The organism is Yersinia massiliensis CCUG 53443 (genome assembly GCF_000312485.1).
Taxonomy (GTDB): Bacteria; Pseudomonadota; Gammaproteobacteria; order Enterobacterales; family Enterobacteriaceae; genus Yersinia; species Yersinia massiliensis.
This window is the reverse complement of record NZ_HE997644.1, coordinates 1-57671: the sequence shown is the minus strand read 5'-3', so window position 1 is coordinate 57671 and position 57671 is coordinate 1. Positions and strand designations below refer to the sequence as shown.

Below are 57671 nucleotides of genomic sequence, written 5' to 3'. Positions count from 1 at the left end.
ATTGAATTCAAGTATTACTTTAAGGCCCGTTTCACCCTAAATTAATGTGACTCTAATCACTTTAATGAGCGATTACTGGTGGTTGATTTCATTTGATATGTGCGCTTAATCTCATATAAAAGGCTTATTGGCCGGTAAATAGGTCAACTCTGGTAATAAAAAGTCATGATCGGGCATTAACTCGATGACCGAATATGCCCGAGTTAGACTGAATGGGTTTGTTTGATGCGTTGCCTCTCTTCGGCGGCTTTAATTTAGCCCTAAATAGGGTTAGGTTAGTTTGCAAGCGGGCAAGCTCTTTTATTGATTAATCGCTATTTAAAATATGCCCTAATGAAATATTGCCTTTTTATTAGTCTCACTGTTTATCAGCAGGATTTATAAGCTGAAAGTTATTAACCAAAAGTTATCAACAGACGTTATTAACAGCATGGGTAAAGTGAAATCATAAATTAATTTTATCCATCACCGTTTTTATAACCCATAGTGATTTTTATTCATTGCCCGTACTGAATATCACTTCATGAGGTGGCATCATGTTAGAACAGTTAAAACAGCAGGTGTTTGAGGCTAATTTAGCCTTACCTAAATATAAATTAGTGACGTTCACGTGGGGGAATGTCAGCGGTATTGATCGCGAACAAGGCTTGGTGGTCATTAAACCTTCCGGTGTTGAATATGATGGCATGACAGTAGACGACATGGTGGTGGTGGATTTGGTGACGGGCAACGTGGTGGAAGGGAATAAAAAGCCCTCTTCTGATACCGACACTCATTTGGTGCTATATCGTGCATTTGCTGAGATAGGCGGCATTGTGCACACCCATTCGCGCCATGCCACGATTTGGGCGCAAGCCGGTCAGCCGCTCTCGGCCCTCGGTACCACCCATGCTGACTATTTCTATGGCCCGATCCCTTGCACCCGTTTGATGACCGATATTGAGATTGCTGGTGATTATGAACGAGAAACCGGTCATGTCATCGTCGAGACGTTTACCCAAAAAGCGCTCGATGCTGCGCAAGTCCCCGCAGTGCTCGTGAATGGTCATGGCCCCTTTGCTTGGGGCAGCAATGCCAATAATGCGGTACACAATGCTGTGGTATTAGAAGAAATCGCCTATATGAATCTTTTCACTCACCAACTCCAACCCGCAGTGGGCGAAATGCAGCAAACTTTATTGGATAAACATTATCTGCGTAAACACGGCGCAAAAGCCTATTACGGCCAGTAATGGCCGTTGGGAGGCGTAAAGAGGCTATTTACGCCTCCCAGCGGTTTATCTGTTCATCTATTTGAGGGTATTTATTCATTGCTCGCATTCGAGATAACTTGCTCTACATCTTCCAGTGAGCCTATTTTGACTTCCCCCGTTCTGCACATTTTACTTTTATCAATCAACAGAATGGATTGCGTCGCGCGCTTAAGTAGCATGGTTTTGAATTCAGCATTAAACGGGTTCGAATCCCATAAAATGCCATCGGTATCAATGCCCTCACAGGAAAAAATAAACAGATCGATCTCGATGGTTTTCAGCAGCGAGAAAAGTGCCGGATTGACATAGCAGGCATATTTGCGTTGTAAGTGGCCGCCAGCGCTGATCAGTTCGATATTTTGATGCTTCGCCAGCTCCTGACAAATCCGCACGCTATTGGTAAACACCGTGATATCGATATCAGGCAGTTTTTTCGCTAAATACCAGCAGGTTGAGCTGGCATCCAGTGCAATCACCATCCCGCTTTCAATCAGTGACAGCGCATGATCCGCGATACTGGCTTTGCTGGAGAGATGGCTTTTCAGCCGCGTAGTGAAAGGATCGCCGCTATCTTTGGTCGCGCGTTTGATACTTTTAGCCCGCCCGTGTTGGCGGATGATCAATCCTTGCGCCTGTAACTCATTCAGATCACGGCGAATAGTTTCCTGACTGACACCCAGTAAGCGGGCCAGATCAGCCGTCGTCAGTGTTTCTTGCTGCTTAATCTGTTGCAGAATTTCCTGGTGACGAGACGCTTTCATGATCCTCTCCGTCAGCAAAGCCCCGTGTTTCATGCCAGATGAATACCGACATTAAATACAGGGCTAAAAGGGTGAGGTTACGTGATCACTTCTTTAAAAAACAGGCGTCACCCCCTTCTTTAACAGAATATTGCCGTACTTGGCTGTTTCACCTGTGATGACGATCGCAAATGCCTGCTGCGCACGTTGGTAAAACGCGTAACGTTCAATGCGCTCCACCGGTACGGCTTTTTGCGTGCCAAACAGCGCGCGTAAATAACGTTCCTCAACGCTAGCATCGAGAGTGTCACCTTCAACGGCGGCCATCATCACCAGCGGTGGTGCGTAACTGTCCAGTTCGAATAAGGGAATGACCGCGGCTAGCAAGGCACTGACGGATAACCCATCAGCACGGATCACTTGTGGCCCACCATTTTTACCCAAGGTGTGGGCGGGGAAATGGGCGTCTGAGAAGATGATTTCATCACCGTGTCCCATTTCCGCTAATGTTTTTAGCAGTTGTGGCGACAGCAACGGCGAGAGGGTTTTAAGCATGACATTCTCCTTCCAAGGGCTGAGTTTCGGTTATCTGGGTGGGGCTGGCGGTGAGTGCCTGATAAAGAGGCTGCTGCTGGCCCGGCTGATAATATTGGTAGCGATAATTCACCTGCGATCGGGCTTCTTCTGCGCTGGCGTAGTAGCCTGCGGCATGCCAAGCAAACAGTGCTGCACCCAACACCGTGGTTTCCGACTCATCAATGACTTTTATCGGCAAGTTGAGCACGTCAGCTTTGATTTGATTCCATAACCCATTGCGGCTACCCCCGCCAACCAGCAGTAACTCTCGGGTACGAAACTCGCCAATCTTTTCCAGCACAGCTAAATTACGTTTTAATTGCCACGCCAGTGCTTCCAGTGCCGCACGATAAAAATGCCCGCGCCCACTCAACAGTGAGACGCCTTGCCAGCCCCCCGATAAATGATGGCGCGTGTTACCCAGCAAATTGCAATCCATACGGACACCCTCGGCACCCGGTGCGATAAGTTCTGCCTCGGCAATCATTTGCTGATAGACGTCAGTGCAGGCGGCATCGTGCCAATACAACTGCCGAACCCACTCTAAGACGCCTGAGGCGAGCCATTGCAAACCGGGGTTAAAAAGCCGCTGGCAACTGTCTAATTCACAGGTGGAACCGGCAAATTTCGACAGCAGGGCGGTGTTAACCTGCGGCGTGCGGACCATCAAAATTTCCCAAGTCCCCGATGACAGCACAGGTTGATCACTCTCGGCACCGGAACCGAACAACGCGAACTGGGTGTCGTGACCAGCCGAGATCACTGGGATACCCGCCGATAACCCCAATTTAGCGGCACTGTCGGGTAGCAGCGGGCCGATGATGTCACCGGCGGCTACCATCGGTGGGAATAAATCGGCGTGAATCCCTATTTTTTGTAAAATTTCACGGCTGAATTGTTCGCGTTTCACATCCAACAACTGACTGGTGCCCGCCATCGTGCGGTCGGTGGTGAATTCCCCCGTGAGGCGCTGGTTGATTAAAGACGAAATAAAAAGCCAAGCATGGGCTTGCGCCACTAAATCTGGGCGGTTTTCTTGCAGCCAAATCAGTTTGTACAAGGTGTTAAAGCTAAACTGACCGATGCCGGAAATTTGTTGTAGCTTTTCGGCGGGCATATAGCGGGCGATATCGTCCATGATGGCCACCGTTCTTGGGCACTTCCAACTGATTATCGGGTACAGCATGTTGCCCTTGGCATCGACTAACGCACCATCAACACCGAAGGTGGTGACCGTGACGGCATGAATCTTATCCTGATGAATTTGTGGCAATAATTGACGGCAACATTGGGCGAAACTGTCCAAAATACCGTCCAATGGCCAGAGTTGCCAATGGGGATTAGCCGGATCGGGTAGACTCTGGTTGGGCAAAACAGCTTTGGCGATGACGACGCCTTGAGGATCGACCGCAATCGCCCGGATATTGGTTGCGCCGCAATCCAAAACAATGACCACATCGCGCTTCATAAATGCTCCTGCTAACCGCAAGGATGATGAGCTGACTCAGGTGCACCTTAGCGACACCTGAGTCAGGTTATTTCACTGATTTTTATTTATTGCACTGACTTCTATTCGCGCGACACATTATTTTTTGTATAACGGGCCGTAGTTCTGGCAAGCGCGATAATCCTGTCCTTCGATATCCATGCCGTGTGCGCCCCAAGCCGTTGGTCGATAGACGCTTTCTTCTTCCACGTTGTGCATACAGACCGGAATACGCAGCATCGAAGCCAAGGTAATTAAGTCCGCGCCCACATGGCCGATGGTCAATACACCGTGGTTTGCTCCCCAGTTTGCCATCACGGAATACACATCACTGAAAGGCCCTTTACCGGTCAGACGTGGCGCAAACCAAGTTGTCGGCCAGCTTGAGTCGGTACGTTTATCCAAGGTGTCATGGACCGATTTCGGCAATTCAACACTCCAACCTTCGGCAATTTGCAGCACGGGGCCGACGCCCTTAATCAGGTTGATACGGCTCATGGTGAATGGCACGCCGCCACGGGTCAGGAAGCGAGAAGAGAAGCCGCCGCCCCGGAAGTATTCATGGATCGCTGGGCACCATTCGGTCGCCGCTAAACAGGCATCGGCTTCTTGTTGGCTGACTTGCCAGTGGGGCTTAATGGTCGGTTTGCCCTGAGCGTCGTTTTGGCGGCAAGTCCCGTCCAGCGCAGCGGAACCCGAGTTGATCAAGTGAATGATGCCGTGCTGAGCTTCACCTTCCAGTTGATGCCCTGTGACCCGTTGTACTGCTTCGGGTGACCAGTAAGTGCGAACGTCGGCAAAGATCTGCGCAGTGCCGGTCAAGGTATGACCAAATAGCATCGCGACGCCATTGAGACTGTCATTTTCAGTGGCGATCACCATTGGCTCGCGCACCCCGTTCCAGTCAAATGAACTGTTGAGCAACGCTTCTGCGGTATCGCCGTTTGGATATTGATCCGTCCAGTGGCGTTGTCCTTGGAAACCCGCAGCAATGGCGTTATAGCCGAGCGCTTCTTCACCAAAACCTTTGGCCGCCAGTGAGGGATTACCCTGCATCATGTCGCGGATACAGATGGCCATTTGCAGACTTTCACGCAGCACTGCTCGGCTACTTTCCGCTGAACGACGGTACTGTTCAGCGTTTTTATCCGGCCCGTATTTGAAGTTGCTATCCGCCCATGACAGCGCCAGTTCTAACTCTTTTTCATCATAAATTTTGTTATCAATGCGGCGACGCAATTCAGTCATGTCAACCGCTTGTACTTTCATCCCTAACCAAGACTCAAAGAAGTTATGGTCGACAATTGAACCGGCGATCCCCATTGAAACCCCACCGAGGGAGAGATAACTTTTGCCTTTTAAGCTGGCAACCGCTAAACCTGCACGGGTAAAGCGCAACAGTTTCTCCTGCACATCGGCTGGGATCCGCGTGTCATTGGCATCTTGAACGTCATGGCCGTAGATAGAAAAAGCAGGTAAGCCTTTTTGATTATGCGCCGCCAGTGCTGCCGCCAAATACACTGCGCCCGGACGTTCAGTACCATTGAAGCCCCAAATGGCTTTTGGACGGAACGGGTCCATATCAATAGTTTCACTGCCGTAGCACCAACAAGGTGTCACGGTGATGGTCAGCCCGATATTTTGCGCGCTGAACTTATCGTCGCAAGCGGCAGCCTCGGCCATTCCGGCGATACAGGTATCGGCAATGACACATTCCACCGGTGTCCCGCAGGGGTGGCGCACAACTTCTTGCAGAAATTCAGCCGTGGCGCGGGCCATTTTCATCGTTTGTTCTTCTAGTGATTCTCGCACCCCCATTCTGCGTCCATCAATTACAGGGCGAATACCAATTTTGGGTAATTTAGTGGTCGTTTTCATCATTGATCCTTGTGTTCTTTAGCGAAATTTAATTTTTCAGTAACCGATGGTCTTAATTTATCGGCGCAGTTTTGAATTTGGCGAAAATAAAGATAATGGCGAAGCACAGTGCCGGAATAAGTTCAGCGGTTGGAATATTCCCCGCAGCATCACTGACCAGCCCCATAATCGGAGTGACAATACCGCCACCGACAATGGTCATGACAATAATTGATGCGCCATATTTGGTATCTTGATTCAGGTTCTTAATGCCTAATGAGAAAATAGTCGGATATTGTATTGACATAAACATGCTGCATAGTGTGAGCGCCAATAATCCGATGTGACCGCCAAATGCGGCAGAGACAATACATAACAACATGGAAATAAACGCATATGCCGCTAATACTTTTTCTGGTGCGAATCGAGTAATTAACCAAGTGCCGCTAAATCTACCGATAAAGAAACACACCATGGTTGCCGTGAGATAATTAGCAGCATAGCCTGGGGTGATATTCGGTAATTCTTCAATGGCATAACGAATTAAATAACTCCAGCAGGCGGTTTGAGCACCAACATAACAGAATTGTGCTAATACGGCCCAACGCCAATGACTTATTTTTAATAACCGCGGTAATGAAGAAAAGAAGGAACCATTATGAGTATCGTCAGATTCACTTTTTATCGTTGGGAAGCGGGTAATAAGAATTAATAGGGCAACAAAAATTACCACCGCCACAATAATCAGATAAGGTAATTGAACCGCTTTCACCAAGCTATGATGGTAGCTATTTAAATCCTCGGCAGAGAGTTTATCTAAGACTTCCTGCGTTTGATGAGGAACATTAGACAGGATTAAACTTTGCCCGAATACCACGGCAATAATGGCACCGAAAGAGTTAAACGTTTGGGCCAGGTTGATACGGAAATGACCGGTTTTCTCTGGCCCCAACACGGTAACAAAGGGGTTAGCCGCCGTTTCAAGGCAGCCTAATCCCGCTGCGATGATAAATAAACCGATTAAAAACAACGTGTAGTTCATGGTTTCAGCAGCGGGCCAGAATAGCGCGGCACCAAAAGCATAAAACAGCAAGCCGGTGATGATCCCTGCTTTGTAGCTGAATCTTTTCATCAAGATCCCCGCAGGAATCGGAATCAAAAAGTAGCCAAAATAGAAGGAAGATTGAATCAAACCGGCCTGAAAGTTCGTTAAAGTAAATGCCTGTTGAAACTGGGGGAGTAAGATATCGTTCAAATTATTTGCGACTGCCCAAAGGAAGAACAGTGAGCAAAGCAATGCAAAAGGAATCAGATACCTTTTTTTGTTGGCCGACTCGTCACTTACCGAGGCGGAAATTTTGGCACTATCTGTTTGTATGAGTATGTTTGCCATGATGCCCTCGTCAGATGTTTCACTATACCTTTCGTACTTGACGTGTTTTTTGCTGCCCACCCGTCACGTCAATGTTTCTGGGTATAATTCGAAAATACTTAATGTTCGACAGAAGTTTTTTATTTAATGAATGATATTTCTGTTTCTCTGACGAATGGATATCGTCTGAATGACAACATTGAAAATATCCTCATTGCGTTAAGTCCCGTTCTTTATAAGGTAAAAATCGTTAAAAAGTATGAGCTGAATCACATAGGTAACTCAATGCTGATATTTTGTGATGATAGTCACTTTAAATAAAAACAATTCATGACCGTTTGAAATAAATTATGTTTCAAACACACAATGAGAATGACCGATTTATCTATTTCCATCACAAACGGTCAACAAGTCTAAATAACAATTATTTAACCCGTAAACTGGGTGTTGACCGTTTAAATATATTGTTTTTTCAAACGGACATTTTATAAAAATAAATCATCATGAGTTTTTATTGGAATGCTGAATAGTCATGACATGGCTCACATTTTTATGTGATTTAGTTTTCACCTGAATTAAATAGGCGAAAGATAACGCCCATACTCACCATCATTAATGATCCTGAGCTCATATCCATTATTGAATTTATTTTATATTTCGGTATCTGCATCCAAAGAGAGGAACAAATGAAGAGAGAAGCACTGGCGCGCGATATTATTAATACTTGTCTGGAAATGACCCGCTTGGGTCTGAATCAAGGAACCGCCGGCAATGTTAGTGTGCGTTATCAAGATGGGTTTCTCATTACGCCGTCCGGAATTGCTTACGACAAGCTCACCGAGTCACACATCGTTTATATCGATGCGGACGGTCATCATGAGGAGGGTAAGGTTCCTTCCAGTGAATGGCGTTTTCATCAGGTGGTCTATCAGACTCGGCCTGATGCTAATGCGGTGGTCCACAACCATTCCGTACATTGCACCGCTGTGTCGATTCTTAACCGCCCCATCCCCGCGATTCATTACATGATTGCCGCCGCTGGGGGCAACGATATTCCCTGTGCCCCTTATGCCACATTTGGCACCAAAGCGCTGTCGGAACATGTTGCTGTGGCAATGAAGCACCGCAAGGCGACGTTACTGCAACACCACGGGCTGATTGCCTGCGAGGAGAATTTGGCGAAAGCGTTGTGGCTGGCCCATGAGGTTGAAGTGCTGGCGACACTGCTACTGGCCATCTTGCCGATTGTTGATGAGGTGCCGGTGCTATCCAAAGAAGAGATCAGCGTGGTGCTGGAGAAATTTAAAACCTACGGCTTGCGCGTCGAAGAGTAAATTTTGGGCTAAACGTGTAAGCCATAGATTAGCTTAGGGTTAAAAATACCGAGGAATCAATCATGAACAGAATGATTTTAAATGAAATGTCGTGGTTTGGTCGGGGGTCATTGGCGGCACTGACCGATGAAGTTGAACGGCGCGGCTATCAAAAAGCGTTAGTGGTGACAGACAAAATGCTGCTCGAGTGTGGCGTTGCGAATCGCCTGCTCGACAGGTTGACGCAAGCGGGCTTGGATTTTGCAGTGTTTGATGCGGTGAAACCCAATCCGACTATCAGCATTGTGCAACAAGGTGTCGCGGCCTTTCGCCACAGTGGGGCTGATTATCTGATAGCGCTGGGTGGCGGCTCACCGCAAGATACCTGTAAAGCGATCGGTATCATCATTAACAACCCTGAATTTGCCGATGTACGCAGTCTGGAAGGGGTCGCTGATACCCGTCAACCTTGCGTGCCGATTCTGGCGATTCCGACTACCGCAGGCACTGCGGCAGAAGTCACCATTAACTATGTGATTACTGACGAAGCGCGGCGGCGTAAGTTTGTTTGCGTCGATCCTCACGCCATTCCCGCCGTCGCGTTTATCGATGCCGACATGATGGACAGCATGCCGCCTGCCCTGAAAGCCGCGACGGGTGTCGATGCGTTGACCCACGCCATTGAAGGTTATCTGACAAAAGGCGCGTGGGAGCTGACAGATGCGTTGCATCTTAAAGCCATCGAAGTGATCAGCCGTTCATTGCGCGCCTCGGTAAAAGGGGAGGCTGCTGCGACAGAAGATATGGCGCTTGGGCAATATATCGCGGGTATGGGTTTTTCCAATGTGGGATTGGGGCTGGTGCATGGTATGGCGCATCCACTGGGGGCGTTTTATAACATGCCTCATGGCGTCGCCAATGCCATTTTATTGCCTTATATCATGCGTTATAACGCGGCCTTTACCGGTGAGCGTTTCCGCTATATCGCCATGGCAATGGGGGTCGAGAATGCCTTGAACTCACCATTGGAACAAATCCGAGAAAACACCATTGAGGCCGTCATCGCCTTAAATCGTGATATCGGCATTCCGTCCTCGTTGAGCGCGGTGGGGATGGTGGCGGATGATATACCGGCACTGGCAGAAGCGGCATTTGCTGATGTTTGTACCGGAGGCAACCCGCGTGATGCAACGGTAGATGACATTAAGGCGCTATATCATCAAGCTTGTTGACTAGAACGGTTATTCATCACAAATCCAGCATAAAGCAGTGAGATAAGGACAATCCTCATTGCTTTATTGATGCCAAACAACACCCACTCCACCCAAAAGGGTTAGGTTCGAATGAGCGGGTGGTATTGTTCATAAATCCTAAATATAACAACTGCTCTAGTGGCACTCTGGCGAAGATGCTCCCCCTCCCGCTGAATTACTCATTTTTTTGAATTAATCGGTGTTTACCCCTGACGGGGAAGCGCCTTTTCTGGAATGCAACCAAGTGGGAATCATTATGAATGAGACCAACGAATCCCGGCTGTTAACGGCAGAAGTCACTCGCCGAAAACTGGTCCAAACAACACTGGTCGGCGGCCTTGCCATGGCAACGGGGGCGTTTTCGCTCCCCTTTAGCCGCACCGCGCAGGCTGTTCAATCCGCCATTAATCCAAACAATGCCAACGATGGCAAAGTGATCTGGAGTGCTTGTACCGTCAACTGTGGTAGCCGTTGTCCGCTGCGCATGCATGTGGTTGATGGCGAAATAAAATACGTCGAAACCGATAATACCGGCGATGATGATTTCGACGGATTGCATCAGGTGCGCGCCTGTTTGCGTGGGCGTTCTATGCGCCGCCGAGTCTATAATCCCGACCGATTGAAATACCCGATGAAACGCATTGGTGCGCGTGGCGAGGGCAAGTTCAAACGAATTTCGTGGGAAGAGGCTTACGACACGCTAGCCGCCAGCATGCAGCACATCATCAAAGAGTATGGTAACGAGGCTATCTATCTGAACTATGGCACGGGGACCTTGGGCGGCACCATGACCCGTTCTTGGCCACCGGGTTCAACGTTAATTGCACGGTTGATGAACTGTTGCGGTGGTTATCTGAATCACTATGGTGATTACAGTACCGCGCAGATTGCCGCCGGTCTGAATTACACCTATGGCGGTTGGGCGGACGGTAATAGCCCGTCCGACATTGAAAACAGCAAGCTGGTGGTGTTGTTCGGTAACAACCCCGGCGAGACGCGTATGAGTGGCGGTGGGGTCACTTATTATCTTGAACAGGCGCGGGAAAAATCCAACGCCAAGATGATTGTGATTGATCCCCGTTATACCGATACCGCCGCAGGCCGTGAAGATGAGTGGATCCCATTGCGGCCCGGTACCGATGCTGCGCTTGCCTCGGCTCTCGCCCATGTGTTGATCAGTGAAAACTTGGTGGATCAACCCTTCCTCGACACTTACTGCGTGGGCTATGACGAGAAAACGTTACCGGAAGGTGTGCCGGCCAATAGCCATTACAAAGCTTATATCTTGGGGCAAGGTGCCGATAAAACGGCCAAGACCCCGCAGTGGGCAGCCAGTATTACCGGTATTCCAGCGGCAAAAATCATTCAGTTGGCGCGGGAAATCGGTTCGGTCAAACCGGCTTATATCGCGCAGGGATGGGGGCCACAGCGCCATTCTAACGGTGAAAATACCAGCCGTGCCATTGCGATGTTGGCTATCTTAACCGGTAACGTAGGGATTAATGGCGGCAACTCCGGTGCCCGTGAAGGCTCTTATGGTTTGCCGTTTGTCCGCATGCCAACATTAGAAAACCCCATCAAAACCAGCATTTCCATGTTCTTGTGGACGGATGCTATCGAACGTGGCCCAGAAATGACGGCGCTACGTGATGGCGTGCAGGGGAAAGATAAGCTGGATGTGCCGATCAAGTTTATCTGGAACTACGCCAGTAACTGCCTGATTAATCAGCATGCTGAAATCAATCGTACCCATGACATTCTGCAAGACGATAAGAAATGCGAAATGATTGTGGTTATTGATAATCATATGACGTCATCGGCCAAATACGCCGATATCATTTTGCCCGATTGTACCGCTTCAGAGCAGATGGATTTTTGCCTTGATGCCTCTAGCGGCAATATGGCGTATGTCATTTTTGCCGATCAGGTGATCGCGCCACGCTTTGAATGTAAAAACATTTATGAAATGACCTCTGAGCTGGCGAAACGCATGGGGGTTGAGCAACAGTTCACCGAAGGGCGCACGCAAGAAGGCTGGTTGCGTCATCTCTATCAGCAGTCGCAGCAAGCCATTCCTGAGTTGCCCTCTTTCGAAGCATTCCGCGAACAAGGTATTTTCAAAAAACGCGATCCGGCAGGGCACCATGTGGCCTATCAAGCCTTCCGCGCCGATCCTATCGCCAATCCGTTAACAACCCCGTCGGGTAAAATCGAGATTTATTCCGCTGCGTTGGCGCAAATTGCCGCGACTTGGGAATTGCCTCCAGACGACGTTATCGATCCGCTGCCAGTGTATGCCGCCGGTTTTGAGAGCTTTGACGATCCCCTTAATCAGCAATATCCATTACAGCTCACCGGCTTCCATTACAAAGCCAGAACCCATTCTACTTACGGCAATGTTGACGTGCTAAAAGCATCCTGCCGGCAAGAAATGTGGATTAACCCGATAGATGCGAGAGAACGTGAGATCAAAAACGGCGATATCGTGCGCATCTTCAATGGGCGTGGTGAAGTGCAGATTAACGCCAAAGTGACGCCCCGCATGATGCCAGGGGTTGTCGCGCTGGGTGAGGGGGCGTGGTACAGCCCCGATGAGAAGCGCATTGATCGGGCGGGCAGCATTAACGTCCTGACCACGCAGCGTCCTTCTCCGTTGGCGAAAGGGAATCCATCCCACACCAACCTCGTTCAAGTTACCAAGGCATAAGGAGCTAACTGATGACGCAATATGGTTTTTACATCGACTCCAGCCGTTGTACAGGGTGCAAAACTTGCGAGCTGGCGTGCAAGGATTTCAAAAACTTATCTACCGATGTCAGTTTCCGGCGTATCTACGAATATGCCGGCGGTGACTGGCAACAGGATAACGGCACATGGCATCAAAATGTGTTCGCTTACTACCTCTCAATTGCTTGCAATCACTGTAGTGATCCGGCCTGCACCAAAGTCTGCCCCAGTGGTGCCATGCATAAACGGGACGATGGATTTGTGGTGGTGAGTGAAGATATTTGCATTGGCTGCCGATACTGTCATATGGCCTGTCCATATGGTGCACCGCAGTATGACGAAACAAAAGGGCATATGACCAAGTGTGACGGCTGCTACGAGCGTGTCGCCGCCGGTAAGAAGCCTATTTGTGTCGATTCATGCCCACTGCGAGCGCTGGATATGGCCCCGATTGATGAGCTGCGAGAAAAATATGGCGAGTTGGCTGAAATTGCACCACTGCCTGCCGCCCATTTTACGCTGCCAAATATCGTCGTGAAACCGAATGCCAATAGCCGCCCGGTGCGTGATACCACCGGTCATTTAGCCAATCCGGAGGAGGTATAACATGGGTATGGGATGGCATGAGTGGCCACTGATGGTCTTTACCGTTTTGGGGCAGTGCGTAGTGGGGGGCTTTATTGTTCTCGGCTTGGCATTGATATTGGGGGATTTGAATCGCGGGCAACAACAGCGATTACATCGCAGTATGTTCGTGTTGTGGGTGCTGATGGCGCTGGCCTTTATTGCCTCGACGCTGCATTTAGGCTCCCCGATGCGCGCGTTCAACTCACTGAATCAAGTGGGGGAATCGGCACTCAGCAATGAGATCGCTGCGGGGTCAGCCTTTTTCGCCATGGCGGGGATTTACTGGTTGTTGGCGGTATTTGGTAAAATGCCCGTCGTGCTCGGCAAGATATGGCTGGTGATCGCGATGATCTTGGGCGTGGTATTTGTTTATGCCATGTGTCGTGTCTATTCCATAGATACGGTGCCAACTTGGGACAATCTCTATACGCCGCTGGGCTTCGCATTAACCACGCTGATTATTGGGCCGATGTTGGGGTATTTACTGCTGCAATGGTCGGGGATTCATGGCTACATGATGCAGCAACTGCCGCTGATCAGTGTATTGGCGGTGATTATCAGTATTGCCAGTGTCATCATGCAGGCAGCAAGTTTGCCGTTGATTTACAGCTCAGTCCAGCAGGCAAGTGAGCTGATCCCCCTGTACGGAACGCTGATGGTTTGGCGATTGGTGTTGTTGGTCTTGGGGCTCGGGTGCTGGATTTGTCCGCTGATCAGAGGGCGCGCGCCAATGACTCTCGGTATGGTCTTTGCCGTGCTGTTGATGATAGCCGGTGAGCTGATTGGTCGTGGTGTGTTTTATGGGCTACATATGACGGTCGGTTTGGCCGTAGGTGGGTAAGTACTCACTGGGGGAATATTTTCCATTCTGGGTTGCATGCTGTGCGCCCAGAATGGTTTTACTGGTGATGGGCTGAATAGGGCATGTTTATCAATCATTTCATTCAAGGTGGTCGTGAGTCATGGGAACGGATTTCAATTACCAACAGATTGCGCTGACGGGGCGGGTACTGGGTGCGCTGTTCTATTGTGAACCCGATAGCCCAGCATGCAGCGAGATTGTAGCGCAGTTACAAGCGGGAGCATGGGTGAGCGAGTGGCCCTATGGCCTCGAAACCGAACTGATGCCTATTGCGGCGCGTTTAGCGCAACTCCTGCCAGAAGAGACATTAGAAGCAGCATGGCAGCGTTTGTTTATCGGCCCCTATGCACTGCCCGCGCCACCTTGGGGGTCGGTCTATCTGGATAAAGAAAATGTGCTGTTTGGTGATTCCACGGTAAAACTGCGCGATTGGATGGCGCAGCAGCAAGTGGAGGTGACTTTGGCGCAGCAAGAACCAGAGGATCATATCGGCTTATTGTTGATGATGGCCGCTTGGCTGGCCGAGCATCAGCCCGCAGATTTGCCCGTTTTACTGGCTGATCACTTGCTCCCTTGGGGGTATCGTTATTTGGCTTTATTGCAAGCCGATGCCAACCACCCGTTTTATCAAGGGCTGGCAGCATTGACGACGTTGACGCTGACGCATTGGCAGCATCAGTTGCAGGTCACGCCAACGGTGGTTGAGTTATATCGGTAGTGCTTTCTTTATTCTTTAAAATCATCTTATTGCTTTATTCGACGGTGATTGACCTAGTGCCAGCAGCGGAGAGAACAAGCGGATCGTAAAGACGCCGTGAATCCGTCCCTGGAGGCTCGAGCCGCGCCATCCTTGGCGCGGACGCTTTACTCTTCCACTTGTCCTCACTGGTCAAGATCCTCATTGGCATTGGTCAGCAGTCTGAGCCAGCTAAGCGTTTTTTCCATCTCAAACTCCCCCATGCTGCCCATCCTCTATTCTCGTTTTTCTTAGACTTCCCCACTCATAGTTGACCAATTTGTGACCGGCTTCTACTTTCCTTGCTCTCAGATTGGACAAGCAGAGCGGGGTTTGTATTATTAGATTGAATATAAATTTAATAGTGAATATATATTCAATGCGGAGAAAAATAATGAAAAATACCCTACTGAAATCCTGTCTTACCGCAGCATTGATCTCAATGGCGGGTGTTGCTGGTGCCGCCAGCAACGGTCTGATCGCCATCATCACCCCCTCACACGATAACCCTTTCTTTAAAGCTGAAGCGGAAGGTGCCAAAGCCAAAGCGACAGAGCTGGGATACACCGTACTGGTGGCTTCTCATGATGACGATGTGAACAAACAGAACCAATTGTTGGAAACGGCTATCGCGCGCAAAGCGAAGGCCATCATTCTCGATAACGCGGGATCTGATGCCACCATCGGGCCATTGAAAAAAGCGAAGGCAGCAGGGATTCCGACTTTCCTGATTGATCGCGAGATCAATGAAACAGGGATTGCGGTTTCACAGATCGTGTCCAACAACTATCAAGGCGCGCAATTGGGCGCAGAGAAATTTGTCACCTTGATGGGCGGCAAAGGCAAATATGTTGAATTGCTGGGTCGTGAATCTGATACCAACGCCCATGTTCGCTCGCAGGGTTATCACGATGTGATTGACGAACATAGCGACATGAAAATGGTCGCCCAACAGACAGCAAACTGGAGCCAAACGGAAGCCTTCAACCGTATGGAGTCCATTTTGCAGGCTAACCCAGATATTACTGGGGTCATTTCCGGCAACGACACCATGGCATTAGGCGCTGAAGCCGCATTAAAAGCTGCGGGCCGTAATGATGTCATCGTGGTCGGTTTTGACGGCAGCGATTATGTCCGTGACTCCATCATCAACAAGGGCAACATCAAAGCGACGGTACTTCAACCAGGTTGGGCACAAGCCCAGATGGCGGTGGTTCAGGCGGATAAATACCTGAAAACCGGTTCAACGGGTCAGGAAGAAAAACAACTGATGGACTGCGTATTGATTGATGAAAACAATGCCAAGAACCTGAATGTCTTTGCGCTGAAAGAGTAATCCTCTGATCGGGTTGACTAAACGCGCGATGTAAAGGCTATGAGGGGCGTCACAGCCCCTCCTGACAGGAGGCAGTATGTGGTTCAGTACCCTATCGAAAGCAGGCGGTTTGTTGGTGATTAGTGCCGCGCTGGTGGCTTGTACTGTGGTGGATTTGGATGAAAACGGCAAACCTATCTTGCCGGTTGATCCCAATGCCGTCGTCAGTGACTACAACCAGCCCTCAGACAAAGTCGCCTCCACTATTTGGGTCAGCAAAGTCATGCCGTTTGCCAACAGCAATGCGCTCAGTTGGCAACAAGTGAAGCAACAAAGCCAGCCAGCAACAGGGAAAAATAGCCAAAGTCATTTTGTTCGCTTCAGCGGGAAAGTGATGGCGGTAGACACAGAAGGGCGGGAAGGAACGATTAAAATCGCGGTTGAAGGCGATGAACAAGCGCTGCAATTGGGGCCAATCGTCAAAGGCAATGCTATCCGCGATGCCTCCACCTTTATCCGCTTCGAAGATTTTAAAAATCAAGTGCAGTACGCGCAGCTTTCCAAGGCGCTCAGTAAGCGCGCTTTGCAGGATGTGCCAAAACCAGATGGCAGTTGGGTGGGCCAGCAAGTTGAGGTCTTGGCGGCGGTAACATTAACCCCTACCGGCCTGAGCAATGCGGTGCCGCTCAGTTTGAATAAGGAGAACCCCTAATGGACCACAGACCTGACATCGTCATGCGTGCTGAGGACATTTCGATGCGTTTTCCCGGCACATTGGCACTCGATTCCGTGAGTTACAACGTTTATCGCGGCAAAGTGAATGTCATCATCGGTGAGAATGGTGCCGGCAAATCGACGCTTATGAAGATCCTCGCAGGGGTGCAGCAACAGACTTCTGGGCAAATCTACCTGAACGGGCAATTAGTGACGATTGCCAATACCCGCGAGGCGGCAGCACTGGGTATCGGTATGGTGCATCAGGAATTAAATTTATCGGAAAACCTGAACGTCGCAGAAAACATCTTTCTAGGGCGCGAGATCCAGCAAGGGCTTAAACCGATTAATCAGGCTGCGCAGGAGTTGATCGCCGAACAATTGATGGTGCGTTTGGATCAGGCCATTTCCCCGAAAGAGATGGTGTCCAACCTGAAGGTGGGCCAGCAGCAATTGATTGAGATTGCCAAGGCGCTGGCAGAGCAAGCGGATATTTTGATTCTGGATGAACCGACCTCTGCGTTGAGTAAAACCGAAGTCGATATTCTGTTTCGGGTGATCCGTGAACTGACTCGGCAAGGGGTTTCCATCGTCTACATTTCGCATCGACTGGAAGAGTTAATGGCGATCGGCGACTACATCACCATCTTACGTGATGGTCGTTTTCAGGCTGAAGCAGCCGTCAAAGACATCGATGTGCCGTGGATTGTGCGCGAAATGTTAGGTAGCGATCCGATATCGAGCTTCCTTCATCCAGACCGGACTTTTGGCGCACCCATGATGGAAGTAGATAACGTCACATTGATCAATGAGTCCGGTAACACGGTGGTGAATCAAGTTTCACTGCAAGTGCGGGCGGGGGAGATTGTCGGTATTTACGGTCTGATGGGGGCGGGGCGCACGGAATTATTTGAATGCTTGCTCGGTACTCAGCAGAACTATCTCGGCACGATCCGGCTCAATGGGACGGCGATTAATGGCAAAACCTCCACCGCAGAGCGTATTCGCTTGGGCATGAGTTTGGTGCCAGAAGACCGCAAAAAAACCGGGATTTTCCCCGTTTCTTCGGTGGCGAATAACCTCACTATTTCCAGCTTGTGGCGTCGGTTAAAGAACCGCTTCGCGATCTGGCAGGAAAGTGAATCGCAAGTGGTGGCGACGGTGATCGGTGACCTCTCAATCAAAGTCTCTTCGCCGGAGGTGGAGATTCAGGCACTCAGTGGCGGCAATCAACAGAAAGTGGTGATTGGCCGTTCGTTACTCACCAGCCCCAATATCTTGCTGCTGGATGAGCCGACGCGAGGGATTGATGTTGGTGCGAAAGCCGATGTGTTTGAAATGATGGTGAAACTCTCTGAGCAGGGGATTGGCATTCTCTTTTCCACCTCAGATCTGAAAGAAATCATGGCGGTATCTGACCGCATTTTGGTGATGTCGAACGGCAAACTGACGGCAAATGTCTCTCGTCAGTTAGCGAATGAATCGGCATTGGTTACGGCAAGCGCACAAGGGTTTGAATGATGAAAGCAACAACTGGTAATGCGTTGGCGAGTCACCAGCCCGGTGGAGCGTCGTGGTCACGGGAAAATATGCTGCTGCTTCTGCTTAAGATGCGCACCTTTATTGCCCTGTTCCTGATTCTTGGTTTCTTCTCGGTGATGGTGCCCGGCTTCTTGGCAACCGGTAGTTTGATCATCATGGTGAAGCATATTGCGATTAATGCCTTCCTCGCGTTGGGCATCACCTTTGTCATTATCACCGCCGGCATCGATCTGTCTATCGGTGCGACCTTGGGGCTATGCGGCATGATTGCTGGCTGGATGATCACCCAAGGCATTGTATTACCGATGTTTGGCATTGCCATCTTCCCCAGTGTTTGGGTCGTGGTACCGGTTGTTTTGGTTATCGGCGCGCTGATTGGCGCGGTCAATGGCTGGATCATCACGCGCTATAACGTTGCCCCGTTTATCTGCACCCTCGGCACCATGTACGTGGTACGCGGCGCGGCGATGTTGATTTCCGGTGGCGAAACCTTCCCCGGTTTACAAGGGAATCCGCAACTGGGAAATACGGGATTTGACTGGCTGGGTTCAGGCACGTTGCTGGGGTTGCCCATTGCCATCTGGATCATGTTCGTGTTGGCACTGGTGATTGCTTATGTGGCACGCCGCCTGCCTTTTGGCCGCCACGTTTATGCCATTGGTGATAACGAACGCGCCGCAGAGCTTTCTGGCGTCAAAGTTCGGCAGGTCAAAGTCTGGGTTTACACCATCTCTGGTTTTTGTGCTGCTATCGCCGGAATCATCGTTTCTGCGCAACTGGTGGCGAGCCATCCCGCCAATGGCAGTGGCTTTGAAATGAACGCCATCGCCGCCGTTGTTCTCGGTGGGACCTCACTCGCAGGGGGCCGTGGCACCATTCTCGGCACGCTGATTGGCGCATTTGTTATCGGTATCTTGGCTGACGGTCTGGTCATGATGGGCGTCAGTGAATTCTGGCAAATGGTCATCAAAGGTATCGTCATCATTGTGGCGGTCATCATCGACCAAATGCAAAACCGCATGCAGCACAAAGCGGCGATCGTCTCACAAAAATCAACCGCAGTGCCGCCCGTGGGTAAGGGGGAGCAGCTAAAAAGTGAATAGGCGGGTCACACATCGGCAGCCATAACGAAAAAGCACAGCAGCAGAAAGTGTACGAACAGCCAGAAATGAACAAATAGCAGCAATGAACAAATAGCAGCAATGAACAAAAAGTAGAACGCATAACGGGCAGACGGGTGATGCCGTGACCTGTAAGGCCACAGAACACTGAAGATGTCATGCCGGAGGGCGTTTCCGGACAGGCTTGATGAAAGCTATTTTTTAGTGCCATCAGGAATAAATATTCGGTAATGAGTAAAAATTCATTGTCGGATGAAAATTAAAGAGAGGTAATGTCATGAATCCGTATTCACTGTCAGTCGATGAGCTGGTGAGAAAGGCGCGCGCTATCCGTCGCCGGATCGTCCTGCTTAATGCGAACAGCCCCGCAGGGGGGCATACCGGTGCTGATCTTTCGCAGGTAGAGATTCTGACCGCACTCTATTTTCGCCTCCTCAATTGCGCCCCTGATCGTCTTGCCGATCCTGAGCGCGATATCTATGTGCAATCTAAAGGCCACGCGGTGGGCGGCTATTACTGCTGTCTGGCTGAAGCAGGCTATTTCCCTGAAGAATGGTTGGCGACTTATCAACACGCCAACTCTCATCTGCCGGGTCATCCGGTCAAACACAAAACGCCGGGCATTGAGCTTAATACCGGTGCATTGGGTCATGGTTTGCCAGTTGCGGTGGGGATTGCGCTGGCGGCCAAGCGTGCCAATAGCAAACGCCGGGTCTTTGTCCTGACCGGTGATGGCGAATTGGCCGAAGGGAGCAACTGGGAGGCCGCGTTAGTCGCTGCTCACTACCAGTTAGATAACCTGATAATCATTAACGATAAAAACAAACTCCAGCTTGCGGGCACCACAAAATCAATCATGAACACCGATCCGCTGGCAGATAAGTGGCAGGCATTTGGCCTACAAGTCACTGAATGTCAGGGCAATGACATGCAATCAGTGGTGGACACGCTGGAAGGGCTACAACAAAACGGTAAACCCAATGTGGTGATTGCTAACACCGAAAAAGGTGCAGGTATCTCCTTTATTCAAGGGCGTGTGGAGTGGCACCACCGGGTGCCAAAAGGTGCTGAAATTGATCTGGCACTGGAGGAATTAAATGATGAGTAACGCAGAACATTTGGCTTCAGTGATGGTGGAGCAGTTTATTAAAGCGGTGGATAACGGTGTCGATCTGGTGCCGGTGGTGGCTGACTCTACCTCGACGGCCAAAATCGGGCCGTTTATCACTCGCTTCCCTGACCGGTTAGTGAACGTGGGTATTGCCGAGCAGGCGATGGTGGGAACGGCAGTGGGGTTATCGATGGGCGGCAAAGTGGCCGTGACCTGTAATGCAGCGCCATTCTTGATTTCACGCGCCAACGAGCAGCTCAAAATTGATGTTTGCTACAACAACAGCAACGTAAAACTGTTTGGCCTTAACTCAGGGGCCAGTTATGGGCCGCTGGCCAGTACTCACCACTGTATCGATGACATTTCTATCTTGCGCGGCTTTGGCAATATCGAAATCTATGCACCTTCTGATCCACAAGAATGTCGCCAGATCATTGATTACGCCATTGCGCATCAGGGGCCGGTCTACATCCGTCTGGACGGTAAAGCACTGCCATCGCTGCATGATGAACACTACCAATTCACACCCGGTCAAATTGATGTTTTACAGCAAGGACAGGATATTGCTCTGGTGGCGATGGGTTCAACAGTGCATGAGGCTGTAAGCGCGGCGGCAGTGCTGGCGGACAACAACGTTTCTGCTGCGGTGGTCAATGTTTCTTCGATTAGGCCGTGTGATACTCAACAGCTATTAGCCATCCTCCAAAACAGCCAGCGGGTGATAACCATCGAAGAGCACAATATCAATGGCGGTGTGGGGAGTCTGGTGGCTGAAGTTCTGGCCGAAGCGGGCTGTGGCATTCCGCTGGTCAGACTCGGTATTCCTGATGGCAGTTATGCAATAGCGGCCGATAGAGCCGATATGCGTGCCTATCATGGTTTTGATACGGCAGGCATTGTCGCGCGTGCTCTGCGGTTTTGCCGAGGAGAGTAATGATGTCGATGCCGATTATTCTGGCGATTGATGAAGGCACCACCAATGCGAAAGCCATCGCGGTAGATACGGCTGGGCAAATTCTGGCGAAATCATCGGTGCCATTACAGTTGGACCATCCCAAACCCGGCTGGGCAGAGCAGGATCCGTTGGCTATCTGGCATGCGGTTGCGCAAGCAATAGAAGGCTGCCTGAGTCAATTAGCGGGGGCGCGGATTGCCGGTGTGGCTATCAGCAATCAGCGCGAATCGGTGCTGATTTGGGAACGTGAAACGGGGATCCCATTAACGCAGGTCGTGAGTTGGCAATGTCGCCGCTCTGAGGCGTTCTGTCAGGCGTTAAGTCAGTTACCTGAAGCGGCCATTATCGCCGAGCGTACTGGCTTGCAGATTGATCCCTTGTTCCCTGCCGCCAAAATCCACGGCCTGCTTGCTGACATCCCACGGGGTGTTGAGCGGGCGGCTCACGGCGAATTGTGCGTCGGGACCATTGATTGCTGGCTGACTTGGCAACTCACGGGGGGGCAAAGTTTCTCTACCGACTTTTCCAATGCGGCGCGTACTCAACTGTTTAATATTCATTTGGGGCAATGGGATCCTGATCTGTTGGCGTTATTTGGTATTCCGAGTCTTTGCTTGCCAGCAGTGTTGCCCTCGGCGGCGATTCACGGACACACCGGAAATACCGGTATTTTCGGTTTACCTCAGGGCGTCCCGATTGTGGCACAAATTGGCGATTCACATGCGGCGCTGTATGGGCAAGGTGGCGACCGCGCCGGTGAAATCAAAGCCACTTATGGCACCGGTTCTTCCTTGATGACGACAATCAAACAAGCCGTCACACAGAATCATGGTCTGAGTACCACCATTGCGTGGCATGACGGTGAGTTACGTTATGCCCTCGAAGGCAATATCACGCATACCGGCTCCGGTGTGGCATGGGTTTCACGCATGCTGGGCATCACCGATTTTGCTCGTCTCACCGACATGGCGCAAAGCCAATCGGGTAATCAAGGGGTTTACTTCGTCCCAGCGTTATCGGGGCTAGGTGCACCTTATTGGGACAGTCAAGCGCGGGGAATGTTTTGTGGCCTGACCGATGCGACGACACCGGCAGTGCTCGCGCGCGCAGGATTAGAATCCATCGCTTATCAAATCGCGGATGTCTTTTTTGCCATGGAGCGGGCAGGGAATCATCGCCTTGAGCGACTGCGAGTCGATGGTGGTGCTACCAGCAACCACTGGCTGATGCAATTTCAAGCCGACTTATTGCAGCGCACATTAATACGCAATCACACCGCAGAAGTGTCCGCGCTGGGAGCGGCTTATTTAGGCGGGAAAACCCTTGGCTGGTGGCAAGACAGCCAGCAACTCGCGGCGCTCCCCCGCGAAGTGGAATACATCGAACCGCGCGCTCAAAGTGCGGAGATGCAAGATAACTATAGCCTCTGGCAAACGGCCATCGCGCGTGCGCGTTTTCAGCCGAAATAACCCACACTAGGAGTCAGCATATGTCAGCAATACCTCGTCAGTTAACTTTCGCGGTGATTATCGGCAACCGGGGTTTCTTTCCAAGCTATCTGGTCGCCGATGCGCGCCGTGATGCACAGGCGCTGTTTGAAAGATTAGGTATCAACATCATTATGCTCAATGAAGAGCAAACACCGCTGGGTGGCGTCGAAAACTGGCGGGACGCTAAAGTTTGTGCTGATTTGTTCCGCCAGCACAGTGAAGAGATCCACGGAGTGGTCGTGATTCTGCCTAACTTTGGCGATGAAAAAAGTGTCTCTGATGCTATCCGCCTGTCTGGCCTGAAAGTCCCCGTCTTGGTACAAGCAGAAGAAGATGCCCTAGACAAAATGGGATTGGCAACTCGCCGTGATAGTTTCTGCGGTAAAATTTCTCTGTGTAATAACCTGCGCCAATATGGCATTCCGTTCACCTTGACTAAGCAGCATGTTTGTAGCCTGAACAGTGAAGTGTTCAGTCAGGATGTCGAGCAATTCGTGCAGTTGTGCCGTGTGGTTCACGCCATGAAACGGGTGCGTGTTGGGGCTATCGGTGCGCGTCCGACGAACTTTAATACGGTGCGCTACAGCGAAAAATTATTAGAGAATTTGGGGATTACGGTTGAAACCCTCGATTTATCTGAAGTGTTCTTCCGCGTTGCTAACCTCAGTGATGACGATATCCGCGTCGGGGAAAAATTGGCGCTATTAAAAGCCAATGGCGACACCCGCGCGATCCCACAAGATAAGCTGCACACCATGGCGAAGCTGTTCGTGGTCATCAGCGAATGGATTATCGCCAATGATATCGATACGACCGCGATGCAGTGTTGGACCTCGCTACAACAGAATCTAGGGATCAACGTCTGCTCAATCATGAGCGTGATGTCGGGGCAGTTGATGCCAAGTGCTTGTGAGGTTGATGTGATGGGGGCGCTGTCGATGTACGCGCTAGCCAGTAGTTCGCTGGCACCGGCATCTATTGCTGACTGGAATAACAATTTTGGCGCTGAACGCGATAAATGCGTGCTTTTCCACTGTGGTAACTTTGCCAGCGAAAGCTTGGAAAGCTCAACCATGGGGACGGCCGATATTATTGGGACAACGGTGGGATGCGAGAATACCTGTGGGGCCGTCCATGGCCGCATGAAATCGGGTCCATTGACCTATTTCCGTCTCTCGTCTGATGATTTTACGGGACAGGTACGGGCCTATGTGGGTGAGGGCCGTTCTGTCAGTGATGAGCTGGATACTGTGGGTTGCCGTGCCGTGGTGGAAGTGCCGCAACTGGAAAGTTTACTCACGCATATCTGTAACAACGGTTTTGAGCACCACGTGGCAATGAATCATTCAGCGACAGCTCAAGTGCTCCAAGAAGCCTTTAGCAAGTATTTGGGCATTGATTGCTACTGGCATGGTAAGTAAGGGTGCGAAACTGAAAGGTTAGTTTGCAGGGATTACCCGATAGCGCACCAAGGAGGGTGCGGCTATTCAGTGGGCTGCTCTTGTGTGGGCGCTCTTGATTGGACTACAGCAAACTCTCGGCCGTGACGCGATCGGTAATCAAAACATCAATATAATGACCGGTGAGTGCGCCGCGAATGGCCGCGCTTTTCCCTATCCCTCCGGCGAGTGCCACGACGCGTGGGCAAGCACGTAGTTGCGGTAGAGACATGCCAATCACCGGATCTTCTTCGTCACTGAGAACAGCATTGCCTGCGGCATCAAAATAATGCAGACATAAATCCCCCACTGCGCCCCGTTCTGCCAGTAATTTAAGCATCTCTTCATGGTAATAGTTGCCTGAGTTTTTCAGCAATTGTGATGGCTCCAAATCACCAATCCCCACCAATGCCAGATCAACCTCAGCAAATTTATTAACCACGTCAGCAACTTCGCCGCTGGAGATAAGGCGTGCGCGATCTTCGGTTGAGCGTTCAATGCTTTGTGCGGGGAGCAAGTAGGCTGGGCAATTTAAGATATTGGCTAAGGCTTGCGTTAATAAGGTGGCCTGCACGTTACCGTTCGGGCCTACGCCACCTAACAATTGAATCACACCGCTGGTTTTAATGTTAAGGGGGTGCAGATTATCGACCATCGCCCGAATAGTGCTGCTCCATGAGGAAATACCCACCATGTCATTGGGTCGAATACTGGTTTGCATGTAGTGGGCAGCCGCAGAGCCAATAGCCTGTTTTAACTGGGCGGGGCTGGCATCATCAGCGACATCGACCACGATAGCTTGGTCTATGCCGTAACGTTTTTGAATCTGCGATTCGATGCCAATAAACATGTTGGCGGGCTGAATGACGCTGATTTTCACGACGCCTTCTTTGACGCAGCGAGTTATCGCGCGGGAGACGAAAGATTGAGACAAATGCAGGCTATCGGCAATCTCAGATTGCTTCATGCCTTCGGTGTAATACAGCGTCGCTATTTTCACCAATAACCGTTGTTCATCTTGTCTCGACATGGTTCCATCCCGCTAAATACCTGAGTCGGTATTTTTATTCAAAGCCGAATAAATAACAAGCAGTACCGAATTGTCACTCGCCAATGAAGACCATTACATCTCATCAATAGCGATCATTACAGCCCTATCATGGCTCAAGGTCTTGCGCTTTATTCGCCCCAGCAACGGGATTGTTTTCCGATTCGTCAGTGATATCAGGTTGATCGAGCGGCGGCATGACATCGTGAATCATCTGTTCGTCAAAGCTGGGGTTCAATGCGGGCGACAGCGGCGAACTGACGAGGCTATCAGGTATGGCCATGTGTGGCAGTGGCGCATCGTTAACAAACTCATCTTGATCTTGCTTCACGGTTCGGCTGAGCGCGATTAAGCCCAAACCACACAGAGCAAAGAATGCGTAGAGAATATTGCCCCCTAGTGGCGCAATCAGGGCACCAACAGCAAGTGGGCCGATACTGGCACCGACACCGAATGACATCAGTAAACATGCTGCCAATGACACGCGCCGCTCTGGTGCAATAAGGTCATTCGCCAACGCGACGACCAGTGGATACAGCGTAAACTGCAGCATACTGACGATAAAACCCAGCACGAGCAGGAAATGGAACGCTATATGTGGCACCAGCGCTAAGGGGAGGGCAGTTAACGCTAATAATAACGCGTTAATTCTGATCAATAACGTCCGGTTATAGCGATCTGATAGCCAACTGAGTGGCAGTTGAGCCACTAAACCGGCAAAAATAGATAACGCCATAAACAGCCCAGTCTCTTGTGTTGATAGCGATTGCAGACTGGCGTAGACCGGAGCTAACCCATAAAACGAACCGACAATCATGCCCACCACTAAGGTTGACGCCAGTATTTTAGGAATTGAATGAATAAAGAATCTCAACTCCATGGGGGCAGGAGACATCTGCTGGGCATTACTGCGAGTGGTGAGTGCGACAGGGACCAAACAAAGGGCAAAAAACAGCGCGATAATCATTAATGTGCTCAACCCTAACTCAGGCTGAAGCATTAAGACCACCTGCCCTAATGCCATACCGGCGTAGGTCGCAGCCATATAAAAACCAAATACTTTTCCGCGCTGACTAGATTCCGCCTGATCGTTGAGCCAGCTTTCCAGCACCATAAACTGGCACATCATACACAGGCCAATAATCAACCGTAGAACGACCCATGCAGGGATATATTCGGTCAACCCGTGAATCAGCACAGCAGCAGTGATAATACCGGCACAAGCCACATAAGCACGGATATGGCCCACCCGAGCTATCAAGAAGTGGCCGACTTTGCCGCCGATCACCAAACCAATATAGTTTGCGGCGATGATTGCTCCGATCAATGCCCCTGAGACATGGATAGCCGTCAAACGCAGCGAGATATACGTCGTCAGCAAACCAGAACCAAGCAACATCAATACGGTCGCGCTATAGAGAGGGAAGAAGGCGTTAAGAATTTTTTTCACTGTTACGTCCTTAGTTCATCATCCCGAAAAAGTTCATCATCCCGAAAAAGTTCATCAGCCCGGAAAAATGACCGGCACCACAGATGTCGCCAACGGAGACCCTTTGTTTCGATACTAGCAGTTGAGTCCCTGAGGTAAAGCTTTGTCCCGAAAAGTACTTTTTTTCTTTGTCTCCTGCGAAGTGTTTCGCATATCTGACAGCAGTTGTCGTTTGGGGCTAAAGAAGTGCTACTATCGGCTGCGATAGATTTAATGACAGCGGGGGCAACAATGAGCGAAACACAACTACGTCAACTCAGTATTGCAGTCGGTGATAAGTTGAAAGCGCGTGGCGCGTGCGTGACTTGTGCTGAGTCTTGTACCGGCGGCTGGGTGGCTAAGGCGCTGACGGATATAGCAGGCAGCTCAGCATACTTTGACCGTGGCTTTGTCACTTACAGCAATGCGGCAAAACATGATTTGCTCGGCGTCGATGAAACCACGTTAGCAAATTATGGTGCGGTGAGTGAACCCGTGGTGCGAGAGATGGCGCAAGGCGCATTAAGTGCTGCCAATGCCGATTTTTCGGTATCGATCAGTGGTATTGCAGGGCCAGAGGGTGGCAGCGCAGATAAACCGGTGGGCACAGTCTGGTTTGCTTTTGCCACGCGTGAAGGGCAGATTGTCGCGCATAAACAGGTTTTTTCTGGCGATCGTGATGCCGTGAGACTGCAAGCGACTGTTTTTGCACTACAAACACTGCTTAATGATTTTCTGTAAAAATAGGCTTGATACTGTATGATTGTACAGTATAATTAGCGTTAATTTCCTGTACAAAACAATATTCAGTGGTGATGGTTGGGGCAACCCTAGCATCCCAGAGAGGGAGTAAAAATGGCTATTGATGAGAATAAACAAAAGGCGTTAGCAGCAGCACTGGGCCAAATTGAAAAACAATTCGGCAAAGGCTCTATTATGCGTCTTGGCGAAGACCGCTCAATGGATGTTGAAACCATTTCTACTGGTTCACTTTCTCTTGATATCGCATTGGGGGCGGGTGGCCTACCAATGGGGCGTATTGTTGAGATTTACGGGCCTGAATCTTCAGGTAAAACGACGCTGACATTGCAGGTTATCGCTGCTGCACAGCGTGAAGGCAAAACCTGTGCATTTATCGATGCAGAGCATGCACTTGATCCTATTTATGCCAAGAAATTGGGCGTCGATATCGATAACCTGTTGTGTTCTCAGCCAGATACCGGCGAGCAAGCATTGGAAATCTGTGATGCGTTGACCCGCTCAGGTGCCGTTGACGTTATCATCGTTGACTCCGTGGCCGCACTGACGCCAAAAGCTGAAATTGAAGGCGAAATTGGTGATTCTCACATGGGCCTCGCTGCGCGCATGATGAGCCAGGCGATGCGTAAATTGGCCGGTAACCTGAAGAACGCCAATACATTACTGATCTTCATTAACCAGATTCGTATGAAAATCGGCGTGATGTTTGGTAACCCTGAAACCACAACCGGTGGTAACGCGCTTAAATTTTACGCCTCTGTCCGTTTGGATATCCGCCGCATTGGTGCCGTCAAAGACGGTGACGTGGTAGTGGGTAGTGAGACGCGCGTTAAAGTGGTGAAGAACAAAATTGCTGCGCCATTTAAGCAAGCTGAATTCCAGATCCTGTACGGCGAAGGCATCAACATTAACGGCGAGCTGGTTGATTTGGGCGTTAAGCACAAACTGATCGAGAAAGCGGGCGCATGGTATAGCTATAACGGTGACAAGATTGGTCAGGGTAAAGCGAATGCCAGCAACTATCTAAAAGAAAACCCAGCGGTTGCTGCGGAGTTAGATAAAAAGCTGCGTGAGCTGCTGCTCAACGGCGGTAACGGTGAACAATCTGTTGCCACCGCAACGATTTCTGACGAGACGGATGAAACCAGCGAAGAGTTTTAATTCGTAGGTTTAACGGCATCAGTAAGTTGAATCGTTAATAATTGGCCCAGAGATTGGGCCATTTCAGTTTCTAGTGATATAAAGCAGTCTTCCCCATCCCCGCATTCACACTCAAGACAACAAACCACCGCTATTTCAATCAGTCAGTGATTAGGGTAAATGAGAGTTACTAACACAGCTGCCACTTCAAGTAAGAAGGGTATTACCCAAAGTAATTGGAGTGACAGCAAGGCAGCAAACGAATAAATCCCGATGAGCTGACACCCATCAGTGATTCGGGTAAATGAGAGTTACTAACACCGCTGCCACTTCAAGCAAGAAGGGTATTACCCAAAGTAATTGGAGTGACAGCAAGGCAGCAAACGAATAAATCCCGATGAGCTGACACCCGTCAGTGATTCGGGTGAATGAGTGTAGCTAACACCGCTGCCACTTCAAGTAAGAAGGGTATATGAATGACCAACTAAATCGTGCCATGAGACTCCTCTCCTTGCGCGATCACAGCGAAGCCGAACTAAGACGAAAACTTGCGGCACAACCATTTTCAGCAAAAGGAAATTGGGGTAACCGCACAACCAGTGACAACGCCAAACTCACTGACGAAATTGACCCAAAAGTGATCGACCAAGTTATTGCCTATTGCTACCAACATGATTGGCTAGACGATGCGCGATTTGCGACCCAGTATATTAATAGCCGCAGTCGCAAAGGATATGGCCCACAACGTATTCGCTCAGAATTGATGCAAAAAGGGGTCGATAAAGATAAAATTCAGGCCGCTTTTGAAATCAGTGAAATCGACTGGTGTATCCTCGCAAAAGAAGTCGCACAACGTAAATTTAGTGAAACTTTACCGGTTGAATGGAAAGAAAAGGCCAAAGTTCAGCGTTATCTTCTCTATCGCGGCTTCTTCCAAGAAGAAATTCAGTCGATTTACAATGATTTTGGCGAATGAATGCACGCGGGATTTTACTTCCCCTCGAAGAAAATTTATCTTATTCCCACTTTTTGTTCGTGAGCTTACCCATCGTGTTGTCCATAATCGGCATGCGATAGCACTCACGGACTATTCTTTTAGCTTGTTTCCGGGACAATTATGAGCAAGAGCACCGCTGAGATTCGTCAAGCGTTTCTCGATTTCTTCCATAGCAAGGGACATCAGGTTGTATCAAGCAGCTCTTTGGTCCCTAATAATGACCCTACGCTGTTGTTTACCAATGCCGGGATGAACCAGTTTAAGGATGTATTCCTAGGTTTGGATAAACGGGCCTATTCCCGTGCGACGACATCTCAGCGCTGCGTGCGAGCGGGTGGTAAGCATAACGACCTAGAAAACGTCGGTTACACCGCGCGTCATCACACTTTCTTCGAAATGTTAGGTAATTTCAGCTTTGGTGATTACTTCAAGCATGACGCTATCAGTTTTGCTTGGGAGTTATTAACCGGTGAGCAGTGGTTTAATTTACCTAAAGAGAAACTTTGGGTCACTGTTTATGAAACTGACGATGAAGCTCACGAAATTTGGGCTAACGACGTAGGAATACCTCGCGAACGTATCATCCGTATCGGTGACAACAAAGGCGGCGCTTTTGCCTCAGATAACTTCTGGCAAATGGGTGATACCGGCCCTTGTGGCCCATGTACAGAGATTTTCTTTGACCATGGCGATCACATTTGGGGTGGCCCTCCAGGCTCAGCAGAAGAAGACGGCGACCGTTACATTGAGATCTGGAACATCGTCTTCATGCAGTTCAACCGGCAGTCTGATGGCACCATGTTGCCATTACCGAAACCGTCAGTTGATACCGGCATGGGGCTTGAGCGTATTGCCGCGGTATTGCAGCATGTTAACTCTAACTACGATATTGACCTGTTCCGTGATTTGATTGCTGCGGTAGCTGAAGTTACTGGTGCTACCGACCTTTCAAACAAGTCATTGCGTGTTATTGCAGACCATATCCGTTCTTGTGCCTTCTTGATTTCCGATGGTGTGATCCCATCAAATGAGAACCGTGGCTATGTCTTACGCCGCATCATTCGCCGTGCCATTCGTCATGGCAATATGCTGGGCGCAAAAGAGACGTTCTTCTATAAATTGGTTGCGCCACTGATTGCCGTAATGGGATCTGCTGCGGATGAATTAAAGCAGCAACAGGCGATGGTTGAGCAAGTTCTGAAAACCGAAGAAGAGCAGTTTGCACGGACATTAGAACGTGGTTTGACGCTGCTGGATGAAGAGCTCAGCAAATTAACCGGTGACACCCTCGATGGTGAAACCGCCTTCCGCTTGTATGACACCTATGGCTTCCCAGTTGATTTAACCGCAGATGTCTGCCGTGAACGTAATCTTAAAGTGGATGAAGCCGGCTTTGAACAAGCAATGGAAGCTCAGCGCCGTCGCGCGCGTGAGTCTAGTGGTTTTGGCGCAGATTATAACAGCTTGATTCGTGTCGATAGCGCGAGCCAATTCTCCGGTTATGATCATGTTAATCAGCAAGCAACGGTCACTGCTTTGTTCCGCAATGGTGAGTCAGTCGATGAAATCCATGAAGGCGAAGAAGCGGTTGTCGTATTGAACCAAACACCATTCTACGGTGAATCTGGTGGGCAGGTGGGTGATACTGGTGAGCTGAAAAATTCGACCGCCACCTTTGCCGTCGCTGACACTCAGAAATATGGTCAAGCCATTGGGCATTTGGGGAAATTAACTCAAGGTACATTACGGGTTAACCACAGTATTGATGCTCAGGTTGATGCCACCCGCCGTAACCGTATTCGTCTGAACCACTCAGCAACGCATTTACTGCATGCAGCATTACGCAAAACGCTCGGTGAGCATGTTGCGCAGAAAGGCTCTTTAGTGAATGACAAGTATCTGCGTTTCGACTTCTCGCATTTTGAAGCGATGAAGCCAGAACAAATTCGCTTGGTTGAGGATTTGGTTAACGAACAAATTCGCCGTAACTTGCCAATTCAAACCGAAGTGATGGAACTGGATGCGGCAAAAGAAAAAGGTGCGATGGCCTTGTTTGGCGAGAAGTATGATGATCAAGTACGAGTCTTGAGCATGGGTGACTTCTCAACTGAACTTTGTGGTGGTATCCACGCCAGTCGTACCGGTGATATTGGCTTGTTCCGCATATTGTCAGAGTCTGGCACGGCAGCGGGTATTCGCCGTATTGAAGCTGTCACGGGGGAAGGCGCAATCGCACTGTTGCATCAGCAAAGTGACTTGCTTGAGGATGTTGCTCATCTGGTTAAGGGTGATGCTCATAACCTGGCCGATAAAGTCCGTGCGGTGCTCGACCGCAGCAAAATGCTTGAGCGCGAGCTACAGCAACTCAAAGATCAGCAGGCGGCTCAGGAGAGTGCATCACTGTCATCCAGTGCAAAACTGGTTAATGGTGTGAAACTTCTGGTTAGCCAGTTGGATAACGTTGAGCCAAAAATGCTGCGTACTATGGTTGATGACCTTAAGAATCAGCTAGGTTCGGCTATTATCGTGCTGGCAACAATAGCAGATGATAAGGTCAGCCTGATTGTTGGCGTCACCAAAGACCTAACGGGTAAAGTGAAAGCGGGTGAGTTAATCGCGGATATCGCCCAACAGGTCGGTGGTAAAGGCGGTGGCCGCCCTGATATGGCTCAAGCAGGCGGTACTGATGTGCAAGCATTGCCATCAGCATTAGCCAGTGTAGAGGCATGGGTAGCGTCTCGCTTATAAGCAAAATAATGATCGACTAAATCAATACGCCATATCACTGTGTTGAATATGGCGTTTTTCAATTTTCCTGTCATAGTTCGATAACAAAGTTAAACGCAAAGTTGTTTGCTTCAGCTAAACTTGCATTAGGTATTAGTTAAAGACTCGACCAAGCTACTTACATTTTATGTGAATGTGATGGCTTACGTTTTCACGGTGTATGATGGATAATGGCGGGGAAACTGAGAGACCCGACTCTTTTAATTTTTCAAGGAGCAAAGAATGCTTATTCTGACTCGTCGAGTTGGTGAAACACTCATGATTGGCGATGAGGTTACGGTTACTGTATTAGGGGTTAAAGGCAACCAAGTTCGAATTGGTGTAAATGCTCCGAAAGAGGTTTCTGTTCACCGTGAAGAAATCTACCAGCGTATCCAAGCAGAAAAGTCTCAACCGACGACTTACTGATTTTGAAGCAGCGTCTCGTGTTTCACGAGGCGCTACTGCTGTTTACTCTCCCCGTTCTGATGCTTTATTCCCTTTTCGTGTTTATCTTCTCGTTATCGTTCCTCTTCTCGCTTCATTTAGTGAGCAATACGGATAATTTTATTTTTTACCCCTGCCGCATGCATTTCAACAAACGCTATCTTGTCTGTTGATAAAACACTCTTTTAGCCGTCAAACTAGTCATGTTGCGTGCGAATTGTGCAAATGGACGTGAGTTGGGAAAAATTGTTTGACTTATAAGTGCGGGAAAGTAATATGTGCGCCACGCAGTGCCGATGAGCTTCTTCAAAAGCAAGTTAGGCACAATTCGAAAGAAGCGTATGGTGAGGTGGCCGAGAGGCTGAAGGCGCTCCCCTGCTAAGGGAGTATACGGTCAAAAGCTGTATCGAGGGTTCGAATCCCTCCCTCACCGCCATTTACTATGCACCCATAGCTCAGCTGGATAGAGTACTCGGCTACGAACCGAGCGGTCGGAAGTTCGAATCTTCCTGGGTGCACCATATTTTGCAGTATGGTGAAATAGTCAAATGAACATCAGGTAGTGTCAAAGAATTAATTGCACCCATAGCTCAGCTGGATAGAGTACTCGGCTACGAACCGAGCGGTCGGAAGTTCGAATCTTCCTGGGTGCACCATATTAAGAAACCTCGCTACGGCGGGGTTTTCTGCTTTCTGGGCCTTAAACAAAATTCGATAACTCAGTCGACAATGGTGATGGCAGGCAGAAGAGTAAAGCGTCCGTGCCAAGGATGGCACGGCTCGAGCCTCCAGGGATGGATTGACGGCGTCTTTACGATCTGCCTGTCCTCACCACCACTGACACTTTGCCATATATGCTAACCACGCTATTGTGTGAGGAGTTTTCTGGGCTTCGCATCGCTCAACTGTTTGAAATCTTTTAACTCTCCTATCCTGCTACCTACAATCAAACTCACTGTTTTACCTAGAAAAAATACGGTAACCCTACAATGAAAATGACTTTTTCTTCATAAAATTCATGTGATTATACAGTGAGCGACAATTTAGTTAGTTTGCGATAAAGTAGCTTTTCATTTTCTCCTTGGTCGTGGGGTCACGATGTACGATCATTATGATGGCCTGATTTTTGATATGGATGGCACCATACTGGATACAGAGTCCACGCATCGTCAGGCATGGCGTCAGGTGTTATCACCCTATGGGATGCATTTTGACGAACAAGCCATGGTCGCTTTAAATGGCTCGCCTACTTGGCAGATTGCTCGTGTCATTATCGCGAACCATCAGTCAGATCTGGATCCCCATGCACTGGCGGCAGAGAAAACTGCGCTGGTAAGAACGATGCTTTTGGATAATGTGAAGCCTCTACCGCTCATAGACGTGGTTAAAGCCTATCATGGGCGTAAACCTATGGCTGTGGGGACAGGAAGCGAACACGCGATGGCTGAGATGCTTTTACGGCATCTGGGGCTACGTGACTATTTCGATGTGATTGTTGGTGCAGATGATGTTACCCAACATAAACCAGAGCCTGAGACATTCTTGCGTTGCGCACAATTGCTTGGCGTACGTCCGGAACAATGTGTGGTCTTTGAAGATGCTGACTTCGGCGTCGAAGCAGCGAAAAGGGCGAAGATGGCAATAGTTGATGTGCGCCTACTGTGAGTAGTACGCTAGCGATTGCTTCATTGTTTGGGAGTAGTTTTCTCAGCGCGACGCTCTTACCCGGAAATTCTGAAATTCTGTTAGTCACCCTATTAACTGCGGGCAGTGCACCCGCCATGATGCTGGTGTTATCCGCCACCGTCGGGAACACTTTAGGGGGGCTAACAAATGTTGTTATAGGCCGTTTATTACCGGAATTAAAGCCACAACGTGGGATGAGCACAGCACTTGGCTGGCTTCAACGTTTTGGCCCAGCAGCTTTGCTGCTGAGTTGGCTACCGATAGTGGGCGATTTGATGTGTGTGTTGGCAGGCTGGTTGCGTATGCCCTGGGGTCTTGTGGCTTTTTTCCTGTGTTTGGGAAAAGCATTGCGTTATATCGTGTTAACGATAGTGACGTTGCAAGGAATTGCTTGGTGGCAGTAAAGAGTATGACAAACGTACATAGTCATCTCTATGCAGCTTCAGTATGCTGGCGAGTTATGGTTTTCAAGAGCGGGAGGTCGATTTGATCCCGGATGTATCAAACGCGCTAACTTGGTTGGAAGCGCACCCTAAAGCCCTGAAAGGGATCCGTCGCGGTATCGAGCGGGAAACATTGAGAGTGACTGCCGATGGCCAATTAGCCTCGACGGGCCATCCAGAATCTTTGGGTGCCGCACTAACACATCAATGGATTACCACTGATTTTGCTGAGGCATTGCTGGAATTCATCACACCGGTCGATGGTGATATTGACCATCTACTGACGTTTTTACGTGATATACACCGTTATACGGCACGTAAATTGGGTGATGAGCGTATGTGGCCACTCAGCATGCCTTGCTTTATCGGCGCTGAGCAAGATATTGAACTCGCTAAATATGGCTCTTCTAATATTGGTCGCTTTAAAACGCTTTACCGTGAGGGTTTAAAAAACCGGTACGGTGCGTTGATGCAAACGATTTCAGGTGTGCATTATAACTTTTCCTTGCCGCTGGAGTTCTGGCAGGCATGGGCGGGTATCACCGATGAAAAAAGCGGTAAAGAAGAAATTTCAGCGGGTTATTTCCGCCTAATTCGAAACTACTATCGCTTTGGTTGGGTCATTCCTTATCTCTTTGGCGCATCACCCGCTATTTGCTCATCATTCCTGCAAGGGCGTGAAACCGCGTTGCCATTTGAACGTAACGATAAAGGGATGTGCTATCTACCTTACGCCACCTCATTGCGGTTGAGTGATTTGGGGTATACCAATAAATCGCAAAGCAACTTGGGGATTACATTTAATGATCTTAATACCTATGTTGCTGCGCTGAAACGTGCGATTAAAACACCTTCAGAAGAGTATGCAGCGCTAGGGCTGAAAGATGGTGATCGTCATCTACAACTCAACACCAATGTATTGCAGATTGAAAATGAGCTGTATGCCCCTATCCGACCTAAGCGGGTCACTCGCGCGGACGAGTCACCTTCTGATGCGCTATTGCGTGGTGGTATTGAATATATCGAAGTGCGTTCACTCGATATCAATCCATTCTCACCGATTGGTGTGGATGCGGTTCAAGCGCGTTTCCTCGATCTATTCCTGATTTGGTGTGTGCTGGCAGATGCGCCTGAAATGAGCAGTGATGAGTTGCTGTGTACTCGCAAAAACTGGAATCGAGTCATTTTAGAAGGGCGTAAGCCTGGGCAAACGATCGGTATGGGATGTAACGATACCCGTGAACCACTGGAAAAAGTTGGCAAAGATCTGTTTGCAGATTTACGTCGCGTTGCAGAAGTATTGGATGGTAAAGAGAGCACTCAGTATCAACAGGTTTGTGACGAATTAGTCGCATTCTTTGATGACCCGAGCCTGACATTCTCTGCACGTATTTTGCAAGCGATGAAAGACGGTGGAATTGGTGGTGTTGGCCTTGATTTAGCTGAGCACTATAGAACAATGCTGCAAAGTGAGCCTTTAGAATTGCTGACAGAAGAGCAGTTGGTCGAAGAAGGTGAAGCATCATGGCAACGCCAACGTGAGCTGGAACTGAAAGATAAGCTAAGCTTTGAAGAGTATTTGGTGTTGCACGGCGGCCAGTAAAAAGAAAAGGCCACATAACTTCTGTGGCCAAATTAACATCTCTGGTAAAACAGGGATGATGATAACAAATGCGCGTCTTTCACCTATTAAGACGCGAGGGATAGAAAAAAGTTTCACTGGTTGCGAAAAAAGATCGAATAAAAATTACTTTTTTTATGAGGAGGTGACTAAATGCCATTATTGGATAGCTTTACCGTAGATCATACCATTATGAAAGCACCGGCAGTGCGTGTTGCTAAGACGATGAAAACCCCTCATGGCGACGAGATAACGGTATTTGATTTACGCTTCTGTGTGCCAAACAAGGAAGTCATGCCAGAGCGTGGGATTCATACGCTGGAACATCTGTTCGCTGGTTTCATGCGTAACCACCTTAATGGTAACGGTGTTGAGATTATCGATATCTCCCCGATGGGATGCCGCACCGGTTTTTATATGAGCCTGATTGGTACGCCGGATGAGCAACGAGTCGCTGATGCTTGGAAAGCGGCGATGGCCGATGTGCTGAAAGTAACCGATCAACGGAAGATCCCTGAACTGAATGAATATCAGTGCGGGACTTATCATATGCACTCGTTGGAAGAAGCGCAGGAAATTGCCAAAGGTATTATTGACCGTGGTGTCCGTATTAATCACAACGAAGAGTTGGCATTGCCGAAAGAAAAACTGACCGAATTGCATATCTAGTCTTCAGTCAATGTGGGTTGGATCGTGAGTTGAACAAAGTGAAAAGACGCTGAAAAGCGTCTTTTTTATATTTATAAAACCGCGTGTTGCGCGTTTACTCCGAGCGGTTTATAGGTCCGAATGCTCCTGATGAGCAATTGGTATGACCCTGACACGCTTAATCATATTTTCTTGCACATCCAACACATCAATTAAATAACGGCCAATACGCACTTGAGTGCCAACCTGCGGAATCTCTTCCAGTGCTTCCAATATCATGCCATTGATTGTGCGAGCATCGATGGGCAATGCCCAGTTAAACGCTTTATTGAGTTCCCGTACGCTGGCACTACCATCTATTAATACTGAACCATCACTTTGTGGGTTAACTTCTTCGGCAAGTGTCGGAGACATTGATGTCGTGAAGTCACCGACAATCTCTTCCAAAATATCTTCAACGGTAACCAGCCCTTGAATATCGCCATACTCATCGACAATCATGCCGACTTTCTCTTTATTCCGTTGGAACTTCACCAATTGCACATTCAACGGTGTCCCTTCAGGAATAAAGTAAATTTCATCCGCTGCGCGCAGCAGATTTTCTTTGTTGAATTCTTTCTTTTCAGTCATGAGCCGGTAGGCTTCTCGTACTCGCAGCATGCCAATCGCATCATCTAACGATTGACGATATAACACGATACGCCCATGGGGAGAGTGGGTGAGCTGACGCATGATTGATTTCCAGTCATCATTGATATCAATACCAACCACTTCATTACGGGGAACCATAATGTCACCCACTGTGACTTTTTCCAGATCAAGTACGGATATCAACATATCTTGATTACGGCGAGAGATTTGGGATTGGGATTCATTCACGATGCTGCGTAATTCATCTTTGCTGACCGCATCACTGCTGTGCACATTTCCACGTATGCCACACAAGCGCATCAGCCCACGAGTGATGGTATTGAGCAACCATACCAGTGGCAGCATGATTTTCTGGAGAGGGGCTAGCAGAACGCTACTGGGGAACGCAACGCGTTCAGGATAAAGCGCTGCAATGGTCTTTGGCATCACTTCAGCGAAAATGAGTACCACAAAGGTCAATATCCCTGTCGCGATGGCAACCCCAGCATTTCCGTATAATCGGATACCGACAATTGTTGCCAGTGCTGAGGCCAGAATATTGACCAGATTATTACCAATCAACACTAAGCTAATTAAGCGGTCAGGACGGCGCAGTAGTTTCTCAACTCGGCGAGCGGCGCGGTTACCTTGCTTAGACAAGTGGCGCAGACGATAACGATTAAGGGTCATCATGCCGGTTTCGGAGGCAGAAAAATATGCCGAAACCACGACCATGACGACAAGAATAATGATCAGCGTGCTAGTTGAAACATGATCCAACACAGTGTTCCTTTATTACGATAGGGACCCTGCCGGTCAAACAGGGTCATTAAAGACGGGTTAAGATAATAATTAAGGAACCATGATTTCCTGAACTAGGCGGCTGCCGAAATAAGCGAGTGTCAGGAGGAATGCACCTGCAAAACTAAACCAAATCACCCTACGCCCACGCCAGCCTTCATGGTAATGGCCCCACAATAAAACAATATAGACAAACCAAGCCATGATCGATAACACCGCTTTATGAACGTTTTCTTTGCTGAATATGTCGTCCATGTAAAGCAAGCCAGTGCATAGCGTTAAAGTGAGCAACACGACGCCAATCTGAGTAATGTGGAACATTTTACGCTCAATACTCATTAATGGTGGCATATCGCCATTAAAGGTCACTTTCTTATTTTTTAACTGATAATCAAGCCAAGCCAATTGCAGTGCGTAAAGTGCAGCAATGATCAGTGTTGCGTAAGCAAAAAGTGCCAGCCCAATATGGATAAATATTGTTGGGCTCGTTTCGAGGTGGGTAATAAACTCACCAGGCAGTAAGCTGGCGAGCGCCAGATTGATCATGGCAAAGCTATAAACAATTGGCAGCAGGAACCAACCCCGCCCCTGCGAGGCGACGATGGTCATGATTGAACAGATCATCAACCCGACGATGGAGCCGATATTTAATAAAGTGAGGTTTTGACCACCACCAACATCAAATATCTGATGCTTCAGTGCAATAGCGTGGCACACTAACGCGACGACAGCAGAAATCAGTGCTAACCGACGGTAAGCACTGTTTTTTTGCACCAGACTTGGGACAATCAAGCCCAAACTGAGTGAATAAGCGATCAAAGCCAAAATAGAGAACACGGGCATAGCGTTATATGAACATCGGCTAAGTGAATAATATTGTCAGTATAGCGTTGAGCGCGTCTCGCTCCAACCGTTCTCCGACGAGAGGGCAGAGATCGTTTAAGCTTCGTGTTATAATCCCCCCATTGTGTCGCCCGAGCGGCCTGTTTCCACGTTGAGTATGAGCCAATGTTTGAGAACTTAACTGATCGATTGTCGCGCACATTGCGCAATATCAGCGGCCGTGGCCGGCTGACAGAAGAAAATATTAAAGAAACGCTACGTGAAGTGCGCATGGCGTTACTGGAAGCTGACGTTGCTCTACCGGTTGTTCGTGATTTTATCAACCGGGTAAAAGAGCGCGCTGTTGGTCACGAGGTGAATAAAAGCCTTACGCCAGGGCAGGAATTCGTCAAAATAGTTAAAAATGAACTTATTGCCGCGATGGGCGAGGTCAATAACGAACTGAATCTGGCTGCGCAACCGCCAGCAGTGGTGTTAATGGCGGGTCTGCAAGGTGCGGGTAAAACCACCAGTGTGGCCAAGCTCGGTAAGTTACTGAAAGAAAAGCATAAGAAGAAAGTACTCGTGGTGTCTGCCGACGTTTATCGCCCTGCGGCGATCAAACAGTTGGAAACCTTGGCACAACAGGTTGACATTGATTTCTTCCCGTCTGATGTAAAAGAAAAGCCGATTGAAATTGTTAATCGTGCTCTCCAGCAAGCGAAGCTTAAGTTCTATGATGTCCTGATTGTCGATACCGCCGGCCGTTTACACGTCGATGAAGCGATGATGGACGAAATCAAACAAGTTCATGCCGCGATTAATCCGGTTGAAACCTTGTTTGTCGTCGATGCCATGACTGGTCAAGATGCTGCCAATACGGCAAAAGCTTTCAATGAAGCATTGCCCCTCACTGGTGTGGTACTGACCAAAGTTGATGGTGATGCCCGTGGTGGTGCTGCTTTATCCATTCGTCATATTACCGGCAAGCCGATTAAATTCCTTGGCGTCGGTGAGAAAACTGAAGCGTTAGAGGCGTTTCACCCTGATCGCGTGGCTTCCCGTATTCTGGGGATGGGCGATGTTATCTCCCTGATTGAAGATATTGAAAGCAAAGTTGACCGCGCTCAGGCGGAAAAACTGGCGACCAAGCTTAAGAAAGGCGACGGCTTCGATCTCAATGACTTCCTCGACCAACTCAAGCAAATGCGTAACATGGGCGGTATGGCTAGTATGTTAAGTAAAATGCCGGGCGCAGGTCAGTTGCCAGATAACGTAAAATCACAAATGGATGACAAAGTGACCGTGCGCATGGAGGCCATCATCAATTCGATGACGCTGAAAGAGCGCGCTAAGCCAGAAATCATCAAGGGTTCACGTAAGCGCCGTATTGCCACGGGGTCGGGGGTGCAGGTGCAGGACGTGAACCGCCTGCTTAAGCAATTCGATGAAATGCAGCGCATGATGAAGAAAATGAAAAATGGCGGGTTGGCCAAGATGATGCGTGGCATGAAAGGTATGATGCCACCGGGCTTCCCAGGCCGCTAAGCGTTATGTCACTCTGTGGGTCCACCAGAGTGACATGAGTAAAGATTTCCCGCTGAAAACAGCGGTAAACGAAGAAAATAGTACTCATTACAAAACTAGCGCGCAGGAATCTACGCTTTAGATTGCTTTTTGCGCCAAAATGAGTAAAATTTTCGGGCTTTTTATATTGCAACTGGACCCCGTTCCCCGATGGGGTCCAGTTGTTTTATTAACTAAAGAGGATGTTATGGTAACAATTCGTTTGGCTCGTGGCGGCGCTAAAAAGCGTCCGTTCTATCAAGTAGTAGTGACCGACAGCCGTAATGCTCGTGACGGTCGTTTTATCGAACGTGTAGGCTTCTTTAACCCGATCGCATCTGGTCAGGCTGAAGCTCTGCGTTTAGACCTGGACCGTATCGAACATTGGGTCGGCCTGGGTGCTACCGTTTCTGATCGCGTATCTGCGCTGATCAAAGACGCTAAGAAAGCAGCTTAATCTGTCGCGGTGGTGGTTATTATGAGCAAGCAACTCAATCCAGTGGTTCCCGATGAGCCGATTGTACTCGGTAAAATGGGTTCGACTTACGGCATTCGCGGTTGGCTCAGAGTATTTTCATCCACCGAGAACGCCGAAAGCATTTTCGATTACCAGCCGTGGTTTATCCAGCAGGCCGGTAAGTGGCAGCATGTCGAGTTGGAAGACTGGAAGCGCCACAGCCAGGATCTGATCATCAAAGTTAAAGGTGTTGATGATCGTGATGCCGCGAATCTACTGACTAATTGCGAAATTATCGTAGATTCAAAACAACTGCCCGCATTAGATGGGGATGATTACTACTGGAAAGACCTTATGGGCTGTCAGGTAGTAACAACCGCAGGTTACGAACTGGGGAAAATCATCGATATGATGGAAACCGGTTCTAACGATGTGATGGTCGTGAAGGCAAACCTGAAAGATGCATTCGGTATGAAGGAGCGGTTGGTCCCGTTTCTTCATGGGCAGGTTATCAAGAATGTCGATCTCACTGCTCAACGTGTTGAAGTAGATTGGGATCCTGGTTTTTGACCTCCGAATTAAACGGCAAAGATGAGTGGAACAAAACAATGTGGATCGGTGTTATTAGCCTATTTCCAGAGATGTTCCGCGCAATAACCGATTACGGGGTGACTGGCCGGGCAGTAAAAAATGGCCTGCTGAGCGTACAGTGTTGGAGTCCGCGTGACTTCACCTACGATCGGCATCGTACCGTGGATGACCGCCCTTATGGTGGTGGCCCGGGAATGTTGATGATGGTGCAACCGCTAAGGGAAGCCATTCATGCAGCAAAAGCAGCGGCAGGCGAGGGAGCAAAGGTGATTTATCTGTCACCTCAAGGGCGCAAACTGGACCAACAGGGCGTTTGCGAACTGGCGATGAACCCGAAAATGATTCTGGTTTGTGGCCGGTACGAAGGAGTGGATGAGCGCGTAATCAAAACCGAAATTGATGAAGAGTGGTCAATCGGTGATTACGTTCTCAGCGGTGGTGAGCTACCAGCAATGACGTTGATCGATTCAGTCTCCCGATTTATTCCGGGCGTTCTGGGTCATCAAGCCTCAGCAGAGGAAGATTCTTTTTCTGATGGATTGCTGGATTGCCCGCACTACACTCGGCCTGAGGTGTTAGAAGGAATGGAAGTGCCGCCAGTATTACTGTCGGGCAACCATGCCGAGATTCGTCGCTGGCGCTTAAAGCAGTCGCTGGGCCGTACCTGGCTTAGAAGACCTGAACTTCTAGAAAGCCTAGCTCTGACTGACGAGCAAATGGTGTTGCTGGCTGAGTTCCAACGGGAACATAAGCCCTGAGCAACAGAACTATGAAAGGAACATTGCACTCAGTGCCAATTTTCCTGATATATCAGTTTACCTAGGGTAAGAGACTTATTATGAGCAATATTATCAAGCAAATCGAACAAGAGCAGATGAAACAGGACGTACCTGCGTTCCGTCCGGGTGATTCCGTGGAAGTTAAGGTATGGGTTGTTGAAGGTGCTAAAAAGCGTCTGCAGGCATTCGAGGGCGTGGTTATCGCTATTCGTAACCGCGGTCTGCATTCTGCGTTCACCGTTCGTAAAATTTCCAACGGCGAAGGTGTTGAGCGTGTATTCCAAACTCACTCCCCAGTAATCGACAGCATTACTGTGAAACGTCGTGGTGCCGTTCGTCAAGCGAAACTGTACTATCTGCGTGAGCGTACTGGTAAGTCTGCTCGTATCAAAGAGCGTCTTAACCGCGTTAACTAAGGTATAGCTCAGGCTTCATCCAAAAGTTAATAGTGATAAAGGGGTTAGCCATATGCTAACCCCTTTTTTATTGACGTTTTGGTACAAAGCGGCGAGTGTGCTCGCGCAAAAAATAGTTGTGGGAATAGGGAAGAAACGAGAGGGAACTAGCGTGGCATAACACCACGCTAAAATAGATTTTGAGTAATATGGGTTTTGAGTAATATAGTTTTTTGAGCTAATTACAGGCCGTAGACCAATGTGACAGACGTTGTGGTGTCAGTATTTTTTGGCGCACTGGCAGGGGGTTTGGTGTTGTAGGTCACGATATAAGCTAAGCGCAGCGCGAAGCTTTTATTGATGGCGACATTCAACGCAGTCTCTGAGTTTAGCGTCGTTTCTTCGTTCGCTAATGCTGAAACCCCTTCACTGAATACCGTGTTATCCGTTAACTGATAAGTATAGTTTGCACCGCCATAAGCCAATGCTTTAGTCGCACGTCCACCTTCGTAAAATTCATCATGGCGAACACCCGGACCAAATTCCACCCGCAGGTTATGCAGTGGGGTGGTCATAATCTGGCGACCATAACCTGTGGTTAATACAGAGCGGGAATCAAAACCGTTATAACGATCATTTAACCAACTCGCTTGGCCAAACAAATAATTGCTATCAGTCAGATTATAACGAGTACGTGCACCTAGCTGATAACGTTCTGAGGAACGCTGATCATTCGCACTGGTGTTACGTGCTGCTCCCCATAAGCTATAGGCCGTATTGGGCTGGAACCACGTTAATGTTGAGTTAGCGGTCAGGGTTGAGTTAGTCGTATTTCCTGACTGAGCGGTATAACCTGCCTCAACCGTCCCATCGAAGCTCTTTTTGGCTGTAGCTGGATCGTCTAAGGCAGTGAAGACAGTAGCGTCAGCAAGTACAGAAAGGCTGACGAGAGATAAAGCGAGTGTGCTGATATGGAACGGCAACGCCCTGGTATGACGCGAAGAAAACATAATAAGTCCATGGTGAAAAAAATGATGTTTGTGATGCGGCCCGCATTGTAGCAGTTGTGATCCAACTTATTCAGAAGATATTTCAGATTGAATAATTAATTATAATAAGGTGGTTTTAATGACGAGTTCATTCTTAAAATTTAGTCAAAAGTACAATGTAGAGTTTTGAATGGGCGTATTGACACTATAAAAATTGACGCAAAAAAATAGCGCTTCTGCTGATTGGGATTTTTCTACCATATAAATAAAGAGACCAGGAATATTAACTGGTCTCTTTGCACATCATCAGTAAAAACGTTAAGTCTAGATTACATAAAAGTCGTGACTAACAAGTAACCGGTGATACAAGAGCAGATAACACCGATAAGCCCTGGAATGATAAAGCTATGGTTAATAATGAACTTACCAATTTTAGTCGTACCGGAGCGGTCAAAACCGATACAAGCCAGATCACTTGGGTAGGTTGGAAGTACAAAGTACCCGTATGCGGCAGGGAAGAATGCGATCAGCATTTTAGGTTCCACACCGAGTTGCAAGCCCATTGGTGCAATTGCTGCTAGCGCTGCTGCTTGGCTATTCACGAGTTTGGAAACGAGGAAGAGAACAATGGCGTAGGTCCATGGTTGGCTTTTTACCACATCTTCCAATACTACCTTCAAATCTCCCATATGAGCTTGGAAGAAGGTATCACTCATCCAGGCAACACCGAATACTGAGAAGATGGCAACCATGCCGGCTTTGAACACTGCACCGTTAGAAATATCGCTAGGTTTTACTTTACAACCAATAAGAATCACTGCACCGGCAATCAGCATCATCATCTGAATAACTAGATTCATCGACAGTGCTTGCATCTTACCTTTCACTTCAAAGGCAGGACGTAGGTCAGCAAAGGCACCTAGCATCACCACGATGGCAATCGCGACGAAGAATATCCAAGTAGACCAATAAGCTTGCTTCGGAAAAACTTGGTTTAAAAGTGTATCTGTGGAACCGTAAATAAAGGCGCGTTGCTCTGGATCTTTGATTTTCTCTTGAAAATCGGGGTCTTTATCCAGATCTTTACCGCGGCGTAAGCTCCACAGTGCCGCCATCAATACACCGACTAATGAAGCAGGGACTGATACTGCCAGAATCTCCAAAATGCTATACGCATGACCGATACCGTGATTGGCACCTATAATTGATACCAATGACACCACTGCGACCGAAACGGGAGAAGCCGTAATGGCCATTTGTGACGCAACAGAGGCTACAGCCATTGGTCGCTCTGGCCGAATACCTTTCTTAATAGCAATATCTGAAATAATAGGGAACATGGTATAAACAACATGCCCTGTTCCGCATAAGAAGGTTAATGACCACGTTGTGAATGGAGCTAACAGCGTAATATGCTGAGGATGACGACGTAATAATCGCTCAGCAAATTGCATCATGACATTTAATCCACCCGCAGTTTGTAATACAGACGCACAGCCAATGACAGCTAATATTGTCAGCATCACATCAACAGGAGGTTTACCGGGTTCGAGGCCGAAAATAAAGGTTAGAATAAATAAGCCGATGCCGCTTATTAACCCCAATCCCATACCGCCATAGCGTGTACCCACTAATAAGCATAGAATTATAATTATAAATTGTAGTGTTATCATAATATTACCTTGCTTCCAACATGAATAGAATTCGGTTGTGTATTCACTGGTTTTAAGCAATGAGTAAGGCTCTTACTTCATTTTCTCTATCAGAGCACAGATCGCATTGATTAAAACTTGGTTAATATCAAGGGAGTATTGTTTAGTTATGTAATTAATTAAATCTGCGACCTGCCTCTATTTTTATGTCAGACCAGACTTTTCTAATTAATTAAAGTGGCACTAATTGTGTGGATTAGAATATAAAGATGGGTTGTGAAAATAATGTATTAATATTGTTTTAAATTAATGAATGAAATAATTATCTGATAACGCCTACTGACTTTACTTTCTCTGTTCTCACTTTTATGCACCACTCATTCATCTTATCTAAATTGATGACGCTCTATTTCAGCCTTCTTCCCTAGACAGGCCGATGTGATGATCAATTAAGAGACTCATGAAGCAGGATTGAGTTTTTTTGGGTGTAGTGAGTTTTTTTGAGTGTAGAAAGTTATTCAGCTAATCCCTAATTTTTCCTTCAGGGATTTCAAGTAGCGGCGGCTGACAGGAATGTGTCTACCGCTGCGGGTAATGACTTCGGCAGCGCCATTGTCCATAAGTTGAATTTCCCCCAATTGCTCGGTATTGACCATATATTGCCGATGACAGCGGATAAACGGGGTTTTCTCTTCCAACGTTTTCAGTGATAGCTGGGTATAGCCTGATTGTATCGTCCCAACAACATGTACCCCACTAAGCTCAGAGCTGAGATATTCTACTTCTTCAATCTTCAGCAAAAAAATACGGTTATGCCCAGAGCAGGGAATATGTCGAAGCATGGGCTCGGTGATTTTGTGTAAATTATTATTTACACTTATGCCGCGTCTCAAACGATTCAACGTTTTTGCTAGCCGTTGATGATCGAGTGGTTTTAGCAGATAGTCAAAAGCATGCTCTTCGAAAGCGCGGATAGCATATTCATCATAAGCGGTCACGAAAACGATGTGGGGCATACTTTCAGGATTCAACATTGAGGCCAGTTCCAAACCATTAATTCTAGGCATTTGGATGTCGAGAAACACGACGTCAGGCTGTAAGCGCTGGATGGCTGGGATAGCTTCTAATGCGTTGCTACATTCGGCGACGATCTCAATATCTTGTTCTTCATTTAGTCTTTCGTGTAAATCTTCACGCGCGGGTTGTTCATCGTCGACGATGATGACTCTTAACATACAGCCTCCACAAATTTCCCGCATCTTATCATGGTGTCAAAAGGACAATGAGACCATCTGCAGAAACTGCGACTCACCGCAAAAGTCTCGTTAAAAGAGTCTGTAAAATGAGTGGTAATTATTTATTTACACATATGGATTGAAAACTTTACACGTCATGGTATTGTGGTGACCTTAAACCGATATACACGCTAAAATAGCATCCGCTAAACAGAGACAGGTAAAGAATATGATCATGCAAAAAGATGCGCTCAATAATGTCCATATCAGTGCCGAACAAATACTGATAACTCCGGAAGAACTGAAAAATCAGTTCCCTTTGAGCGACGATGATCAGTATGCGATTGCCAACGCCCGCAAAACCATTGCTGATATTGTTCAGGGTAAAGATCCACGCTTATTAGTCGTGTGTGGCCCGTGTTCGATCCACGATGTGGATGCTGCTTTGGATTATGCGCGTAGCTTGAAAAAACTCTCTGCCGAATTGAGTGATAGTCTGTATATCGTCATGCGCGTTTATTTCGAAAAACCAAGAACGACAGTCGGCTGGAAAGGGTTAATTAACGATCCTGCTATGGATGGTTCTTTCGATGTAGAAGCTGGGTTACATATCGCTCGCCGGTTATTGCTTGATTTAGTGGGAATGGGGCTACCATTGGCAACTGAGGCATTGGACCCGAATAGCCCGCAATACTTAGGTGACTTGTTCAGTTGGTCTGCAATTGGTGCCCGTACTACTGAGTCACAAACCCACCGTGAAATGGCTTCAGGTTTGTCCATGCCTGTTGGTTTTAAAAACGGGACTGACGGTAGCTTAGGCACAGCAATCAATGCAATGCGTGCAGCAGCTATGCCACATCGCTTTATGGGGATTAACCAATCAGGGCAGGTTTGCCTATTGCAAACTCAGGGCAACCCGCACGGACATGTCATTTTACGTGGCGGCAAAACACCTAACTACAGTGCGCAAGATGTCGCTCAGTGTGAAAAACAGATGCAGGATGCGGGACTCATTCCATCCTTAATGATAGATTGCAGCCATGGTAATTCGAATAAAGACTATCGCCGCCAGGTTGCGGTCGCTGAATCTGTTGTTGAGCAGATCAAAGCGGGCAATCGTTCTATCACGGGTGTGATGCTGGAAAGTAACATCCATGAAGGTAATCAATCTTCTGAGCAACCTCGTGCTGCGATGCACTACGGTGTTTCAGTGACCGATGCTTGTATTAACTGGGAAAGCACCGAAACGCTGTTACGGGGCATGCACCAGGAATTACGTTCAGCGCTGGCGGCCCGGACTGTAGAGGAAAAGTAAGTATGGTGGCTGAACTGACCGCTTTGCGCGATCAAATTGATGAAGTGGATAAAGCACTGCTGGATTTGCTGGCTAAGCGCCTGCATTTGGTGGCTGAAGTCGGTGAAGTTAAGAGCCGTTATGGCTTGCCTATATATGTGCCAGACCGTGAGGCAGCAATGCTGACCTCACGTCGACAGGAAGCAGAGGCTTTAGGTGTACCACCTGATTTGATTGAAGACGTATTGCGTCGGATAATGCGAGAGTCTTATACCAGCGAAAATGATAAAGGTTTTAAAACCTTATGCCCTAATTTGCGGCCTGTGGTCATTATTGGTGGGCAAGGGCAGATGGGGCGCTTGTTCGCACGGATGCTGAATCTGTCAGGCTATCAGGTGAAGACGCTGGAACAGCAAGATTGGCCACAGGCTGAGTCCATTCTGGCAGATGCCGGGATGGTGATTGTCAGTGTGCCCATTCATACCACTGAAGAAGTGATTAGACGATTACCTAAATTGCCATCAGATTGTATTTTGTTGGATCTGGCTTCCGTGAAAAATAAGCCACTGCAAGCCATGTTGGCGGCCCATGATGGGCCTGTTGTGGGTTTGCATCCGATGTTTGGCCCTGATGTTGGCAGTCTGGCGAAGCAAGTCGTGGTCTATTGCGATGGTCGTGATCCACAAGCTTATCAATGGTTGCTGGAGCAATTGCAGGTCTGGGGTGCGAGATTACACCGCATTAGTGCCGTCGAACATGACCAGAACATGGCATTTATTCAGGCGTTGCGCCACTTTGCGACCTTTGCATATGGTCTGCATCTGGCAGAAGAAAACGTGCAGTTAGAGCAGTTGCTGGCTCTGTCTTCACCAATCTATCGTTTGGAGCTGGCGATGGTAGGGCGGTTGTTTGCGCAGGATCCGCAGCTTTATGCCGACATTATCATGTCGTCAGAAGATAATTTGGCGTTGATTAAGCGTTACTATAAGCGCTTTGGTGAAGCAATTACCTTGCTGGAACAAAGCGATAAAAAAGCCTTTGTCAAAAGCTTCCAAAAAGTCGAACACTGGTTTGGTGACTATGCAGAAAGCTTCTTAGTCGAGAGCCGTTCATTGCTACGTCAAGCGAACGATAACCGTCAGTAGTCGATAATCAGTTATTTTTCAGGTGTGCTAAATAAGTCATCCCAATGATGTTGGGATGACTTATTGCGTTTTAGTTTGGATTAACCGGTACGACGTTTTCGCTTGGGTAGCAGCCTAATACTTTTAGTGAGCGAGTCATAGGCGTCAGATTAGCCAATGCTTTTTGCATGGCGTCGGAACGTAAATTAGCCTGCACATCGATATAAAACATCTCTTCCCACGGATTGCCATTGATTGGCCGAGACTCCAATTTCGTCATAATGATGCCATGGTCCCTCAGCACCAATAGCGCTTCAACCAATGCACCTGACTGCTGTCCTGTGGCCATAATTAAGGTGGTTTTGGCTGGGATCTGCTCAGAGACATCAATGGATTTACGAGCAAGAACAATGAAGCGGGTGATGTTTTGTTGCTGATTTGCCAGATTATGTTCCAGTACTTGCAAGTCATAAAGTGCTCCGCCAGCCTCACTACCCAATGCCGCCGCTGTCGGTGAATTCAGTTGTGCCACCTTTTCCATCGCTGCTGCACTGCTCTCGCAATACTCAATTTTCCAATGAGGGAAGCGATTGATAAATTGGCTACATTGCTGGAAGGGTTGTGGATGACTGTAAACAGTTTCGATTTTGTCTAGGTCGGTATCGGTTGCTACCAGTACGCAGTGGTCAATAGGAATAGTGATTTCACCGACGATGGACAGGCTAGTGTGTTGCAGTAAATCATATACGTCATTAATCGAACCGGAACTGGTGTTCTCTATCGGCAAAACAGCGTAATCAGCTTGCCCAGTCTCAACGTGGGTAAAAATATCTTGGAATTTATGGCAACCGCACTCAATCAACTGCTCGAAATGCCGTGCTGCATACTGGCGAGCCGCTAGATGGGAATAAGAGCCTTTTGGGCCAAGAAAAGCGATGCGGGCAGAATGCAGTGTGGTTTGATTAAGTTGATGTTGCAACAATGCCTGCTGAGTCAAAACAGAGTCTTCAATAATCAGTTGGAACAAGCGTGTGACATAGAATCCATCTAGATCATATGGTTTTGCTGCCTTTACCAGCGCCTCTAGCAAGTCACGTTCACGCTCTTTATCACGAATCGGACGATGATGAAGTTGCTTCGCTTTAGCAACATCTACGGCCAATTCGCGCCGTTCAGCCAGCAATGCCAGCAATTTTAAATCGAGTGCGCTGATGCGTTCACGTAGCACCAGTAACGGATTATCGCTCATAGGGTTTGCCTTCTATCATCCTGAAAGTTATTTGCAAAATCGGTATAAAAAAAGCCCCCCGTTTTGGGAGGCTTTGTTGTTCGTCTTCGCATTCTTTATCACACGACGAAACGCCTCCCAATCAGGGGAAGGTAAAAAAGAATGCGAAGAAAAACACTTTATTGATCATCGTTATTGGCGACCTGTTTTGATATGGGTAGTTAATACTTTACCTCTAAACTAACCGCGAGCCTGAATTGCTGTCAATAAAAAACGCGCCCGAAAGCGCGTTAGATCCGAAATAAGATGGAATGGCTGGACTATTGCTCTTGTTCCGATTCTTCTTCCTCTGCATCGACTGACGCCAGATTAGTCTCTTTAACACTGTTTGCCGCGCGACGAGCTTCACCTTTGTGTTGAACTTTATTTAATTGACGTTCTAGTTTAGTGATCAGTTCGTTAATTGCAGCATACATATCATCATGCTTGGCACTGGCAACCAAGGGGCCCATCGGTGTACTGATAGTTGCATCGGCAACAAATCCCTGTGGATCTTTGGACAGTACAATATGCGGGTTTATCAACTGGGCCTGCCATTTATCCAGTTTGGTGAGACGGTCTTCAACATGTTTACGAATTGCTGGGGTGATATCCATTTGCTTACTGGTAATGTTGACTGTCATATGGCTTACCTCTCTGTCTACTCCGTCTTGGATAACTTCAGCATACCCCGCTTTTTCCTAAAATGTATGATCAAGGTCACTTTTTTTTGTCACTTTTTGCAAAGGTCATGGGAACTGTGAGTTAGCGTCAGAAATAGGGGGGAGGGGCTTGAATCATTGATTACAATGTCGCATTATCGATAAGTTATATTGCCTGAATATAGATAAAAAAGACGCTATTTTTCTGTTTTGGCTATGGTGTCAGTGTATCCGTTTGATGTCTCCCATCCCCTTATCTTCTACTCGCAATAGCTCAAATTGAAAACGGCAGCCTAGGCTGCCGTTTGGTATTTTAACTATCCAAATCATAAGTCATTCAAATGGTTTGTGATTTAGATAAGTTGTGATCTAGATAATATCAAGCTGGGTTCGCTGCAATTATCTTGGCCACTTTGTCGGCTTCAGCATTGAGCTGTAGCTGCTTATAAGCATTTTCCATCAATGGCAACGCATCACGTGTTGCTTGAGTATCAGGATAATCTCTCAACATTTGCTCTACGCGATTAACTACCGCGACGTAAGCGCCTCGTTTAGTGTAATATTGCGCCACGGCCAGTTCATGCTTGGCCAGACGATTTTTCAGGAACACCAAGCGTTTTTGCGCATCGGTTGCGTACTGACTGTTCGGATAGCTTTGAATCAACTGGTTAAAATCGCGGAATGCGGCTTTAGCATGTTGTGGATCGCGATCTGAACGGTCAATCCCGAAGAAGCCTTGTAATGCGCTGTCATCCAGAGCCATGTCAGTCAAACCACGCATATATAATACGTAATCGATGTTAGGATGTGTGGGATTCAGGCGCATAAAGCGATCAATTGAGGCTTGAGCCAACGGCAGATCAGCAGATTTATAATAAGCATAAATTAAATCAAGCTGAACCTGTTGGGAGTAAGGCCCGAAAGGATAGCGGTTATCTAACGCTTCTAGTTGCGTAATGGCTCCCTTAAAGTTACCGTCCTGCAGTTTTTGCTGAGCGGTAGCATAGAGCTCAGAAGGTGGGTTATCGGGAACCACATCCTTGTTACTGGAGCAACCGGTCAGCACCAGGCTCAACGTGGCGGCAGCCACCAGATATTTCATACGCGTCATGACGTTTTGATTATCCTCGAAGTGTTATTCCGGGAGACTGTCCGTTAAGCTCCCGACAAAGATCTAGTTACAATAGCACATTATATTAAACGGCATCGCCGTCAAAACCCAACGTTAACGAACAAGAAGCTGCATATGGCACAACAAGTACAACTCAGCGCAACGGTGGCCGAATCACAACTCGGTCAACGGTTAGATCAGGCTTTGGCCGAATTGTTCCCTGATTATTCAAGATCTCGCATAAAAGAGTGGATTTTGGAAAACAAGGTCACAGTCGACGGTAAAACAATTAACAAGCCTAAAGAAAAAGTGTTGGGTGGTGAGCTCGTCGCAATTGACGCGCAAATTGAGGAAGATGCCCGCTGGGCGCCCCAAGAAATCCCACTGGATATTGTCTATGAAGATAGCGATATTTTGGTGATTAATAAACCCCGCGGTTTAGTGGTTCATCCTGGTGCAGGTAATCCGGATGGAACTGTCTTGAATGCGTTGCTCTATTATTACCCAGAAATCGTTGATGTCCCTCGGGCGGGTATCGTACATCGTCTGGATAAAGATACGACTGGCTTGATGGTGGTAGCGAAAACAGTTCCTGCGCAAACTCGTTTGGTTGAAGCGTTGCAAGCACGCGAAATCACGCGTGAATATGAAGCTGTGGCTATCGGTAATATGACAGCAGGCGGGCGAGTTGACGAGCCTATTTCACGTCACTCCACCAAACGAACTCATATGGCTGTGCATCCAATGGGGAAGCCAGCGACGACCCATTATCGCATCATGGAGCATTTCCGTGCCCATACCCGTTTACGCCTGCGCTTAGAAACGGGCCGTACGCACCAGATTCGCGTTCATATGTCCCATATAAACCATCCGCTAGTCGGTGATCAGCTATACGGTGGCCGCCCTCGTCCGCCAAGAGGGGCTTCTGACGACTTTATCGCGATTTTACGCGGTTTTGATCGCCAAGCTCTGCATGCAACCATGCTGCGTTTGTATCATCCAATCAGTGGCATTCAAATGGAATGGCATGCTGCATTACCAGACGATATGGTTGAGCTGATTAACGCGCTGAAAGCCGATACCCTGGAATTTAAAGATCAAATGGATTGGTAATGAACGAGCTGATACTTCCCAATTGGCCGGTGCCTGCAGGCGTGAAGGCATGTAGCACGACACGTCATGGTGGTATCAGCACCCCGCCTTATGATTCATTAAATCTCGGCACTCATGTGGGCGATGTCACTGCAAGTGTCATCGCCAATCGCCAGCGTTTAGTTACGCTGGCGGGCTTGCCGCAAATGCCCGTGTGGCTAGAGCAGGTACATGGCACTAGTGTCTTGCATCTAGACGGCGAAGTTACCCCTAATGTACAGGCTGATGCGGTTTATAGCCGTGTCGCTGGGCAAGTATGTGCCGTCATGACAGCCGATTGTCTGCCGGTGCTATTTTGCTCTGTAAAGGGTGATGAAGTTGCGGCTGCCCATGCGGGGTGGCGTGGTCTATGTGCTGGCGTCCTTGAACAGACGCTTGCGCAGTTTAATGCCGCACCTGCTTCTATTATGGCCTGGTTAGGCCCAGCTATTGGCCCACAACAGTTCGAAGTGGGTGAAGACGTAAAACAAGCATTTAGTGATATCGATACTCAAGCCGCTTCAGCTTTTATTCCCTCTGGTTCCAAATATCTTGCGGATATCTATTCATTGGCTCGCATGCGCCTACAGGCTGCGGGTGTCCATGCTATTTATGGTGGTGATCACTGTACCGTGACTGAAAAACAGCAATTTTTCTCTTATCGGCGCGATGGGATGACTGGACGTATGGCAAGTTTAGTCTGGCTGATATAACCTACTGAATTAGGACGATCCGCAGGCGCATAACGAATTACTTTAAATATAGTGTCAGAATAACCTTGAAAATTTGAGGTATGACCTCATCTAATCTCCAGTAGCAATTTTGACCAATATTGGAGGTGTTATGCGTCTGGATCGTCTTACCAGTAAATTCCAGCTTGCCCTCGCCGATGCACAGTCTTTAGCGCTTGGGCGCGATAATCAATTCATTGAACCATTACATTTGATGAGCGCATTGCTCAATCAGGATGGGGGTACGGTTCGCCCATTACTGGCCTCGGCGGGGATTAATGTTGCTAATTTACGTAGCGATATTGAGCAAGCCTTAGGTCGTCTTCCACAAGTTGAGGGGACCGGCGGTGATGTTCAACCATCAAACGAGCTGGTACGAGTACTCAACCTTTGTGACAAATTAGCGCAAAAACGCGCAGATAAATTTATCTCTTCAGAGCTGTTTGTTCTGGCAGTGCTGGAAGATCGTGGCACTTTAACTGATATGTTAAAGGCTGCGGGGGCAACAACTAATAATATAGATAAGGCAATTGAAAATATGCGTGGTGGTGACAAAGTCGATGACCAAGGGGCTGAAGATCAGCGTCAGGCATTGAAAAAATTCACTATCGACCTAACTGAGCGTGCGGAGCAAGGCAAGCTCGATCCGGTCATTGGGCGTGATGAAGAAATTCGTCGTACTATTCAAGTCCTACAGCGCCGTACCAAAAATAACCCCGTACTCATCGGTGAGCCCGGTGTTGGTAAAACGGCTATCGTTGAAGGTCTGGCGCAACGTATCGTTAATGGTGAAGTGCCTGAAGGCTTGAAACATAAACGTGTCCTTTCCCTGGATATGGGCGCACTGATCGCCGGTGCGAAATATCGTGGTGAATTTGAAGAGCGTTTGAAAGGTGTGCTGAACGATTTATCGAAACAAGAAGGCAGCGTCATCTTGTTCATTGATGAGTTGCATACCATGGTCGGCGCTGGGAAAGGTGACGGGGCAATGGATGCCGGTAATATGCTCAAACCTGCGTTAGCGCGCGGTGAACTGCATTGCGTGGGGGCAACAACACTCGACGAATATCGTCAGTATATAGAAAAGGATGCGGCGCTTGAGCGGCGTTTCCAGAAAGTTTACGTTGCAGAACCTAGTGTAGAAGACACGATTGCTATTTTGCGTGGGTTGAAAGAGCGATATGAACTGCATCACCATGTGCAGATCACTGACCCAGCAATTGTTGCCGCGGCAACATTGTCACACCGCTATATTGCGGATCGTCAGTTGCCGGATAAAGCTATCGACCTTATTGATGAAGCGGGTTCTAGCATCCGCATGCAGATGGATTCAAAACCAGAATCCTTGGACAGATTAGAACGCCGGATTATCCAGTTGAAACTGGAGCAGCAGGCGCTGAAGAAAGAGTCCGATGATGCCAGTAAAAAACGTCTGGAAATGCTCAATACGGAATTAGAGCAGAAAGAGCGTGAATATTCTGAGTTAGAAGAAGAGTGGAAAGCAGAAAAGGCTTCACTCACTGGGACCCAGAATATCAAAACAGAGCTAGAACAAGCCAAAATCACATTAGAACAGGCGCGTCGTGTCGGTGATTTGGCGCAAATGTCAGAGCTTCAGTACGGTAAAATTCCTGAGTTGGAAAAACAGCTTGCAGCGGCAACTGCGCTGGAAGGGAAAACCATGAAGCTGTTGCGTAATCGCGTCACTGAGGTGGAGATTGCGGATGTTCTGGCGCGCTGGACCGGTATTCCTGTGTCTCGCATGTTGGAAAGTGAGCGGGATAAGTTGCTGCGTATGGAACAAGATCTCCATAAGCGAGTCATCGGGCAGGATGAAGCGGTTGAAGCAGTATCCAATGCTATCCGCCGTAGTCGTGCTGGTTTGTCAGATCCGAACCGCCCAATTGGTTCCTTCTTATTCTTAGGGCCGACTGGGGTAGGTAAAACTGAACTGTGTAAAGCGCTGGCCACATTCTTGTTCGACAGCGACGATGCCATGGTGCGTATTGATATGTCCGAGTTTATGGAGAAACACTCTGTCTCTCGGCTGGTGGGTGCACCTCCAGGCTATGTTGGCTATGAAGAAGGTGGGTATCTGACAGAAGCAGTACGTCGTCGCCCTTATTCTGTGATTTTGTTAGATGAAGTGGAAAAAGCGCATCCAGATGTTTTCAACATACTTTTGCAGGTGTTGGATGATGGGCGTTTGACTGACGGGCAGGGTAGAACAGTCGACTTCCGCAATACGGTTGTCATCATGACGTCTAACCTAGGGTCAGATTTGATTCAGGAACGTTTCGGTGAAAGAAATTATACTGAAATGAAAGATATGGTGATGGACGTTGTCAGTCATCATTTCCGTCCTGAATTCATTAACCGTATTGATGAGGTTGTTGTATTCCATCCGTTAGGTCGAGCACATTTGGCGGCTATCGCCAGTATCCAACTGGAGCGGCTGTATAAACGGTTGGAGGAGCGTGGCTACCAAGTCACTATTACTCAGCCTGCATTAGAGTTCTTGGGCGAAGCTGGTTTCGACCCTGTGTATGGTGCGCGGCCATTGAAACGTGCTATCCAGCAGGAAATCGAGAACCCGCTGTCACAACAGATACTTTCTGGCAAGTTGATACCAGGTGTACCTGTGATTCTGGATGTAGAGAATGGGCATATTACTGCCAAACAGTAATGGTCAATCCCAAAAGGGGCGAGAAATCGCCCCTTTTTGCTTTATTTCTCACCATTAATGAGATTTTTGTCGTATTAATGAGCAGTTGAAAAGTTTTTTGAAATTAGGGGTTGCAGCCTGTCAGGAACTCCCTATAATGCGCCTCCACTGACTGGGAACAACGAAATAGACTTCGCCGGGTTAGGAAGAGAAAAGAATCAGTTTGAGTTCGAAAGAAAGCAAATAGAACCTTGACT

At 48.4% G+C, this 57671-nt stretch carries 49 protein-coding genes, 3 tRNA genes and 1 other annotated feature; of the genes, 37 read left to right on the top strand and 15 right to left on the bottom strand.

Going from position 1 to position 57671, the window contains the following annotated elements; genetic code table 11:
• Window positions 1-536 precede the first annotated feature (536 nt).
• Window positions 537-1232, top strand: coding sequence for an L-ribulose-5-phosphate 4-epimerase (locus BN68_RS09345; RefSeq protein WP_019210910.1), 696 nt, complete (start codon window positions 537-539; stop codon window positions 1230-1232).
• A gap of 71 nt (window positions 1233-1303) precedes the next feature.
• Here the strand turns inward: BN68_RS09345 and fucR are convergent, their stop codons facing one another.
• From fucR to fucP, 5 genes are all read right to left on the bottom strand, one after another.
• Window positions 1304-2014 (bottom strand): L-fucose operon activator, encoded by a 711-nt coding sequence (fucR, locus tag BN68_RS09340; RefSeq protein WP_019210909.1) that lies wholly within the window; start codon window positions 2012-2014, stop codon window positions 1304-1306.
• Window positions 2015-2107: 93 nt separating this feature from the next.
• A complete protein-coding gene (gene fucU / locus BN68_RS09335) occupies window positions 2108-2548 on the bottom strand; it encodes an L-fucose mutarotase (RefSeq protein ID WP_019210908.1) in 441 nt (146 codons plus the stop codon).
• Window positions 2541-4037 carry an L-fuculokinase gene (gene fucK, locus BN68_RS09330; RefSeq protein WP_019210907.1) on the bottom strand — a complete coding sequence of 499 codons (1497 nt, stop codon included), beginning with the start codon at window positions 4035-4037 and terminating at the stop codon, window positions 2541-2543. Before fucK ends, fucU begins: the two co-directional genes overlap by 8 nt.
• A 117-nt stretch (window positions 4038-4154) precedes the next feature.
• The gene (fucI, locus tag BN68_RS09325) at window positions 4155-5933 is read right to left on the bottom strand and encodes an L-fucose isomerase (protein ID WP_019210906.1); all 1779 of its coding nucleotides are present in this window, start codon (window positions 5931-5933) and stop codon (window positions 4155-4157) included.
• A gap of 52 nt (window positions 5934-5985) precedes the next feature.
• Window positions 5986-7305, bottom strand: a complete 1320-nt coding sequence (fucP, locus tag BN68_RS09320) for an L-fucose:H+ symporter permease (RefSeq protein WP_019210905.1) — start codon at window positions 7303-7305, stop codon at window positions 5986-5988.
• A 665-nt stretch (window positions 7306-7970) separates the two neighbouring features.
• Between fucP and BN68_RS09315 the strand changes: the two genes are divergently transcribed.
• The 14 genes from BN68_RS09315 to BN68_RS09250 all read left to right on the top strand — a co-directional run bounded on the left by BN68_RS09315 (window position 7971) and on the right by BN68_RS09250 (window position 24471).
• Window positions 7971-8618: an L-fuculose-phosphate aldolase gene (locus BN68_RS09315; RefSeq protein WP_019210904.1), complete on the top strand. Its 648-nt coding sequence runs from the start codon at window positions 7971-7973 to the stop codon at window positions 8616-8618.
• A gap of 62 nt (window positions 8619-8680) precedes the next feature.
• Complete coding sequence (gene fucO, locus BN68_RS09310; RefSeq protein ID WP_019210903.1) at window positions 8681-9829, top strand: lactaldehyde reductase; 1149 nt, start codon at window positions 8681-8683, stop codon at window positions 9827-9829.
• A gap of 277 nt (window positions 9830-10106) precedes the next feature.
• Window positions 10107-12557, top strand: a complete 2451-nt coding sequence (gene dmsA / locus BN68_RS09305) for a dimethylsulfoxide reductase subunit A (protein ID WP_019210902.1) — start codon at window positions 10107-10109, stop codon at window positions 12555-12557.
• A gap of 8 nt (window positions 12558-12565) precedes the next feature.
• Complete coding sequence (locus BN68_RS09300; RefSeq protein ID WP_042806608.1) at window positions 12566-13183, top strand: DMSO/selenate family reductase complex B subunit; 618 nt, start codon at window positions 12566-12568, stop codon at window positions 13181-13183.
• A 1-nt stretch (window position 13184) separates the two neighbouring features.
• Complete coding sequence (locus BN68_RS09295) at window positions 13185-14045, top strand: dimethyl sulfoxide reductase anchor subunit family protein (protein ID WP_019210900.1); 861 nt, start codon at window positions 13185-13187, stop codon at window positions 14043-14045.
• A 121-nt stretch (window positions 14046-14166) separates the two neighbouring features.
• Window positions 14167-14784, top strand: coding sequence for a Tat proofreading chaperone DmsD (dmsD, locus tag BN68_RS09290; protein ID WP_019210899.1), 618 nt, complete (start codon window positions 14167-14169; stop codon window positions 14782-14784).
• A 412-nt stretch (window positions 14785-15196) separates the two neighbouring features.
• Window positions 15197-16138, top strand: a complete 942-nt coding sequence (locus BN68_RS09285; RefSeq protein ID WP_019210898.1) for a D-ribose ABC transporter substrate-binding protein — start codon at window positions 15197-15199, stop codon at window positions 16136-16138.
• 76 nt (window positions 16139-16214) lie between these two features.
• Window positions 16215-16829: a DUF2291 family protein gene (locus BN68_RS09280; RefSeq protein ID WP_019210897.1), complete on the top strand. Its 615-nt coding sequence runs from the start codon at window positions 16215-16217 to the stop codon at window positions 16827-16829.
• Entirely contained in the window at window positions 16829-18352 is a 1524-nt protein-coding gene (locus BN68_RS09275; RefSeq protein ID WP_019210896.1) for a sugar ABC transporter ATP-binding protein, read from the top strand. Before BN68_RS09280 ends, BN68_RS09275 begins: the two co-directional genes overlap by 1 nt.
• Window positions 18352-19476: an ABC transporter permease gene (locus BN68_RS09270; RefSeq protein WP_019210895.1), complete on the top strand. Its 1125-nt coding sequence runs from the start codon at window positions 18352-18354 to the stop codon at window positions 19474-19476. Before BN68_RS09275 ends, BN68_RS09270 begins: the two co-directional genes overlap by 1 nt.
• Before the next feature lie 295 nt (window positions 19477-19771).
• Complete coding sequence (locus BN68_RS09265; RefSeq protein WP_019210894.1) at window positions 19772-20602, top strand: transketolase; 831 nt, start codon at window positions 19772-19774, stop codon at window positions 20600-20602.
• Window positions 20595-21539, top strand: a complete 945-nt coding sequence (locus BN68_RS09260; protein WP_019210893.1) for a transketolase family protein — start codon at window positions 20595-20597, stop codon at window positions 21537-21539. The genes BN68_RS09265 and BN68_RS09260 overlap by 8 nt, the downstream gene beginning before the upstream one ends.
• A gap of 2 nt (window positions 21540-21541) precedes the next feature.
• On the top strand, window positions 21542-23029 hold the full coding sequence (locus BN68_RS09255) for an FGGY family carbohydrate kinase (protein WP_042806607.1): 1488 nt from the start codon (window positions 21542-21544) through the stop codon (window positions 23027-23029).
• 20 nt (window positions 23030-23049) lie between these two features.
• Complete coding sequence (locus tag BN68_RS09250; RefSeq protein WP_019210891.1) at window positions 23050-24471, top strand: L-fucose/L-arabinose isomerase family protein; 1422 nt, start codon at window positions 23050-23052, stop codon at window positions 24469-24471.
• Between the two features lie 103 nt (window positions 24472-24574).
• Here the strand turns inward: BN68_RS09250 and BN68_RS09245 are convergent, their stop codons facing one another.
• Together BN68_RS09245 and BN68_RS09240 are read right to left on the bottom strand one after the other, a co-directional pair.
• A complete protein-coding gene (locus tag BN68_RS09245) occupies window positions 24575-25519 on the bottom strand; it encodes a sugar-binding transcriptional regulator (RefSeq protein ID WP_019210890.1) in 945 nt (314 codons plus the stop codon).
• Window positions 25520-25646: 127 nt separating this feature from the next.
• On the bottom strand, window positions 25647-26987 hold the full coding sequence (locus BN68_RS09240; protein ID WP_019210889.1) for an MFS transporter: 1341 nt from the start codon (window positions 26985-26987) through the stop codon (window positions 25647-25649).
• A 270-nt stretch (window positions 26988-27257) separates the two neighbouring features.
• Between BN68_RS09240 and pncC the strand changes: the two genes are divergently transcribed.
• From pncC to luxS, 12 genes are all read left to right on the top strand, one after another.
• Window positions 27258-27746: a nicotinamide-nucleotide amidase gene (pncC, locus tag BN68_RS09235; RefSeq protein WP_019210888.1), complete on the top strand. Its 489-nt coding sequence runs from the start codon at window positions 27258-27260 to the stop codon at window positions 27744-27746.
• 114 nt (window positions 27747-27860) lie between these two features.
• Entirely contained in the window at window positions 27861-28925 is a 1065-nt protein-coding gene (recA, locus tag BN68_RS09230; RefSeq protein WP_019210887.1) for a recombinase RecA, read from the top strand.
• Between the two features lie 451 nt (window positions 28926-29376).
• Window positions 29377-29880, top strand: coding sequence for a recombination regulator RecX (gene recX / locus BN68_RS09225; RefSeq protein WP_019210886.1), 504 nt, complete (start codon window positions 29377-29379; stop codon window positions 29878-29880).
• A gap of 141 nt (window positions 29881-30021) precedes the next feature.
• Window positions 30022-32649: an alanine--tRNA ligase gene (gene alaS, locus BN68_RS09220; RefSeq protein WP_019210885.1), complete on the top strand. Its 2628-nt coding sequence runs from the start codon at window positions 30022-30024 to the stop codon at window positions 32647-32649.
• A 261-nt stretch (window positions 32650-32910) separates the two neighbouring features.
• Window positions 32911-33096, top strand: coding sequence for a carbon storage regulator CsrA (gene csrA / locus BN68_RS09215; protein ID WP_002209449.1), 186 nt, complete (start codon window positions 32911-32913; stop codon window positions 33094-33096).
• Between the two features lie 361 nt (window positions 33097-33457).
• A tRNA-Ser gene (locus BN68_RS09210) sits at window positions 33458-33550 on the top strand.
• A gap of 8 nt (window positions 33551-33558) precedes the next feature.
• Window positions 33559-33635 (top strand) — tRNA-Arg (locus tag BN68_RS09205).
• A 58-nt stretch (window positions 33636-33693) separates the two neighbouring features.
• Window positions 33694-33770, top strand: a tRNA-Arg gene (locus tag BN68_RS09200).
• A gap of 442 nt (window positions 33771-34212) precedes the next feature.
• The gene (gene yqaB / locus BN68_RS09195) at window positions 34213-34779 is read left to right on the top strand and encodes a fructose-1-phosphate/6-phosphogluconate phosphatase (RefSeq protein WP_019210884.1); all 567 of its coding nucleotides are present in this window, start codon (window positions 34213-34215) and stop codon (window positions 34777-34779) included.
• Complete coding sequence (locus BN68_RS09190) at window positions 34776-35204, top strand: YqaA family protein (protein ID WP_019210883.1); 429 nt, start codon at window positions 34776-34778, stop codon at window positions 35202-35204. The genes yqaB and BN68_RS09190 overlap by 4 nt, the downstream gene beginning before the upstream one ends.
• 43 nt (window positions 35205-35247) lie before the next feature.
• Window positions 35248-36846, top strand: coding sequence for a glutamate--cysteine ligase (gene gshA, locus BN68_RS09185; RefSeq protein ID WP_019210882.1), 1599 nt, complete (start codon window positions 35248-35250; stop codon window positions 36844-36846).
• 171 nt (window positions 36847-37017) lie between these two features.
• The gene (gene luxS, locus BN68_RS09180; RefSeq protein WP_004877244.1) at window positions 37018-37533 is read left to right on the top strand and encodes an S-ribosylhomocysteine lyase; all 516 of its coding nucleotides are present in this window, start codon (window positions 37018-37020) and stop codon (window positions 37531-37533) included.
• A gap of 108 nt (window positions 37534-37641) precedes the next feature.
• Here luxS and BN68_RS09175 read toward each other — a convergent pair whose 3' ends face one another.
• Window positions 37642-38922 (bottom strand): HlyC/CorC family transporter, encoded by a 1281-nt coding sequence (locus tag BN68_RS09175; protein WP_186375678.1) that lies wholly within the window; start codon window positions 38920-38922, stop codon window positions 37642-37644.
• A gap of 72 nt (window positions 38923-38994) precedes the next feature.
• Window positions 38995-39786, bottom strand: coding sequence for a cytochrome C assembly family protein (locus BN68_RS09170; protein WP_019210880.1), 792 nt, complete (start codon window positions 39784-39786; stop codon window positions 38995-38997).
• Window positions 39787-39951: 165 nt separating this feature from the next.
• Between BN68_RS09170 and ffh the strand changes: the two genes are divergently transcribed.
• The 5 genes from ffh (at window position 39952) to rplS (ending at window position 43574) form a co-directional block, all read left to right on the top strand.
• Window positions 39952-41313 (top strand): signal recognition particle protein, encoded by a 1362-nt coding sequence (gene ffh, locus BN68_RS09165; RefSeq protein ID WP_019210879.1) that lies wholly within the window; start codon window positions 39952-39954, stop codon window positions 41311-41313.
• A 226-nt stretch (window positions 41314-41539) separates the two neighbouring features.
• Entirely contained in the window at window positions 41540-41788 is a 249-nt protein-coding gene (gene rpsP / locus BN68_RS09160; RefSeq protein ID WP_004712517.1) for a 30S ribosomal protein S16, read from the top strand.
• Window positions 41789-41809: 21 nt separating this feature from the next.
• Entirely contained in the window at window positions 41810-42358 is a 549-nt protein-coding gene (gene rimM / locus BN68_RS09155) for a ribosome maturation factor RimM (protein WP_019210877.1), read from the top strand.
• Between the two features lie 38 nt (window positions 42359-42396).
• Window positions 42397-43137, top strand: coding sequence for a tRNA (guanosine(37)-N1)-methyltransferase TrmD (gene trmD / locus BN68_RS09150; protein ID WP_019210876.1), 741 nt, complete (start codon window positions 42397-42399; stop codon window positions 43135-43137).
• An 80-nt stretch (window positions 43138-43217) separates the two neighbouring features.
• Entirely contained in the window at window positions 43218-43574 is a 357-nt protein-coding gene (rplS, locus tag BN68_RS09145) for a 50S ribosomal protein L19 (protein WP_019210875.1), read from the top strand.
• A 221-nt stretch (window positions 43575-43795) separates the two neighbouring features.
• Here rplS and BN68_RS09140 read toward each other — a convergent pair whose 3' ends face one another.
• From BN68_RS09140 to btsR, 3 genes are all read right to left on the bottom strand, one after another.
• A complete protein-coding gene (locus BN68_RS09140) occupies window positions 43796-44563 on the bottom strand; it encodes a DUF481 domain-containing protein (protein ID WP_019210873.1) in 768 nt (255 codons plus the stop codon).
• A gap of 308 nt (window positions 44564-44871) precedes the next feature.
• Complete coding sequence (locus tag BN68_RS09135) at window positions 44872-46215, bottom strand: anaerobic C4-dicarboxylate transporter (RefSeq protein WP_019210872.1); 1344 nt, start codon at window positions 46213-46215, stop codon at window positions 44872-44874.
• Between the two features lie 497 nt (window positions 46216-46712).
• On the bottom strand, window positions 46713-47429 hold the full coding sequence (gene btsR / locus BN68_RS09130; RefSeq protein WP_019210871.1) for a two-component system response regulator BtsR: 717 nt from the start codon (window positions 47427-47429) through the stop codon (window positions 46713-46715).
• A 235-nt stretch (window positions 47430-47664) separates the two neighbouring features.
• Here btsR and BN68_RS09125 point away from each other — a divergent pair, with 235 nt between their 5' ends.
• Together BN68_RS09125 and tyrA are read left to right on the top strand one after the other, a co-directional pair.
• Window positions 47665-48744 carry a 3-deoxy-7-phosphoheptulonate synthase gene (locus BN68_RS09125; RefSeq protein WP_042806669.1) on the top strand — a complete coding sequence of 360 codons (1080 nt, stop codon included), beginning with the start codon at window positions 47665-47667 and terminating at the stop codon, window positions 48742-48744.
• A 2-nt stretch (window positions 48745-48746) separates the two neighbouring features.
• On the top strand, window positions 48747-49868 hold the full coding sequence (tyrA, locus tag BN68_RS09120) for a bifunctional chorismate mutase/prephenate dehydrogenase (protein ID WP_019210869.1): 1122 nt from the start codon (window positions 48747-48749) through the stop codon (window positions 49866-49868).
• 70 nt (window positions 49869-49938) lie between these two features.
• Here the strand turns inward: tyrA and pheA are convergent, their stop codons facing one another.
• From pheA to bamD, 3 genes are all read right to left on the bottom strand, one after another.
• The gene (pheA, locus tag BN68_RS09115) at window positions 49939-51096 is read right to left on the bottom strand and encodes a bifunctional chorismate mutase/prephenate dehydratase (protein WP_019210868.1); all 1158 of its coding nucleotides are present in this window, start codon (window positions 51094-51096) and stop codon (window positions 49939-49941) included.
• Between the two features lie 44 nt (window positions 51097-51140).
• Window positions 51141-51266, bottom strand: a sequence feature (Phe leader region).
• Between the two features lie 129 nt (window positions 51267-51395).
• Complete coding sequence (gene raiA, locus BN68_RS09110) at window positions 51396-51758, bottom strand: ribosome-associated translation inhibitor RaiA (RefSeq protein ID WP_019210867.1); 363 nt, start codon at window positions 51756-51758, stop codon at window positions 51396-51398.
• Between the two features lie 397 nt (window positions 51759-52155).
• Window positions 52156-52887, bottom strand: a complete 732-nt coding sequence (bamD, locus tag BN68_RS09105; protein WP_019210866.1) for an outer membrane protein assembly factor BamD — start codon at window positions 52885-52887, stop codon at window positions 52156-52158.
• 135 nt (window positions 52888-53022) lie between these two features.
• Here bamD and rluD point away from each other — a divergent pair, with 135 nt between their 5' ends.
• The 3 genes from rluD (at window position 53023) to clpB (ending at window position 57435) form a co-directional block, all read left to right on the top strand.
• Window positions 53023-54000 carry a 23S rRNA pseudouridine(1911/1915/1917) synthase RluD gene (gene rluD, locus BN68_RS09100; RefSeq protein ID WP_019210865.1) on the top strand — a complete coding sequence of 326 codons (978 nt, stop codon included), beginning with the start codon at window positions 53023-53025 and terminating at the stop codon, window positions 53998-54000.
• Window positions 54000-54731 (top strand): purine nucleoside phosphorylase YfiH, encoded by a 732-nt coding sequence (gene yfiH / locus BN68_RS09095; RefSeq protein WP_019210864.1) that lies wholly within the window; start codon window positions 54000-54002, stop codon window positions 54729-54731. Before rluD ends, yfiH begins: the two co-directional genes overlap by 1 nt.
• Before the next feature lie 130 nt (window positions 54732-54861).
• Entirely contained in the window at window positions 54862-57435 is a 2574-nt protein-coding gene (gene clpB / locus BN68_RS09090) for an ATP-dependent chaperone ClpB (protein ID WP_019210863.1), read from the top strand.
• Window positions 57436-57671 lie beyond the last annotated feature (236 nt).

Bases quoted from the DNA above. Each gene is read 5' to 3' on its own strand.
- gshA (WP_019210882.1), top strand. From the start codon at position 35,248: ATGCTGGCGAGTTATGGTTTTCAAGAGCGGGAGGTCGATTTGATCCCG.
- BN68_RS09280 (WP_019210897.1), top strand. From the start codon at position 16,215: ATGTGGTTCAGTACCCTATCGAAAGCAGGCGGTTTGTTGGTGATTAGT.
- trmD (WP_019210876.1), top strand. From the start codon at position 42,397: ATGTGGATCGGTGTTATTAGCCTATTTCCAGAGATGTTCCGCGCAATA.
- BN68_RS09315 (WP_019210904.1), top strand. From the start codon at position 7,971: ATGAAGAGAGAAGCACTGGCGCGCGATATTATTAATACTTGTCTGGAA.
- rluD (WP_019210865.1), top strand. From the start codon at position 53,023: ATGGCACAACAAGTACAACTCAGCGCAACGGTGGCCGAATCACAACTC.
- BN68_RS09260 (WP_019210893.1), top strand. From the start codon at position 20,595: ATGAGTAACGCAGAACATTTGGCTTCAGTGATGGTGGAGCAGTTTATT.
- fucU (WP_019210908.1), bottom strand. From the start codon at position 2,548: ATGCTTAAAACCCTCTCGCCGTTGCTGTCGCCACAACTGCTAAAAACA.
- fucI (WP_019210906.1), bottom strand. From the start codon at position 5,933: ATGAAAACGACCACTAAATTACCCAAAATTGGTATTCGCCCTGTAATT.
- BN68_RS09245 (WP_019210890.1), bottom strand. From the start codon at position 25,519: ATGTCGAGACAAGATGAACAACGGTTATTGGTGAAAATAGCGACGCTG.
- BN68_RS09255 (WP_042806607.1), top strand. From the start codon at position 21,542: ATGTCGATGCCGATTATTCTGGCGATTGATGAAGGCACCACCAATGCG.
- btsR (WP_019210871.1), bottom strand. From the start codon at position 47,429: ATGTTAAGAGTCATCATCGTCGACGATGAACAACCCGCGCGTGAAGAT.
- rplS (WP_019210875.1), top strand. From the start codon at position 43,218: ATGAGCAATATTATCAAGCAAATCGAACAAGAGCAGATGAAACAGGAC.
- BN68_RS09140 (WP_019210873.1), bottom strand. From the start codon at position 44,563: ATGTTTTCTTCGCGTCATACCAGGGCGTTGCCGTTCCATATCAGCACA.
- BN68_RS09275 (WP_019210896.1), top strand. From the start codon at position 16,829: ATGGACCACAGACCTGACATCGTCATGCGTGCTGAGGACATTTCGATG.
- rpsP (WP_004712517.1), top strand. From the start codon at position 41,540: ATGGTAACAATTCGTTTGGCTCGTGGCGGCGCTAAAAAGCGTCCGTTC.
- BN68_RS09270 (WP_019210895.1), top strand. From the start codon at position 18,352: ATGAAAGCAACAACTGGTAATGCGTTGGCGAGTCACCAGCCCGGTGGA.
- BN68_RS09265 (WP_019210894.1), top strand. From the start codon at position 19,772: ATGAATCCGTATTCACTGTCAGTCGATGAGCTGGTGAGAAAGGCGCGC.
- fucR (WP_019210909.1), bottom strand. From the start codon at position 2,014: ATGAAAGCGTCTCGTCACCAGGAAATTCTGCAACAGATTAAGCAGCAA.
- dmsD (WP_019210899.1), top strand. From the start codon at position 14,167: ATGGGAACGGATTTCAATTACCAACAGATTGCGCTGACGGGGCGGGTA.
- rimM (WP_019210877.1), top strand. From the start codon at position 41,810: ATGAGCAAGCAACTCAATCCAGTGGTTCCCGATGAGCCGATTGTACTC.
- BN68_RS09285 (WP_019210898.1), top strand. From the start codon at position 15,197: ATGAAAAATACCCTACTGAAATCCTGTCTTACCGCAGCATTGATCTCA.
- luxS (WP_004877244.1), top strand. From the start codon at position 37,018: ATGCCATTATTGGATAGCTTTACCGTAGATCATACCATTATGAAAGCA.
- BN68_RS09135 (WP_019210872.1), bottom strand. From the start codon at position 46,215: ATGATAACACTACAATTTATAATTATAATTCTATGCTTATTAGTGGGT.
- BN68_RS09170 (WP_019210880.1), bottom strand. From the start codon at position 39,786: ATGCCCGTGTTCTCTATTTTGGCTTTGATCGCTTATTCACTCAGTTTG.
- BN68_RS09125 (WP_042806669.1), top strand. From the start codon at position 47,665: ATGCAAAAAGATGCGCTCAATAATGTCCATATCAGTGCCGAACAAATA.
- yfiH (WP_019210864.1), top strand. From the start codon at position 54,000: ATGAACGAGCTGATACTTCCCAATTGGCCGGTGCCTGCAGGCGTGAAG.
- BN68_RS09250 (WP_019210891.1), top strand. From the start codon at position 23,050: ATGTCAGCAATACCTCGTCAGTTAACTTTCGCGGTGATTATCGGCAAC.
- dmsA (WP_019210902.1), top strand. From the start codon at position 10,107: ATGAATGAGACCAACGAATCCCGGCTGTTAACGGCAGAAGTCACTCGC.
- recX (WP_019210886.1), top strand. From the start codon at position 29,377: ATGAATGACCAACTAAATCGTGCCATGAGACTCCTCTCCTTGCGCGAT.
- csrA (WP_002209449.1), top strand. From the start codon at position 32,911: ATGCTTATTCTGACTCGTCGAGTTGGTGAAACACTCATGATTGGCGAT.
- tyrA (WP_019210869.1), top strand. From the start codon at position 48,747: ATGGTGGCTGAACTGACCGCTTTGCGCGATCAAATTGATGAAGTGGAT.
- bamD (WP_019210866.1), bottom strand. From the start codon at position 52,887: ATGACGCGTATGAAATATCTGGTGGCTGCCGCCACGTTGAGCCTGGTG.
- recA (WP_019210887.1), top strand. From the start codon at position 27,861: ATGGCTATTGATGAGAATAAACAAAAGGCGTTAGCAGCAGCACTGGGC.
- fucP (WP_019210905.1), bottom strand. From the start codon at position 7,305: ATGGCAAACATACTCATACAAACAGATAGTGCCAAAATTTCCGCCTCG.
- pheA (WP_019210868.1), bottom strand. From the start codon at position 51,096: ATGAGCGATAATCCGTTACTGGTGCTACGTGAACGCATCAGCGCACTC.
- BN68_RS09295 (WP_019210900.1), top strand. From the start codon at position 13,185: ATGGGTATGGGATGGCATGAGTGGCCACTGATGGTCTTTACCGTTTTG.
- clpB (WP_019210863.1), top strand. From the start codon at position 54,862: ATGCGTCTGGATCGTCTTACCAGTAAATTCCAGCTTGCCCTCGCCGAT.
- BN68_RS09345 (WP_019210910.1), top strand. From the start codon at position 537: ATGTTAGAACAGTTAAAACAGCAGGTGTTTGAGGCTAATTTAGCCTTA.
- raiA (WP_019210867.1), bottom strand. From the start codon at position 51,758: ATGACAGTCAACATTACCAGTAAGCAAATGGATATCACCCCAGCAATT.
- fucK (WP_019210907.1), bottom strand. From the start codon at position 4,037: ATGAAGCGCGATGTGGTCATTGTTTTGGATTGCGGCGCAACCAATATC.
- pncC (WP_019210888.1), top strand. From the start codon at position 27,258: ATGAGCGAAACACAACTACGTCAACTCAGTATTGCAGTCGGTGATAAG.
- yqaB (WP_019210884.1), top strand. From the start codon at position 34,213: ATGTACGATCATTATGATGGCCTGATTTTTGATATGGATGGCACCATA.
- alaS (WP_019210885.1), top strand. From the start codon at position 30,022: ATGAGCAAGAGCACCGCTGAGATTCGTCAAGCGTTTCTCGATTTCTTC.
- ffh (WP_019210879.1), top strand. From the start codon at position 39,952: ATGTTTGAGAACTTAACTGATCGATTGTCGCGCACATTGCGCAATATC.
- fucO (WP_019210903.1), top strand. From the start codon at position 8,681: ATGAACAGAATGATTTTAAATGAAATGTCGTGGTTTGGTCGGGGGTCA.